This is a genomic window from Lysobacter sp. DMC97 (assembly GCF_056313745.1).
The window spans coordinates 1-57671 of sequence record NZ_JBQUZR010000007.1; the positions used below are offsets into that span (position 1 = coordinate 1).

Sequence of the window (57671 nt, forward strand, 5' to 3'; positions counted from 1 at the left end):
TTACCTCGACCGACACGTCGACGTTCGGCACAACCTCGTTACGTCCCAAGACCCAATGAGAGCGTGAGCGCTGCTTCTCCGGAAGCCGGCGACCCTCCACCCTCTCCCTGGTGACAATAGCTGCGTGGAACCACCCGATCCCATCCCGAACTCGGAAGTGAAACGCGCACGCGCCGATGGTAGTGTGCACTCAGCATGCGAGAGTAGGTCATCGCCAGGGTCTTACACCGAACCCCCCGCAGCCAACGCTGCGGGGGGTTCTTCTTTGGGCGATTCGGAAGCGATGACGTCCTTGACTTCGTGGCAGGCATCGAGAACCCTTGCCGGGTGATCAATAATCCCCGTGAATGGGGCGAGGAGATGGTCATGCCTGACCCGAAGAATGATCCGGCGTCCAGCCAGACGCCAGCGGCGCAGACGCCGGCCAACGTGGATCCGCCGCTGAGTTTCCGGGCGCCGCTGTTCGGCGGCACTTTGACCGGTTCCGGGTCGCAGCCATCTCCCGGGCTGTACCAGGGCAATGCCGACTACCTGTTCCGCAGTGGCGATCAGCTCGGCGCCCAACTCCGCTTGCGCACCGATCCCGGTTTCGCGATCGATCAATATGCTCTCAACGGACGCTTCGGACTCGGCGGTGGCGATACGTTGCGCTTCGACGCTTCAGGGCTGCCGCAAGCGGACACTTACCGCATCGGCAGCCAATGGCAGTTCGCGAACGGCAATCTCTTCAACGCCGACTGGAACCGTACGCCGACTGGGCAGAATTACGGAGCGGACGGCGCATTCAAGCTCGGCAAGGACGGCAACGGTACCGCCGCGTTCCGCGTTGACGAAGCGGCCGGCACCACGCAGGCGAACACGCAGCTGAAGTTCGACGCGAGCACGCACCTCAACGCCGACTGGCTGCGTAATCGCGATGGCCAGCAGATCTACGGCGCCGACACCGGTTTCAGGCTCGGCAAGGACGGAAATGGCACCGCGGCATTCCGCGTCGACGAAGCGGCCGGCACGTCGCAGGCGAACACGCAGCTGAAGTTCGATGCGAACACGCATCTCAACGCCGACTGGCTGCGCAATCGCGATGGCCAGCAGATCTACGGCGCCGACGCCGGTTTCAAGCTCGGCAAGGACGGCAATGGCACCGCGGCGTTCCGCGTCGACGAATCCGCCGGCACCTCGCAGGCGAACACGCAGCTGAAGTTCGACGCGAACACGCATCTCAACGCCGACTGGCTGCGCAATCGCGATGGCCAGCAGATCTACGGCGCCGACAGCGGCTTCAAGCTCGGCAAGGACGGCAGCGGCGCCGCCGCGTTCCGCGTCGACGAAGCGGCCGGCACGTCGCAGGCGAACACGCAGCTGAAGTTCGACGCGAACACGCATCTCAACGCCGACTGGTTGCGCAATCGCGATGGCCAGCAGATCTACGGCGCCGACGCCGGCTTCAAGCTCGGCAAGGATGGCAGCGGCACCGCCGCGTTCCGTGTCGACGAATCCGCCGGCACGTCGCAGGCGAACACGCAGCTGAAGTTCGACGCGAACACGCATCTCAACGCAGACTGGCTTCGCAATCGCGACGGTCAGCAGATCTACGGCGCCGACACCGGCTTCAAGCTCGGCAAGGACGGCAATGGCACCGCGGCATTCCGCGTCGACGAACCGGCCGGCACGTCGCTGTTCAACACGAAGCTCAAGTTCAACGACGACTTCCACCTCAACGCAGATTACGGCAACACGAAGGCCGGGCAGATCTACGGCGCCGACACCGGTTTCAAGCTCGGCAAGGACGGCAACGGCACCGCGGCGTTCCGCGTCGACGAGCCCGCCGGCACGTCGATGTTCAACACCAAGTTGAAGTGGAACGACGGTTTCGGCCTCGGTGCGGATTACACGAACACGAAGAACGGCGCGATCTACGGTGCCGAAACGACGTTCCGCCTGGGACAGAACGGCACGGGCAGCGGTGCGTTCCGCGTCGACGAGCCCGCGCAGACGTCGTCGCTGAACTCGAAGCTCCGCTTCGACAACGGCGACACGCTGAACTTCGATCTGTCGAAGTCGCCGGCGGGCAAGGTCTACGGTGCCGACGCCGCGTTCGGCGTCTGGCGCGACGGCAAGGGTCTGGCGAGCTTCCGCATCGACGAACCCAACGGCGCGTCGAACTACAAGCTCGGTGCCAGCTTCCCGAACGGCAACGAGCTCAACGCGACGCTGACCAAGGACAGGCTGGGCAACACGTTCGGCGTCGGCGGCAAGCTCGGTTTCAGCGACGGCGCCGGATCGGTGGGATTCGACGGCAAGTTCGGCCCGGTGACCAGTGTCGGCGGCTCGATCAACTTCAGGAACAAGGACCTCGAGTACAGCGGCGTGGCCCGCCTGGACAACAGCACGGGGCCGTTCCGGGTCTCCGAGTTCGGCGCGAAGGTCTCGACCACCGGCAGCGATCGCTACCAGTTCACGGCCGAAGCCGGCTATCGCCCAGAGACCCACGAAACCTACGGCCGCGTGGGCATCACCATCCACTTCGGTGGCGGCTCGAAGCCGTCGCGGCCGGTGACCCGTGCCGACAGCGGCTTCGACCCCGGACGTTCGGTCGACAACGCCGTCGCGGATTTCCGCGAGAGGCAGTCGGTCCTCCTGCGCCCCGAGAACCGCGGGCTCTACGAACAGGCGGTCACCGGGGTGCAGAAGCTCAACGGCGAAGGCGCGAAGCTGCCCGTGCAGGAGACCGCCGCCAGCCTGACCGTGCTGGCGAAGGAGAACGGCCTCCGCAACATCGACTACGTGGCCATGGGCAATCCGACCGCGGGCGGGAAGCAGAACCTCTTCATTGGCGATGGCGATCCGGCGGGCGCGACCTCGAAGCAGGCGCACATCGATCGTGCGCAGGCCGAAGGCACGCCGTTGCGCGACAGCCTGCAGAAGATGGACAGGTCTCCGGCCGCACAGACCTCCGGCCAGCAGATGCCGGCGCCCGGGCAGGAGCCGGTGGCGGCGGCAAGACGCTGATCCTCCGCCATTTGCCAAAAGGAAACGCCCGGGATTCCCGGGCGTTTCTGCTTGTGCCGAGCGGATGTGCTCAGAGGTTCTGGTAGTTCGGCCCGGAGCCGCCTTCCGGCGTCACCCAGTCGATGATCTGGTACGGATCCTTGATGTCGCAGGTCTTGCAGTGCACGCAGTTGGCGGCGTTGATCTGCAGGCGCTTTCCCGCCTCGTCGGCGACGATCTCGTACACGCCGGCCGGGCAGAAGCGCGTGCACGGGTTGCCGTATTCCTCGGCGCATCGGGTCACGCAGACGGACGTGTCGCGCACCTTCAGGTGCACCGGCTGGTCCTCGTCGTGCTCGGTCGCGGCAAAGTACACCGCGGCGAGGCGATCGCGCGGCGCCAGCGTGCGGTCGACGTAGTCCCGCTTCGGCTGCTCGTGCGCACCGAGCTTGTCCAGCGACGACCAGTCCGCCTTGTTCTTCAGCGTCCACGGCGAGGCGCCGCCGGTGACGGTTTCCCACGCGGCGTTGAGCATGCCGAACCACAGGCCGCGCTTGAAGCCGGGCTTGATGTTGCGCACCTTCTTCAGCTCGACCATCGCGTCGGAGGCACGCAGCTTCGCGTCGAAGCCTTCCGGCGCCAGCTGCGAAGCGACCAGGTGTTCGGCCGCGAGCATGCCCGAGCGGATCGCCTGGTGCGTGCCCTTGACCTTCGGCACGTTGAGCAGGCCGGCGGTGTCGCCGATCAGCAGCGCGCCGGGCATCTCGACCTTCGGCAGCGACTGCCAGCCGCCGGTGACGATCGCGCGTGCGCCGGCGGAGACGATGCTGCCGCCTTCGAGCAGCGGCTTCACCATCGGATGGTTCTTCCACTGCTGGAAGGCTTCCCACGGCTTGTAATCCGGGTCGTGGTAATCGAGGCCGCTGACGTAGCCGAGCGCAATCCGGCCCTTGTCGAGGTGGTACAGGAAGCTACCGCCGTAGGTGTGGCTGTCGGCCGGCCAGCCGAAGCTGTGCACGATCTTGCCGGGCGTGACGCGGTCTTCCGGCACCTGCCACAGTTCCTTGATGCCGATCGAATACCCCTGCGGATCGCTGTCCTTGTCCAGCTGGAAACGCTCGATCAGGCGCTTCGTGAGGTGGCCGCGGGCGCCCTCGGCGAGCACGGTGACCTTGGCGCGGATGTCGATGCCGGCGGTGAAGCCGGGCTTGTGCGAACCGTCCTTCGCCACGCCCATGTCGCCGATGCGCACGCCGGCGACCTTGCCGTCGGCGTCGTGCAGGGTTTCGGCGGCAGCGAAGCCCGGATAGATCTCCACGCCCAGCGCCTCGGCCTGCGGCGCCAGCCAGGCGCACATCGCGCCGAGGCTGACGATCACGTTGCCGTGGTTGTTCATGCCGGGCGGCACCGGCAGCTTGCGGCCGCCGGTCTTCGTCAGCAGCCAGAATTCGTCCTCGGTGGCCGGCACGCAGATCGGCGGCGGCGCCTTGCGCCAGTCGGGCAGCAGGGCGTCGAGCGGGCCGGTCTCGATCACCGCGCCGGACAGGATGTGCGCCCCGATGGTCGACGCCTTCTCGATCACGCAGACCGACAGCTCCGGATTCAGCTGCTTCAGGCGGATCGCGAACGCCAGCCCGGCCGGGCCGGCGCCGACGGTGACGACGTCGTACTCCATGACGTCGCGTTCGATCTCGGCCTGCTGCGTGGGCTCGCTCATGTCGGACTCCTGCGGGAATCCCGCGATTTTCGCGGTTTGCGCCGGGCGGGGCAAATTCCGTGGACATGGCGCCGCGGGATCGGCCACGCCGGGGCGTGGACGGCCTCGCGGCAGGCCTGGGATCGGGGTGGCGCCGGACTTGTCCACAACCCCCTGAAAACGCTACAATCTCCGGTTCCCACACAATGACGGACGGCCTCGCGCCGCCGGGAGCCCCATGGCCCGCATCACCGTTGAAGATTGCCTGCAAGTCGTCGACAACCGCTTCGAACTGGTCATGATGGCCGCCAAGCGCGCCCGCCAGCTCGCCAACGGGGTCGATCCGCAGATCGACAACAGCGAAGCCAACGACAAGCCCACCGTCCTGGCCCTGCGCGAGATCGCCGCCCGCCGCATCGACAACGGCTACATCGACGCCGTCGAGAAGGCCGAGCGCGAGCGCAAGGAGCGCGAGGCGCTGGAGTGGGCCGCCGCCGAAGTCGTCGCCGACGACGACCTGTCGAAGGGCGACGATCTGTAATCACCGGCGTCAATCGTTGCGCAGCATCCCGAAACCCCGCCCCGGCGGGGTTTCGTCGTTCATGGCCCCGTGACGCCGCGGTGCATGGCGCATGCACGGTCCCGGCGAGACCCATTCCCAATCTCCGGCGTTTCCCCTTAGGCTTCCGGGATGAGTCAACTTGAGCCGATCCAGTCCGGTCCCACGCCCGCGCCCGACGCGGAGCTGCCGGACTACGTGCGTGCGCTGGAAGTGGCGGCGGCGTACCTGCCGGCCGAGCAACAGGCCACGCTGATCCGCGCCTGGCGCGTCGGTGCCGCGGCGCATGCGGGCCAGACCCGCAAGTCGGGCGAGCCCTACATCACCCACCCGGTGGCGGCGGCGACGGTGCTGGCCGAGCAGGGCGTGGACATCGAGACGCTGGTGGCGGCGATCCTGCACGACACCATCGAGGACACGCCGCTGACCGGCGAGGAGATTACCGCCGAATTCGGCGCGACCGTGGCCGAACTGGTCGAGGGCGTGACCAAGCTGGACAAGCTCCAGTTCCGCGATCGCCAGGAGGCGGCGGCCGAGAGCTTCCGCAAGATGATGCTGGCGATGGCGCGCGACCTGCGCGTCATCCTGATCAAGCTGGCCGACCGCCTGCACAACATGCGCACGCTCGGCGCGCAGAGTTCGGAAGCGCGCACGCGCATCGCGCGCGAGACGCTGGAGATCTACGCGCCGATCGCGCAGCGGCTGGGCATGAACAAGATCAAGGCCGAGCTGCAGGACCTCGGCTTCCGCGCGCTGCATCCGTGGCGCCATGCGGTGCTGGGCCGGCGCATCCGCACGCAGCCGCTGGTGCGGCGCGAGGCCATGTCGAAGATCGAGGCGCAGTTCGCGCAGCGCCTGGGCAAGGAAGGCTTCCAGTTCCGGCTGGTCGGTCGCGTGAAATCGCCGTGGAGCATCTACACGAAGATGCGCGCCGAGGGAAAGACCTTCGACCAGGTGATGGACGTGTTCGGGTTCCGGCTGGTGCTGCGCACGGTGCCGGAGTGCTACCACGCGCTGGGTGTGGTGCATTCGGTGTTCAAACCGCTGGACGGCCGCTTCCGCGATTTCATCGCGATCCCCAAGGCCAACGGCTACCAGTCGCTGCACACGGTGCTGTTCGGGCCGTACGGCTCGCCGATCGAGGTGCAGATCCGCACCGAGGAAATGGACCTCATCGCCGAACGCGGCATCGCCGCGCACTGGTCGTACAAGCACGGCGAGGGCAAGTCCAGCAGCGCGCAGAACCGTGCGCAGCTGTGGGTGGCGAATCTGATCGAATCGCAGCGCGGCACCGGGTCGTCGCTGGAATTCCTCGAGAACGTGAAGATCGACCTGTTCCCGGACGAGGTCTACCTGTTCACGCCGAAGGGCGACATCATGGCGCTGCCGCGCAATTCGACCACGCTGGATTTCGCCTACGCGGTGCACACCGACGTCGGCAACCATGCGGTGGCGGCGCGCGTCGACCGCCGGCTGGTCGCGCTGCGCACGAAGCTCGCCAGCGGCCAGAGCGTGGAGATCATCACCGCGAAATCCGCGGCGCCGAAGCCGCAGTGGCTGGAGTTCGTGGTCACCGGCAAGGCGCGCACCGCGATCCGCCACCAGCTCAAGCAGCTCGAACACGAGGACGCGGTGCAACTCGGCCACCGCATGCTCGATCGCGCGCTGGAAGGCATGGACACCTCGCTCGACCGCATCCCGGCGACGCGGCTGGAGGCGTTCCTCTCCGACCACCGCTATCCGCGGCTGGAAGCGCTGCTGGCCGACATCGCGCTGGGCAACCGCATGCCGACGCAGGTCGCGCAGGTGCTGGCGCACCGCCTGCCGGACAAGCCGGACGGTTTCGATCCCGCGGCCGCCGTCCGCCACGGCGAGAAGATCCTGATCACCGGCGCCGAGCGCGGCGTGGTCACCTTCGCGCAGTGCTGCATGCCGATCCCCGGCGACGACGTGATGGGCTATCACACCGCTGGTCGCGGCATCGTCGTGCACCGCATGGATTGCGCGAACGTCGCCGAATACCGCAAATCCCCCGAGCGCTGGGTCGCGATCGGCTGGGATCGCGAAGTCAGCGGCGACTACTCGGTCGCGTTGCGCATCGAGGTCGAGAACCGCCCGGGCGTGCTGGCGCAGGTCGCGGCCGCGATCGCGCAGGCCGATTCCAACATCGACGCCGTCGAATACCTCGACCGCGACAAGAACATCGCGGCGATCCGCTTCGGCATCGAGGTCGCCGACCGCCGGCACCTCGCCGAGGTCATCCGCCGCGTGCGCCGGCTGGGCGTGGTGCACGGCGTGCAGCGGATGTAGGGCGGGCCTTGGCCCGCCATCGCGACGCGTCCGATCGTTTCGCACCTCTTTTGAAGCGGCTCCCTCATCGCCTCGGACTGGCGGTCGGTTCCGATCGTCGTCCGCTGCGAACGGCGGTCTCGTGATGTCGGGCCAAGGCCCGACCTACCACGTAAACTACGATCCCATCCATCAGTCGAGCATGCCCATGCCCCGCGAACCCATCCAGACCCCGCACGCTCCCGCCGCCATCGGTCCGTATTCGCAGGCCACCCGCGCCGGCGACATGGTGTTCCTCTCCGGCCAGATCCCGCTGGATCCGTCGTCCGGCCTGATCGTCGAAGGCGACATCACCGCGCAGGCGCAGCAGGCGTTCGCGAACCTGCGCGCGGTCTGCGAGGCCGCCGGCGGTTCGTTCGACGACATCGTGCGCGTCGGCCTGTACCTGACCGACCTGTCGGAGTTCGCCGCGGTGAATGCGGTGATGGAAGCCGTGTTCGATGCGCCGTATCCCGCGCGTTCGACCATCCAGGTGTCGGCGCTGCCGCGCGGCGCGAAGTTCGAGGTCGACGCGATCCTCGTCCTGCGCTGAGCCGCGTCTTCAAGCGCAGTCGCGCATGGCCCGCGCGCCGTCCCGCCCGGTTCCGCAGCTCGATCCCGCCGCACAGCCGCTCGTGGCGCTGGGCGGCGTGGGCGCGAAGGTCGCGGAGAAACTGGCCGCGCGCGGGCTGACGACGCTGCAGGACCTGTGGTTCCACCTGCCGCGGCAGTACGAGGACCGCACCGAGCTGACGCCGGTGCGCATGCTGCAGCCCGGCCGGCCGGCGCAGGTCGAAGGTCGGGTGGAAGCGGTCGAGCGCGGCTACCGCTTCCGGCCGATGCTGCGCGTGGCGATCGGCGACGATTCCGGCGCGACGCTGGTGCTGCGCTTCTTCCATTTCCGTTCGCAGCAGGTGTCGCAGTTCGCCGTCGGTGCGCGCGTGCGCGCCTACGGTACGCCGCGGCCCGGCCAGCACGGACTGGAGATCGTGCATCCCAGCTATCGCGTGCTGGATGCGGACGATGCGGCCGCACTGAGCGACCGGCTCGATCCGGTCTATCCGGTGATCGAAGGCATCGGCCCGGTGACGCTGCGCCGGTTGATCGCGCAGGCGCTGGAGCGATTGCCCGACGAACGCGCGCTCGAACTGCTGCCGGCCGAGGTGCTGGCGCGCGAATCGCTGTGCGCGGGTCTGCCGTCGTTGCGCGACGCTCTGGTCACGCTGCATCGCCCGCCGCTGGGCAGCGACGTGCAGGCGCTGCTGGCCGGCACGCATCCGGCGCAACGACGTCTGGCGCTGGAAGAACTGCTGGCGCACCACCTCACGCTGCGGCGCCAGCGCATCGCCGCGCAGGCACACCGCGCGCGCCCGCTGCGCGACGTGTCGCTCGCGACGCGCCTGCGCGAGACGCTGCCGTTCGCGCTCACCGGCGCGCAGGTGCGGGTGTTCGAAGCGATCCGCAAAGACCTCGCGAAATCCATGCCGATGCTGCGGCTGGTGCAGGGCGACGTGGGCAGCGGCAAGACCGTGGTCGCGGCGATGGCCGCGCTGCTGGCGGTGCGCGAAGGCCGCCAGGCCGCGCTGATGGCGCCGACCGAACTGCTGGCCGAACAGCACCTCGCGAACCTGCGGGCGTGGCTCGAACCGCTGGGCGTGCGCGTGACCTGGCTGGCCGGCAAGGTCGGCGGCAAGGCGCGTGCGGCGGTGCTGGCGGAGATCGCCGACGGCACCGCGCAGATGGTCGTCGGCACGCATGCGCTGATGCAGGAAGGCGTGGCCTTCCACGATCTCGCGCTCGCCATCGTTGACGAGCAGCATCGCTTCGGCGTGCACCAGCGCCTCGCGCTGCGCGACAAGGGTGATCGCGGCGACTGCGTGCCGCACCAGCTGGTGATGACCGCCACGCCGATCCCGCGCACGCTGGCGATGGCCGCGTACGCGGATCTCGACGTGTCCGCCATCGATGAACTGCCGCCCGGGCGCACGCCGGTGCAGACGGTGGTGCTGAGCGCCGAACGCCGCCCGGAGCTGATCGAACGCATCCGCGCCGCCTGCCGCGAAGGCCGGCAGGCGTACTGGGTGTGCACGCTGATCGACGACAGCGACGAAGTGGTCGCGCAGGCCGCGCAGAGCACCTACGACACGCTGGTCAAGCAGATGCCCGGGCTGCGCATCGCGCTGGTGCACGGCCGCATGAAGCCGGCGGAGAAACAGAAGACGATGGCCGCGTTCAAGGCCGGCGAGCTGCAGTTGCTGGTGGCGACGACGGTGATCGAGGTCGGCGTCGACGTGCCGAACGCGTCGCTGATGATCGTCGAGAACGCCGAGCGGCTGGGCCTGGCGCAGTTGCACCAGTTGCGCGGCCGCGTTGGGCGGGGCAGTGCGGCGTCGAGCTGCGTGCTGCTCTACCAGACGCCGCTGTCGCGGATGGCGAAGCAGCGGCTCGAGACGATGCGCGAAACCAACGACGGCTTCGTGATCGCCGAAAAGGATCTCGAATTGCGCGGCCCCGGCGAACTGCTGGGCACGCGGCAGACGGGGCTGGCGGCGTTCCGCATCGCCGATCTCGGCCGCGACGCCGGTTTGCTGCCGACCGTGCAGCGGATCGGCGACGCGCTGCTGCGCGCCGCGCCGGACGTGGCCGACCGCATCATGCAGCGCTGGGTCGGCGGCGCCGCGCGTTACGCCGGCGCCTGAGCTTCAGCAGAGGCCTTCGCCGTCGCCTTCCGGGGTCGGGCAGTAGATGTCGTGCAGGGTGCGGATCAACTGATGCACCGGCCCGGTCGCGACCGAGTAGTACACGCTCTGCGATTCGCGCCGCGTCTGCACCAGCCCGCCTTCGCGCAGCACCGCGAGATGCTGCGACAGCGCGGACTGGCTGAGGTCGACCTCGGCATTGATCTCGCCGACGGTCTTCTCGCCGTCGATCAGCAGGCACATCACCCGCAGGCGCTGCGGGTTGGACAGCGCCTTCAGCAACTCCGCGGCCTGTTCGGCCTGGGCCTGCATCCGTTCGCCCATGGAAGCCGCGTCCGCGGCCGTGCGGCGGCGTGCTGCATTCATCGTGCGGGGCCCTCGACCTCGCCGCCGGTGTCCACCCAGCGCAGCCAGCCACCGGCCAGCGACAGCGGGCGGTCGAAGCCCAGCCGCTTCAACGCCTCGGCCGCCAGCGCCGAGCGGCCGCCGGTGCGGCAATAGAGGATCACCGGCGCGCGCCGGTGCGAGAGGTGCGGGTCCGCGCCGGTCGCCACGGCCGGGTGGCCGTCGACCTGGAACTCCAGCACGCCGCGGGGCAGGTTCACGGCGCCGGGCAGGTGGCCTTCGGCGAATTCGGCCGGCTCGCGCACGTCGATGACGGGGGCGCCGGCGGCCTGCAGGGCGCGCAGGCGGTCGGGGTCGATTTCCTCGATCACGGCCCGCGCCTGGGCCACGAGATCCTGGGCGGTGTAGGTCATGGGGAGCTTCCGGTGGAGGGGGGGTGGTTGACAGTCTAGCAAAGTCTAATTAAGGTAATTCTAAATTAGAAACAAATCAAATCCACCCTGGGAGGGGCCATGAGCAACATCGTCGTGATCGGAGCGGGTCTCAGCGGCATGAGCGCGGCCTACGAACTGCGCGACATCCTCGGCAAGGCGCATCGCATCACCGTCGTCGGCGACGGCGAGCGCTTCAGTTTCACGCCGTCCAATCCGTGGGTGGCGGTCGGATGGCGCAAGCCGGACGACATCACCCTCAAGGCGGGCGAACATCTGGTGAAGAAGGGCATCGACTTCCGCAGCGACGGCGTGGCGAAGATCGACGCCGACACGCACCGGGTCGTGACCGGCGACGGCACCGTCCTCGACTACGACTACCTGCTGGTCTGCACCGGCCCCAAGCTGGCCTTCGACGAAGTGCCCGGCAGCGGCCCGGACGGCGGCCACACCCAGTCGGTCTGCACCACGCCGCACGCGCAACACGCCTGGGAGGCCTACGAGGCCTTCCTGAAGGCGCCCGGCCCGATCGTGGTCGGCGCGATGGCCGGCGCCAGCTGCTTCGGCCCGGCCTACGAATTCGCGATGATCCTCGACGCCGACCTGCGCAAGCGCAAGCTGCGCGACAAGGTGCCGATGACCTTCGTCACCAGCGAGCCCTACATCGGCCACATGGGCCTGGGCGGCGTCGGCGATTCCAAGGGCCTGATGGAATCGGAGATGCGCCAGCGCCACATCAAGTGGGTCGTCAACGCCCGGGTGAAGGAAGTCCGCGCCGGCGAGATGACCGTCAACGAATGCGACGACCAGGGACAACCGGCGAAGGAGCACGTGCTGCCGTTCGCGTATTCGATGATGCTGCCGGCGTTCCGTGGCGTGGACGCCGTGGCGGCGGTCGAAGGCCTGTGCAATCCGCGCGGCTTCGTCATCGTCGACAAGCACCAGCGCAGCCCGAAGCATCCGCGCATCTTCGCCGCCGGCGTCTGCGTCGCCATCCCGCCGGTCGAAGTCACGCCGGTGCCGACCGGTGCGCCGAAGACCGGCTTCATGATCGAGTCGATGGTCACCACCATCGTGCGCAACATCCAGGCCGAACTGAAGGGCGAACCGCCCGTGTTCGAAGGCACCTGGAACGCCGTCTGCCTGGCCGACATGGGCGACACCGGCGCCGCGTTCGTGGCGCTGCCGCAGATCCCGCCGCGCAACGTCACCTGGACGAAGATCGGCAAGTGGGTGCACCTGGCCAAGATCGCGTTCGAGAAGTACTTCCTCTACAAGATGCGAAACGGCACCAGCGAGCCGATCTACGAGAAATACGTGCTCAGCGCGCTGGGCATCGAGCGCCTGAAGTGATGCCTTCCTCCCCCACGTCCTTCGCCTTGTCCGGAGCATCGACATGAATCTCGACCGTGCCGTCCTCGCCTTCGCCGGCATGATGATCCTGCTGAGCCTCGCGCTCACGCATTTCGTCTCGCCGTGGTTCTGGCTGTTCACCGCCTTCATCGGCGTGAACCTGCTGCAGTCCAGCGTCACCGGCTTCTGCCCGGCGGCGATCCTCTTCCGCAAACTCGGGATTGCCAGCGGATGCGCCTTCAAGTGAACACGTCCTTCCGTCGCATCGCGCTGGCCTCGGCGCTGGCGCTCGCGCTGTCCGCATGCGGGGGCAACGACGCCGCGCCCGAAACGGCACCGCTGCCGAAGCTCGACACGGTGGTCGTCGCGGCCGATGCCGCGAGCGGCGGGCAGACCTGGGACGGCACCGTCGAAGCCGTGCGCGAAGCGGTGCTGTCGGCGCAGACCGGCGGGCGCGTGACCGCGGTCGATGCCGACGTGAACGATCGCGTCGCCGCGGGCCAGGTGCTGCTGCGCCTGACCGTGGTCGAACAGCAGGCGGGTGTCGACGCCGCGCGCGCGCAGCTGCGCGCGGCCGAGGCGTCGGCCGCCGAGGCCGAGCGCCAGTTCCAGCGCTACGCCGCGTTGTCGAAGGGCGAGTACGTCTCGCGCGCGCAGCTCGACCAGGCACGCGCCGCGCGCGATGCCGCGAACGCCGCGCGCGATGCCGCGCGCGCACAGCTGTCCTCGGCCGGACAGAACGCCGACTACACCACCGTGCGCGCGCCGTACGCGGGCATCGTCTCCGCGCGCGATGTCGAACCGGGCGAGACCGTCGGCCCCGGCCAGCGCCTGCTCATCGTGTACGCGCCGGACGACCTGCGCATCGAAGTGCACGTGCCGCAGTCCGCGGCCGACGCCATCCGCGCGCAGCCCGGCGCCCGCGTCGTGTTCGACGACGGCCGCGCGGTCGATGCACGCCAGGTCATCGTGTTTCCCGCCGCCGACGCCGCCAGCCACAGCGTGACGGTGCGCGTGCTGCTGCCTGCGCTCGATACGCCGCCGGCGCCGGGCCGCACCGCCAAGGTGACGTTCCCGATCCGCATCGAAACCCGCACGCTGCGCGTGCCGGCGACCGCGATCTACCGGCGCGGCGAGCTCGCTGCGGTCTACGTGGTGAAGGACGGCCGCGCGCTGCTGCGGCAGGTGCGGCTGGGCGATGCGTCGGGCGACAGCGTCGAAGTGCTGGCCGGCCTGCATGCGGGCGATGCGATCGCGCGCGATCCGCAGGCGGCGTTGCAGGCGGTGGTCGCGCAGCGCGAAGCCGCGGGAGCGACGCATGAGTGACGCCGCTTCCCGCGACGCGACGCCGCGGCTCGGGTTTTCCGGCCGCATCGCGCGTGCGTTCCAGGCCAATCCGCTGACGCCGATCCTCGCGCTGATGGGGCTGATGCTCGGCCTCGTCGCCGTGCTGATCACGCCGCGCGAGGAAGAGCCGCAGATCGACGTCACGATGGCCAATGTGTTCGTGCCTTTCCCCGGCGCGACCGCGCGCGACGTCGAGCAACTGGTGAGTTATCCGCTCGAACAGAAGCTGTCCGAGATCGAGGGCGTGAAGCACGTCTATTCGATCAGCCGTCCGGGCATGGCGGTGCTGACCGTCGAATACACCGTGGGCGTGGAGCGCCAGCCGGCGATCGTGCGCCTCTACAACCAGGTGTTCTCCAACGCCGACTGGTTGCCGGCGGGCACCGGTGTGGGCCAGCCGCTGATCAAGCCCAAGGGCATCGACGACGTGCCGGTGATGGCGCTGACGCTGTGGTCGGACGATCCCGACACCGGCGTCGAGCAGTTGTCCGCGGTCGCGCGCACACTGGAAACCGAACTCAAGCGCGTGCCCGGCACGCGCGACGTCTACGCCATCGGCGCGCCGGATCGCGTGGTGGCGGTGACGCTGGATCCGACCCGGCTCGCGGCCTTCGGGCTGAGCGTCGGCGAAGTGGCGCAGGCGCTGCAGGCCGCGAACGTCGTGCGCCAGGTCGGCGAACGCGTCGGCGGCGATCGTGCGGTGCCGGTGACGGCCGGCCGCTTCCTCGCCGATCGCGACGACGTCGCCACGCTGGTGCTCGGCGTGCAGGGCGGCAAGCCGGTGACGCTGGCCGACGTCGCCGACGTGCGCGCCGGCATCGACGTGCCGTCGAGTTATGTCTGGCACGGCACGCCCGCGGGCAAGGGCGGGCCGAAGGCCGGCGCCGCGCCGGCGCTGACGATCGCCATCGCCAAGAAGCCGGGCAGCAACGCGTCCGACATCACCTCCGCGATCGCGACCCGCCTCGATGCGCTGCGCGGCGAACTGATCCCCGAAGGCGTGCACGTCGAGATCGTGCGCGACTACGGCCAGACCGCCACCGACAAGGCGAAGAAGCTCATCCAGAAGCTGATGTTCGCGACGCTGTCGGTGGTGCTGCTGGTGCTGTTCGCGCTGGGCCGCCGCGAGGCGGTCGTGGTCGGTGCCGCGGTGGTGCTGACGCTCGCGCTGACGCTGTTCGCGTCGTGGGCGATGGGCTTCACGCTCAACCGCGTGTCGCTGTTCGCGCTGATCTTCTCGATCGGCATCCTCGTCGACGACGCGATCGTGGTGGTGGAGAACATCCACCGGCACATGGCGCGCGGCGGCAGGACGCTGCTCGAAGCGATCCCGCCCGCGGTCGACGAAGTCGGCGGGCCGACCATCCTCGCGACGTTCACGGTGATCGCGGCGCTGCTGCCGATGGCGTTCGTCAGCGGTCTGATGGGCCCGTACATGCGGCCGATCCCGATCAACGCCTCGGCCGGCATGGTGCTGTCGCTGGCGGTGGCGCTGGTGGTCACGCCGTGGCTGTCGCTGAAGCTGCTGAAGCCGCATGTCGCGCATGACGAGGCGCACGGCGACGGCGCGCAGGACAAAGGTCGGCTGCATCGCCTGTTCGACAAGGTGATGACGCCGTTCCTGTCCGGCGATCGCGCGCCGCGTCGTCGTCGCCTGCTGTTCGCCGGCATGGCCGCGCTGGTGCTGCTGGCGGCGAGCCTCGCGGTCGTGCAGCTCGTCGTGCTGAAGATGCTGCCGTTCGACAACAAGTCCGAGGTCCAGGTCGTCGTGGATATGCCCGAGGGCAGCACGCTGGAGACGACGAACGCGCTGCTGACCGAACTCGCGGCGAAGGTCGCCACCGTGCCCGAAGTCGAGAGCTTCGAGGGCTATGCCGGCACGTCGGCGCCGATCAACTTCAACGGCCTGGTGCGCCAGTACTTCCTGCGCAGCGGTGCGAATGTCGGCGACCTGCAGGTCAATCTGGTCGACAAGCACCACCGCACGCGCAAGAGCCACGACATCGCGCTGGCGATCCGGCCGGGGCTCGACGCCATCGGTCGCCGCTACGGCGCGTCGGTGAAGGTGGTGGAAGTGCCGCCCGGCCCGCCGGTGCTGTCGCCGCTGGTGGCGGAAATCTACGGCCCCGACTATGCCGGCAGCCGCAAGGTCGCGCTGGCGCTCGAAAAGCGCCTGCACGGCACCGAAGGACTGGTCGACATCGACACCACGGTGGAAGCGCCGGCGCCGCGCGAAGTGCTGGTGGTCGATCGCGAGCGCGCGACGAAGCTCGGCGTCGACCAGTCGACGATCGCCAACACGCTGGCCGCCGCGGTCGGCGGCTACGACGCGACGTTCGTGCAGGACGGCGTCTCGCGCCAGCCCAAGCCCGTGCGCCTGCGCGTGCCGGTCGCCGAACAGGCGTCGCTCGATCGCCTGCTCGCGCTGTCGGTGAAGGGCGGGCAGGGCCAGGCGGTGCCTCTGGCCGAAGTGACGAAGACCGTGCGCACCACGTGGGACGGCGCGATCCACCACAAGGACCTGCTGCCGGTGGTGTACGTGACCGGCGACGAAGCCGGCGCGCTCGACAGCCCGCTGTACGGCATGTTCGACGTGGTCGGGCAGGTGTCGGACAACGCCGTCGATGGCCACAAACTCGGCCAGTTCTTCATCCGCCAGCCCGCGGACACCGCGACCTACGCCATCAAGTGGGACGGCGAGTGGCAGATCACCTACGAGACCTTCCGCGACATGGGCATCGCCTACGCCGCCGGTCTGGTGCTGATCTACCTGCTGATCGTCGCCCAGTTCCGCAGCTACCTGGTGCCGCTGGTGATCATGGCGCCGATCCCGATGACCGTGATCGGCGTGATGCCCGGGCACGCGCTGCTGGGCGCGCAGTTCACCGCGACCTCGATGATCGGCATGATCGCGCTGGCCGGCATCATCGTGCGCAACTCCATCCTGCTGGTCGACTTCATCAACCAAGCGGTGGGCGAGGGCAGGACGCCGGCCGAGGCGGTGATCGAGGCCTGCGCGGTGCGCGCGCAGCCGATCGTGCTGACGGCCGCTGCGGCGATGCTCGGTGCGTTCTTCATCCTCGACGACCCGATCTTCAACGGCCTCGCGGTGTCGCTGATCTTCGGCATCCTGGTGAGCACGGCGCTGACGCTGGTGGTCATCCCGCTGCTGTATTTCGTATTGTTGTCGGCGAAGGCCGCGCCCGCCGCGCCCGCCGCACCGGAGATCAAGCCATGATCGGTTCGCGTTTCGCCGCTTGCGCGCAGGCTTGCGCCCTGGTGCTGGCCATCGCCGGGTGCGCGCGGACGGCCGTGCCGGCAGCGCCGTCGGCGGCGGTCGTGGCGCCGCAGGCAACGGTCGCGGTGCCGATGGCGCCCGCCGAGCGCGCCAAGGCGGCCGGTGCCGCCTTCGCCGGTGCGCTGAAGTCCGCGCTGGGCGCGAAGCTCGCCGCAGACGGCACGGTCGGGGCCATCGACTTCTGCCACGACGAGGCGCCGAAGATCGCCGCGCGAGTCTCCGCGGAATACGGCGTCCGCCTCGGCCGGGTGCCGGTGGCCGGCCGGCAGCGCAGTCCCGCCAACGCGCCGGCCGCATGGCAGGCCGAAGTGCTTGCCGCGTTCGAGCGCGAGGCCGCGGCGGGGACGCCGGTGTCCGCGCTGCAGCGCGCCCAGACCGAGGGCCTGCCCGCGGGCATCGTGCTGCGCAGCATGCGTGGCATCGCGGTCGAGCCGGTGTGTCTGGCATGCCACGGCAAGGCGCTGGCGGACGACACCCGTGCCGCCCTGGCCCGTCACTACCCCGGCGACACCGCCACCGGTTTCGAGGCCGGTGACCTGCGCGGCGCGCTGTGGGTGGAAGTCCCCGCATCTCCCTGAGAGGAATCCGCGCATGAGCGACGCGACCGACATCCACATCGTGCTGGAACAGGAAGGCCCCTACGCCTTCAAGGTGAATTTCGAGGGCACCGCGCTCGAGGCGCTGCACACCGACGAATCCGCGCCGCTGGGCGCCGGTGGCGGTCCCAACCCGTCGGCGATGCTGCTGACCAGCGTCGCCAACTGCCTGAGCGCCAGCCTGCTGTTCGCGCTGCGCAAGTTCAAGAACGAGCCGTCGCCGATCCGTGCCGAGATCGTCGCGCACCGGGTGCGCAACGCCGAAGGGCGCTGGCGCATCCCGCATGCCGACGTGACCATCCGGTTGGCCGACAAGGCCGCCGATCTCGAGCACTTCGACCGCGTGCTGGCGCAGTTCGAGCAGTTCTGCATCGTCACCCAGAGCGTGCGCGAGGGCGTGTCGGTCGACGTGAAGATCGTCGATGCCGACGGCGCGGTGCACGTGCCGGGCGCCGCAGCGGGCTGAACGTCCGCCGGAAGCCCGGTGGACGCAGTGGCGTCCGGGGTTGATGCGCGTGGCGACGGCCACCACCGTCGTCGGCATGCCGGCGACGGCGCCCAACGAACGGAGTCCTCCATGACCGACACGCCCCTGCACATCGCCTGTCCCGCCTGCCACGGCCTCAACCGCGTGCCCGCGGCCCGCCTCGCCGACGGCCCGGTCTGCGGACGCTGCCGGCAGCCGCTGTTCGCGGCGCATCCGCTGGCGCTGGACGCCGTCGCATTCGAGCGCCACGTCGTGCAGTCCGACCTGCCGGTGCTGGTCGATTTCTGGGCGCCGTGGTGCGCGCCCTGCCGCGCGATGGCGCCGCAGTTCGAGGCTGCCGCGCGCACGCTGGAGCCGGCGTTCCGCCTCGCCAAGATCGACACCGAGGCGCAGCCCGACCTCGGTGCGCGCTTCGGCATCCGCAGCATTCCCACGCTCGTCCTGTTCCGCCACGGCCGCGAGCTCGCGCGCCAGTCCGGTGCGATCGGCACCGCCGACATCGTGCGCTGGGCGCGTGCGCATGCCGGCTGATCCCTCGTCCTTCCAGGAGTCGTCCATGTCGCGTCCATCGCTGCGCCTTGCAGGTGTCTTCGTTTCGTCGATGCTGATCGCCGTGCTGGCGGTCGCGTGCACGAGCCGCCACCCGCGGCAGGCGCCCGCCGCGCTGCCCGCGACCGCGCCGTCCGGCCTCGCGCTGCATCATCCGCAGCCGCAGGTCTACACCGCGGGCCAGCCCGCGGCCGGCGACTGGGCGGCACTCGCCGGCGGCGGCGTGCGCACCGTCATCGACCTGCGCACGCCGGGCGAGCTGAAGGATCGCGACGAACGCGCCGAAGTCGAGGCCGCCGGCATGCGCTACCTCGCGCTGCCGATCGCCGGCCACGCGGGCGTCACGCCGGAGAACGCCATGGCCCTGTCCGCGTTGCTCGCCGACACCCGCGGGCCCGTGCTCGTGCACTGCGCCAGCGGCAACCGCGCCGGCGGCCTGCTCGCGCTGGCGCTGGCCGCACGCGGCATGACGCCCGCGGACGCGGTGGACATCGGGCGCAGCGCAGGCATGACCTCGACGGAACCCGGCGTGCGGCAGGCGCTTGGTTTGCCTGCAGCGAACGCCGCGCCCTGATCGACGGATTCGGGGGCGGTTCATCCGGCGACGGCAATCGTTCGCGCACCCGTCCGAATCCCCGTCGCAAGGAGAGCCCGCATGTCCCGTTCCCTCGTCGCCATGCGGACGCTCGGTCTGGGCGGGCTGCTCCTCGCGGCCTGCGGCATCGGTCCGGCAGCGGCCGCGCCCGGCGCCGTCGGCGACCACGTGCCCGTCTCGTTGTTCTGCGGCGATCCCGCCCCCGACTGGAAGGACGCACCGAAACTGGTGGTGCTGATGCCGGCGCACAGCACGTACGGCGGCATGCTCAGGCTCGCCTTCCAGCAGTACTTCCGGTTCGGCAATGCCCTGCCGCCCGGTGCGCACGGGCCGGGCATCCGCACGGTGTTCGTCACGGGCGCGGCTGAACCGTCGGCGCCCCTGTCCGCCGACAGCGACTGCGCGCCCGTCGTCGAGGCGGCCGCGCTTGCCGGCATCGCGCAGGCCACCGGCCGCCCGCTGCCGCTCGCCGACGATGCCGACGCGACCGTGCTGCTGCTCGACGGCAATGACGTCGTGCGCTGGCGCGACGACGGCTACCGGGCCCAGGGCGAGCATCTCAAGCCGCTGGAGGCGGCGGTGAAGGCGCTGCTCGGCACGCCCGACCCGATCGCCGCCGATCCGGGCACGCCGCCGCCGGTCGTCGGCGATCAGGCGCCGGACTTCGCGATCGACACGCCCGCGCCGCGCGGCCTGCCGAGGCCGCCTTCCCGGGCCGCTGCGCCGCGGCTGTCCGACCTGCGCGGCAAGGTCGTGGTCCTCGCGTTCTATCCTGCCGCCTACAGCGGCACGCTGCCGCTGCAGGCCGGTTCGACGGAAGCGAAGATCGAGGCCGCCCGTGCGCGCGAACGCCGGCGGATGATGTCCTGCGCGGTGCAGCTCGACGAGATGGATCGCCTGCTCGCCAAGGACGATCCGCTGCGCGGCGATGTCGTGCGGCTTGCGGTCAGCGCGTCCACGCCCGCGCTGCTCGACGGCTGGCGCCGCGTGCTGGAAACCCGCGACCTGCGTTACGTCAACGATCCCGATTACGCCATCGCCCGCCGTTACGGCAGCTACGACGCGCAGGCCGGCTACGACCTGCGCAAGGTGTTCGTGATCGATCGCGACGGTCGCGTGGCCTACGTCGAATCCGACTACGCCGAGGGCGATGCCGACGCGCTGCATCGCGCGATCGAAGCCGCCGCGGCGCGGCGCTGATCGCGTGAGCGGATCAGAAACGATCGAGCGGCAGCTTGAGGTAGCGCACGCCGTTGGCGTCGGGCTCGGGCAGGCGTCCGGCGCGGATGTTGACCTGCACCGACGGCAGCAGCAGCGCCGGCATCGCCAGCGTCGCGTCGCGCGCGGTGCGCACGGCGATGAAGGCCGCTTCGTCCACGCCGTCGCGCACGTGGATGTTGCCCGCCTTCTCCGCGCCGACCGTGGTCTCGCAGGCGTAGGCGCGGCCGCCGGGCGCGTAGTCGTGGCAGACGAACACGCGGGTGTCGTCGGGCAGCGCGAACAGGCGGTGGATCGAGCGGTACAGCATGCCCGCGTCGCCGCCGGGGAAATCGCAGCGCGCGGTGCCGCCGTCGGGCATGAAGATCGAATCGCCGACGAACAGCGCATCGCCGATGCGATACGCGACGCTGTCGTTGGTGTGGCCCGGCACCGCGATCACCTCGGCGTCGATCGCGCCGACCGCGAAGCGTTCGCCGTCCGCGAACAGATGGTCGAACTGCGAGCCGTCGGTCGCGAAATCCGCGCCGAGATCGAAGATCGGCCGGAACGTCGCTTGCACCTTGCGGATACCTTCGCCGATGGCGAGCGTCGCCGCAGGGAACGCGGACTTCAGCCAGTGGCCCGCGCTGAGATGATCGGCATGCGCGTGGGTTTCGAGGATCCAGCGCACGTCGAGGCCATTCGCCTGCGCGTGATCGACCAGCGTCTGCGCCGAGGTCGTGCCGGTACGCCCGGATTTCGCGTCGAAGTCGAGCACCGGGTCCACGATCGCCGCCTGCTTCGTCGCGTCGTCGGCGACCACGTAGGTCCAGGTGCAGCTGTCGGCGTGGAAGAACGGGGTGACGGTGGGGCGCATGGGCGGCTCCGGTGGCGCGAGTGCCCGATTCTAGCCCGCGGGGCTGTGTCGTCGCCCCGGCATCGGCATAATCCCTCGATGAACGACAAACTCCCTCTGCTGATCGACACCGACCCGGGCGTGGACGACGCGCTCGCCCTGCTGATGGCCTTCGACGCGCCGCGTCACGAGGTCGTCGCGCTGACCATCGCCGCCGGCAACGTTGGCCTCAAGCACACCGTCGCCAACGCGCTGAAGCTCTGCGAAGTCGCCGACGTCGACATTCCCGTGTTCGCCGGCTGCGATGCGCCGCTGCTGCACGCCGCGCCCGATGCCTCGTACGTGCACGGCCGCGACGGCTTCGGCGACATCGGCTACGCGCCGGCCGCGAAACAGGCCGAAGCCGAGCATGCCGCACTCGCGATGATCCGCCTCTCTCACGCGCATGCCGGCCGGCTGGTGGTGTGCATGCTCGGGCCGTTGACCAACCTCGCCGTCGCGCTGAAGCTCGACCCGACGCTGCCGCAGCGCATCGGCCGGATCGTGGTGATGGGCGGCGCGGTGACGGGGCAGGGCAACACCACGCCGACCGCCGAGTTCAACATCGGTTTCGACCCCGAGGCGGCGTGGGTGGTGTTCGAGGCCTTCGCCGCGGCCGGGAAGATCGTCGAGGTGGCCGACTGGGAGGCGGTGATCCGCCATGGTTTCCTGCACACCGACGTCGAGGCCTGGCTGCGCGCCGATCATCCGCGCGCCCGGTTCTACGAGGCGATCTCGCGCAAGACCCGCGAGTGGTCCGCCGGCCTGCGCGGCGAGCGCTGGCACGCCGCGGATGCTCTAGCGATGGCGCTGGTCATCGCGCCGGAAGATGCCGTGACGCTGGAGCGCCGGCCGCTGCGGGTCGAGCTGAACGGGGTGGAGACCCGCGGCGCCACCGTCGTCGACTGGGGCCGCCGCAGCGGCCGGGCCGACAATGCCGAGCTGCTGATGGCCTGCGACCAGGCCGCTTTCGAGGGCCTGATCCGGCGGGCGCTGCGGGCCGGATGAGGCGCGTCGGGCCGGGTTGGGCCGGCGGTCGGGTCCGGACTTGAGCCGGACAGCGGAGCGCCGCTATAATGCCCGGCTTTCCGCCCAACTCCGGTACCCTGCCATGAAGGCCGACATCCATCCCGAATACCGTCAGGTCGTGTTCCAGGACGTGACCTCGGAGTTCAAGATCCTCACCCGCTCGACCCTTGGCAGCAAGGAAACGGTCAAGTGGGATGACGGCAACGAATATCCGCTGATCAAGGTCGACATCTCGTCGGCTTCGCATCCGTTCTACACGGGTCAGCACAAGATCGTGGACACCAGCGGTCGCGTCGACAAGTTCCGCAAGCGCTACGGCAAGTAAGCGTCGCGCAGCGCGGCATCCGCGCGACGGGGTCGGCACCGCCGACCCTACGCTCGCGGCGTGATCCGTACGTTCGAAGTGCACGCATCGACGGCCGCCTACGGGCGGCCGTTTTCGTGTGCGCGCATGGCCGGCGACGCGTCCTCCGACCAAAGTCCGGAGCGGCACATGCGGGACGGTATGCGATAATCGCCTGCTGTCGCGACCGCGGTTGCGGCTTCCTTCCCCCGAACGCGCAGGGACCGTCGCAGCGGCCCTGCGGTTCCAGTTCATCCAACGTTTCCGGGAGTGCGCCGTGTCTCAACAGGATTCCAACATCCCCACCCAGGTGACCGTCGACGTCGACGGCAAGTCCGTCGTGCTGCCGGTGCATGCGCCGACGCTCGGCAACGGCTGCATCGACATCGCGAAGCTGCCGAAGGACACCGGGCTGTTCACCTACGACTCCGGGTTCACCGCCACCGCGTCCTGCCGTTCGGCCATCACCTACATCGACGGCGACGCCGGCGTGCTGCTGTACCGCGGCTACCCGATCGAGCAACTCGCCGAGAAGTCGAGCTTCCTCGAAGTCGCCTACCTGCTGATGAACGGCGAATTGCCGAACGCGAAGGAGTTCTCCGCGTTCGAGCACGAGGTCACGCATCACACGATGATGCACGAGGCCTTCCGCACCTTCCTGTTCGGCTTCCGCCACGACGCCCATCCGATGGCGATGCTGGTCGGCATGCTCGGCTCGATGGCGAGCTTCTACCACAACACCCTGGACCTGGACGACGCCGAGCAGCGCCGCCTCGCCGCGATCCGCCTGATCGCGAAGGTGCCGACCATCGCCGCCGCCTGCCACCGCTATTCGATCGGCTGGCCCAGCCGCTATCCGAAGAACAACCTCGAATACGTCACCCGCTTCCTGCACATGATGAAGGAAGTGCCGAGCGAGCCGCTGGAGCTGAACCCGGTCGCGGCGAAGGCGCTGGACCTGCTCTTCATCCTGCACGCCGACCACGAGCAGAACGCGTCGACCTCGACCGTGCGCCTCGTCGGTTCCACCGGCGCCAATCCGTATGCGTGCGTCGCCGCCGGCGTCGCCGCGCTGTGGGGGCCGGCGCACGGCGGTGCCAACGAAGCCGTGCTGAAGATGCTGGAAGAGATCGGCCGCCCGGACAACGTGCAGTCGGCGGTCGACAAGGCGAAGGACAAGAACTCGGGCTTCCGCCTGATGGGCTTCGGCCACCGCGTCTACAAGAACTTCGACCCGCGCGCCAAGATCATCCGCGAGATGTGCTACAAGGTGCTGAACGAGCTCGGCGTGAACGATCCGCTGCTCGAAGTGGCGATGAAGCTGGAAGAGGCCGCGCTGAAGGACGAGTACTTCGTGCAGCGCAAGCTCTACCCGAACGTCGACTTCTATTCCGGGATCATCTACAAGGCGCTGGGCATCCCGACCGAGATGTTCACGGTGATGTTCGCCATCGCGCGCACCGCCGGCTGGGTGTCGCACTGGCTGGAACAGCAGAACGACCCGGAAGCGAAGATCGGCCGTCCGCGCCAGATCTACACCGGTTATGCCGGTCGCGACTACGTGCCGGCCGACCAGCGCTGAGCATCGCGCATCGCGACGTGTCGACGAAGGCCCCGCACTGCGGGGCCTTCGCTTTTCCAGTGATGGTGATCGCGTCGCGCTTCGTGCGTCAACGCTGCGTGCGATGGCGCGTTGATGGTGCCGGCCCGAAAGGACGGGCCATTCCTCCATCACGCAAGGACAACACATGATCGCGAACGTTTCGTGGGCACGGCGTGCAAGCGCTGCGCTGCTGGGACTGCTTTGCCTGGCCGGTGCCGCGCAGGCGCAGCAGGCCTGCAAGCCGGTGGCGCTGCCGTCGGGTGCGCAGGGGCCCGACCTCTGCTACGGCAAGGAAACCTGGCAGGAGCCGACGCTCCACAATGCCTGGATCAAGCAGAACTTCGATTTCTACCGCGCGCCGTCGACGACGCCGGTGCCGCTGATCATCTGGGCGCATCCCAACGGCATGAGCAAGGCGCTGACGCCCGGAACGCACATGTACGAGGCACTGGTCGTTCCGGCGTTGCGCGCCGGGTATTCGTTCGCATCGATCGAGTTCCGCCATCCGGTGGTCAACGAAGATCTGCCGAACGGTCCCAACGATCCCGGCGTGCCGCACTACGACGTTGCGCGCGCGCTGCAGTTCATCCGTGCCAACGCCGACGCGCTGGGCATCGACAAGCGCAACGTCTTCTTCGTCGGCCAGTCGCGCGGCACGCTGACGATCTGGACGGCGCTGCAGGACGACATGGCGCGACCGAACAGCAACGACCCGGTCGCGCGCGAATCGACCCGCGTCAACGCGGTCTACGGCGTCAAGGCGCAGACGAGCTACGACGGCACGGAATTCGCGAACCTGTTCATCGTCAAGGCCGATCGCCCGGACTTCATCGCCGACTTCAACGCCGAGCACCCGAATCACGCGCAGTTCGGCAGCGCGATCCGCAGCGTCACTGCCGGCGCCGATCCTGATCCGCCGGTGCGGCTGATCTACGACGCGCCAGTGGTGCCGCGTCGGGTCACCTATGCCGAAATGCTGCTGATGGATTCGATCCACTATCCGAACTTCGGGCCCGCACTGTGCCAGGCCTACACGGTGGCCTTCGGCAACAGCGCGCACTGCACCTACGACGCGGATGGGCGCTACAAGGACGATCCGATCGCCGCGTATGCCGGTTACATCGATTTCTTCAACCAGCACCGCATGCCCTGAGTGCGGTGGTGTGCCGGATCCGGTGGTTCGCGCCGGGTCCGACCTCCGGCACATGCGACCCTGCGCGGCTGCGCGCAGGGTCGCGATGTTTCCGGGGAGATCGCCATGGGCATCACCGCAGCACGCCGTCGCAGCCTCGTCCTTTCCGCTCTGTGCCTGCTGGGGGCCGGCGGACCCGCGTCGGTGCAGGGCGACGATGCCGTCGCGCCGGAGCGGATCGCCGATGGTGTGCAGCTGATCGAAGGCCGCTACGTGCCCGGTGCGCAGCCGGACGGCAACAGCGTGCTGTTCTTCGCGCCCGAGGGAGCGGTGGTGTTCGACACCGGCCGCCACGCCGCGCAGGCCGATCGCATCATTGCCGCGCTGGATGCCGACGGTCGACTGCTGGCGGCGATCGTCAACAGTCACTGGCACCTCGACCACATCAGCGGCAACCCGCGCCTGCGCGCGCGCTGGCCGCAGGCGCAGACGTACATGGGCGACGCGCTCGACGGCGCGCTGCAAGGTTTCCTTGCCCGCTACCGGGCGCAGCTCGTGGACATGCGCGGACGCACGACGGATGCGGCGCAGCGTGCGGACCGGGACGACGAAATCGCGCGGATCGATGCCGCCGCGCAGGCGCATCCGACGGTGACGATCACCGCTTCGGGCGAACGCATCGTCGCCGGAAAATCGTTCGTGTTCGGCACGGAGCGGGCGGCGACGCTCGGCGACGTGTGGCTGTACGACCCGGCATCGCGCGTGCTCGCCAGCGGCGATCTGGTCACGCTGCCGGCGCCGTTCTTCGACACCGCCTGTCCGGCGCGCTGGCGCGCGGCGTTCGCGGATCTGGCCGATACCGGCTTCGTGACGCTGGTGCCCGGGCATGGGGCGCCGATGGATCGCGCCGGCTTCGACACCTACCGCCGCGCGTTCAACAACCTGCTCGCCTGTGCGGCGGCGCCGACCCGCGATGCGACCTGCATCGCGGGCTGGAAGCGCGACGCCGCGCCGCTGCTGCGGCCGGGCGACGACGCGGCGGTCGACGGCCTGCTCGGCTACTACCTGTCGACCGGCCTGCGCGGGCGCGCCGCGCAGGCGGATTGCACGGATTGAGTGCAGCGTCGGCTCAGGCCAGCAGCGAGCGCAGCATCCAGGCGTTCTTCTCGTGGATGTTCAGCCGCTGCGTCATGAGGTCGACGGTCGGATCGTCGCCGGCGCCTTCGGCGGTCTTCAACACCTTGCGCGCCGTGCGGCACACGGCTTCGTTGCCCACGACGAGTTGGCGTACCATTTCGCGCCAGTCGGCGGCGCCGACCTCGCTGTCCTCGGCGATCGAGCTGAGCTTCACGAACTCGCCGTACGTGCCCGGCGCGCGGTAGCCGAGGGCGCGGATGCGCTCGGCGACGGCGTCCAGCGCGGTCCATTCCTCGGTGTACTGGCCCTCGAACATCAGGTGCAGGGTGTTGAACATCGGGCCGGTGACGTTCCAGTGGAAGTTGTGGGTCTTCAGGTACAGGGTGTAGCTGTCGGCCAGGAAATGGGAGAGGCCGTCGGCGACCTTCCTGCGGTCGCCGGCCGAGAGACCGATGTCGATCTGTGGCGCGCCGTCGGCGGCGGGCGGGGTCTGCTTGCCGGATTTCCGGGACTTGCTCATGGCGCTCACTCCGTTTCAGGGGACGTGCTCGGGGGACATGTCCGGGGACATGGGGCGCAGCGTACTCCTCGCCGCGCGGGACATGCGCCAGACTAGTGAGACGGCTTCAACAGATGAAGTCGATTGTTCGGATTGAAATGATTCATGTCTTCTATTGATCAGGCCCGACAGACCGCCCTGCGGCAGGGCCGCACCGCCATCGACGGCGCGTTGACCCGCGACCGCGGACGCCTGCACGGGCTGTGGTCGCGCTGGAGCGGCCGCCCGGCCGACGACGCGGCCCGGGACGCCTTCGCGCAGGCGCTGGCGGCCTCGGTCGCGGCGCGCGAGGCCCGCGCGGCGTCGCTGCCGACCGCGGTGGCCGTGGACCCGGCGCTGCCCATCGCCGCCGAGGCCGATCGTCTGGTGGAGCTGATCCGCGCCCATCCGGTGGTGGTGATCGCCGGCGAAACGGGTTCGGGCAAGACCACGCAGTTGCCGAAGCTGTGCCTGGCCGCCGGCCGCGGCGCCGCCGGCATGATCGGCTGCACCCAGCCGCGCCGCATCGCCGCGCGTGCCGTTGCCCGGCGCGTGGCCGAGGAACTGAACGCGCCGCTCGGCGACCTCGTCGGCTACCAGGTGCGTTTCAACGATGCCGTCGGCGAGCGCACCGCGGTGAAGTTCATGACCGACGGCATCCTGCTGGCCGAGATCCAGTCGGACCGCTGGCTGTCGGCCTACGACACGATCATCGTCGACGAGGCGCACGAGCGCAGCCTCAACATCGACTTCCTGCTCGGCTACCTCAAGCAGCTGCTGCAGAAGCGGCGCGACCTGAAGGTCATCGTCACCTCGGCGACGATCGACACCGAGCGCTTCTCGAAGCATTTCAACGACGCGCCGGTCGTCAGCGTGGAAGGCCGCGGTTATCCGGTGGACGTGCGCTGGCGGCCGCTGGGCGGCGAGGGCGATGAAGAAGGCGACGCGGAGGGCGGTCGTTCGGTGCTCGACGGCATCGTCGCCGCCTGCGACGAGATCGCGCGCGGCGGTGGCTTCGGCGACACGCTGATCTTCCTGCCCGGCGAGCGCGAGATCCGCGACGCGCACCAGACGCTGGAGAAGCGCAAGTACCGCCACACCGAAGTGCTGCCGCTGTACGCGCGATTGTCGGCGCGCGACCAGGACCGCGTGTTCAACCCCGGCCCGCAGCGGCGCATCGTGCTGGCGACCAACGTCGCCGAGACCTCGCTGACGGTGCCGCGCATCCACTACGTCGTCGATCCCGGCCTCGCGCGCGTGAAGCGCTACAGCCCGCGGCAGAAACTCGATCGCCTGCACATCGAACCGATCTCGCAGGCCAGCGCCGACCAGCGCAAGGGCCGCTGCGGGCGCATCGCGCCGGGCACGTGTTTCCGCCTGTACTCCGAAGCAGAATTCCTCGCCCGCGATGCCTACACCGATCCGGAGATCCGCCGCGCCGCGCTTGCCGGCGTGATCCTGCGCATGCTGTCGCTGGGCCTCGGCCGCATCGAGGATTTCCCGTTCCTCGAACCGCCGGACCCGCGCGCGATCGCCGACGGCTGGCAGCAGTTGTCGGAACTCGGCGCGATCGACACCGAGCGCAAGCTCACCGCGATCGGCCGCACGATGGCGCGGTTGCCGGTGGATGTGAAGCTGGCGCGCATGCTGATCGCCGCGCACAAGCACGGCTGCCTGCGCGAGATGCTGGTGATCGCGAGTTTCCTCGGCATCCAGGACCCGCGCGAACGCCCGGCCGACCAGCGCGGCACCGCCGACGCCGCGCATGCGCAGTTCGCCGATCCGAAGTCGGAGTTCATCGGCATCCTCAAGCTGTGGGAGGCGTATCGCGTCGCCCACGAGGACATGACGCAGTCGCAGCTGCGCAAGTGGGCGGACAAGCAGTTCCTCGGCTTCCTGCGCCTGCGTGAATGGCGCGAACTGCACCGGCAATTGAAATTGCAGTGCGATGAGCTCGATTGGGGCGATGGTGCGGTGGGCCGTGATGCCCGCAATCCACGTGCTCCTGGTAGAGCGGGCTTCAGCCCGCTTGAACGTGACGTTGAAAAGCAGCGGCCTGAAGGCCGCTCTACCGAACCCGTGGCGATGGCGGATGCGCTTGCCGGTGGAGACGACGCCACCGCCGTCGACTACGCGAAGCTGCATCGCGCGCTGATCGCCGGCCTGCCGACGCAGCTCGGCAACCGCAGCGAGCGCGGGCTCTACGACGGCCCGCGTGGGCGCAAGTTCACGCTGTTCCCGGGTTCGCCGCTGGCGAAGAAGCCACCGCCGTGGGTGCTGTCGGCGACACTGCTCGACACCGAGAAGGTCTGGTCGATCACCAACGCCGCGATCGAGCCGGAATGGGCGATCGACGAACTGCCGCACCTGCTCGCGCGCCGCCATCACGATCCGCACTGGGCGCGCTCGCAGGGCCGCGTGGTCGGCAGCGAGCAGATCAGCCTGTTCGGGCTGGTGCTGGCGCCGAAGAAGCCGGTGCACTACGGCGCGCTGTTCCCCGAGGAATCACGGACGATCTTCGCCCGCGACGCGCTGGTGACCGGCGAGATCAACACCCGCAGCGCGTTCCTCGCGCGCAACCTCGCGACGCTGGCGAAGGCGAAGGAAGAGGAAGCCAAGCAGCGTCGCGCCGGGCTCGTCGTCGACGAGGATTGGCAGGCGCAGTGGTATCTCGATCGCCTGCCGCCGCAGGTGCACAACGCGCAGGCACTGGACGCGTGGTACGCGAAGCTGCCGGCAGCCGAGAAGGCGAAGCTGGAGTGGTCGTTCGACGACCTGATGGTCGGTGGTGCCAGCGATGCCGAACGCTTCCCGAAGGTGCTGCCGCTGGGCGACGCGCGCCTCGCGGTGTCGTACCGCTTCGAGCCCGGCGCGCCCGACGACGGCATGACCGTCGCGGTGCCGCTGCATCTGCTCAACGCGCTCGATCCGGCGCGGCTGTCGTGGCTGGCGCCGGGCTTCGTGCAGGACAAGGCGGCGGCGCTGATCAAGTCGCTGCCGAAGACGCTGCGCCGCAACTTCGTGCCGGCGCCGGATTTCGCGCGCGCCTTTGCCGAAGCGTTCCCGCAGCCGGATGCCGATAGTTTCGAGGGCGCGCTCGCGCGCTTCCTGAAGAAGCTCGGCGGCGTCGAACTCTCCGCGCTCGATTTCGACGTCGCGTCGATCGACGCGCACCTGCGCGCCAACCTGCGCCTGCTCGACGCGCCGGGCAATCGCGGCGACGCGCGCCACGTGCTCGCCGAATCGCGCGATCTCGACGACCTGCGCGCACGCTTCGGCAAACGCGCGGCCGACGCGTTCTCGGCGCGTGCGGCCGAAGGCCTGGCGCAGCGCGGGCTGACGACGTTTCCGGCGACGTCGATTCCCGCATCGGTGCCCGGCGCCGGCGGCGTGCCGGCGTATCCGGCGCTGCACGACGACGGCGACAGCGTGTCGCTGGCGGTGCATGCCGACCGGCGCGAGGCCGAGATGCATCATCCGCGCGGCGTGCGCCGGCTGCTGCGGCTCGCGCTCGCGGAACGCATGAAGCAGGCGCGCCGGCAGTTGCCGGTGCAGCCGAAGATCGCGCTGCTCTATGCGGCGATCGAGTCGCAGGCGCCGCGGCGCGACGGCCTGAAGGACAGCGATCGCCTGCGCGAGGATCTGGTCGAGGGTGCGTTCGCCGCGCTCGCCGCCGAGGGACTCGATGCGATCCGCGATCCCGACGCGTTCGCGCGCCGCGCGGACGCCGCCGGCAAGGCGCTGTTCGGCGAAGCGATGGATCGGCTGAAGCAGGCCGAGGTCATCCTCGCGCGCATCGCCGAGGTGCGCGCCGCGCTCGATTCGAAGCTGATGGGCTGGGCGCGCGCCAACCTCGACGATCTGCAGGCGCAACTCGCGGGGCTGGCGGCGCCGGGCTTCCTGCGCGACACGCCGGCGGACGCGCTGGCCGAATATCCGCGCTGGCTGAAGGCGATGGCCCTGCGCGCGGAACGCGCGCTGCGCGATCCCGTGCGCGACCAGGCGCGCATGCTCGAACTCAAGCCGTTCGCGGACGCGCTTGCGGATGCACGCGACCGCGGCGTCGACGTGCAGCCGGGCTGGCAGGTGCTGCGCTGGGAACTCGAGGAGTTCCGGGTCTCGCTGTTCGCGCAGGAACTGGGCGCGAAGGGCGGGGTGTCGGCGAAGAAACTGGCGACGCGGCTGGCGCAATTGCGCTGAACGTCGCGTCTTGCGGTGCGGGCCGTTGCTAGGCTGCCGCTGTCGCCCGCGTCGTGCCGTCGCGCGCGGGTGGCGGCGTCGCGGCATCGCCGCTGTCGGCGCCGGACCACGGCGGCTTCCGGACAAAAAGGACATGCCATGCACAAGACCCTGCTCACCGGCGCCGCCGCCGTCGTATTCGCCGCGGCGATGGGCGCCAGCGGCACTGCCGCCGCCTACCCGATGTATCCGACCACGCCCTGCACGTCGGCGAACGACGGCGAGATCACCACCGTCGACACCTGGCGGCTGCCGGACGGCATCACCCAGCGCATCTACCAGTGCGATGCCGGCAACTGGGTGCTGATCGGCTACTGCGACGCCATGGGCTGTCTCTACCTCTGATCCGTTCGATCGCGGACGCGACGCCCTCGGCGAACGTCGGGGGCGTCGCATGGCGGAGAGGCCGCGGCCGGCGGGCGCAACTGCGGCGGACGTCGCGTCTCGCGCGACGGCCGATTGCTAGTCTGCGATCGTCGCCCGTGCCGTGCCGTCGCGCCCGGGCGGCGATGCCGCACGCATGTCGTGCTGCCGGCATCGGATCCCTCGGCGGTTTCCACACGAAAGGACATGTCATGCACAAGACTCTGCTCACCGCGGTCGCCATCACCCTGTTCGCCGCGGCGATGGGCACCCCGGGTCGCGCCGCCGCCGCTCTTCCGTCGGGCCCGACCACGCCGTGCACCGAGGAAAACCAGGGCGAGATCACGACGGTCGATTACTGGAATCCGCGCACCGGTTACTGGGCGCGCATGTACCAGTGCGATTCCGGCAGCTGGCAGCTGGTCGGCTACTGCGACCAGAATGGCTGCATCTACTACTGATCGCCCGTCCTGCATCGCACGCTCGAACAAAACGAACCCCGGCGCAAGCCGGGGTTCGTCGTGCTGCGGACGCTGCGACGCTGCGCTCGCGATGCGGCGTCGATCGTCTCCGGCGCGTCGATGATGCCCGCTTCGTCCTGCGGCAAGGCCCCTGCGCCGGGCGTCCGGTGCATTTGTGCCGAATGTCGCGTCCCGCACCGCGCAGGTTGGCTAGGCTGCCGCTGTCGCCTGCGTCGTGCCGCCGCGCGCGGGCGGCGGCGTCGCGGCATCGCCGCTGCCGACGTCGGACCCGCGGCGGCTTCCGGACAAAGGACATGTCATGCACAAGACTCTGCTCACCGGCTTCGCCGCCACCCTGTTCGCCGCGGCCATGAGCTTCGGCGGCCACGCCGCTGCCGCGGACGAACCCACCGCACCCTGCACCGACGAGAACCAGGGCATGACCGTCAGGATCGTTTACCGGTTCCCGGCCAGCGAATATTGGGCGAAGTTGTATGAGTGCAATGCCGGCATGTGGTGGTGGGTCGGCGACTGCGACTGGAACGGCTGCGTCTACTACTGATCGCCCGTTCCGCATCGCGTGTGCAAAAAAGACGAACCCCGGCGCAGGCCGGGGTTCGTGTGTTGCGGAACGATGCGGCGCGACGCTTACGGCGTGGCGTTGATCGTCTTCTGGGCGTTGATGATGCCGGTGCCGATCGGCTGCGGCGGGGCGACGCCGAAGGCCTTGATGTTGGCCTTGACGATGCTTTCGCAGGTTGCCGGCAGGCAGTCGGCGCTGGGCTTGGAATGCATCATCGCGACCAGGCCGGCCACGTGCGGCGACGCCATCGAGGTGCCGTTGTAGTACACGTAGGCGTCCGCGCCCGGCACGGTGGTGCCGGCGTTCAGCGTCGAGGCGATCTGCACGCCCGGGGCCGAGACGTCGACGCCCGCGCCGTAGTTCGAGAACGAGGCCTTGGCGCCCGCGGAGTCGGTCGCGCCGACCACGATCAGGCCCGCGCCGGTGCAGCCGGCCGGGGTGAAGCCCGACACGTTGAGGTTGCTGTTGCCGGCGGCCACGACGACCGTGGTGCCGCGGCTCAGCGCGCCGTTGATGGCGACCTGCATCGCGGACGTCGAGGTGCAGACGCTCTGGCCGCCGAGGCTCATGTTGATGACGCTGGCCTTGTTGGCGCCCACGGCCGGGACACCGGCGACGGTGCCGCCCGAAGCCCAGGTGATCGCGTCGGCGATGTCGGCGAGCGTGCCGCCGCAACGGCCGAGCGCGCGCACCGCCAGCACCTTCGCCTGGTGGGCCATGCCGGCCACGCCGGCGGCGTTGTTGGTCACGGCGGCGACCGTGCCGGCCACGTGCGTGCCGTGCCAGCTGGAGTTGCTGGCCGGCGAGCCGGCGTAGCACTGGTTGGCGACGGTCCAGTCGCCCGGATCCAGCGCGCTGGCATCGCGGCCGTCACCGTCGTTGCCGGTGGCGGCGTTCGAGATGAAGTCGTAGCCGTTGATGATGTTCGCGGCCAGGTCGACGTGCGGGCGGTAGCCGGTGTCGATGACGGCGACGATCTTGCCGGCGCCGCGGAAGCCGGTGTCCCACGCCAGGTTGGCGTTGCTGCCGCCGACGCCGTTCTGGAAGCCGTACTGCAGGCTGTAGTAGGTGTCGTTCGGGGTCAGCGTGGGCTGCAGCATGATGTTCGGTTCGACGTACACCACGTCCGGATCGGCCGCGATGTTGCGCATCAGGGTCTCGGCCTCGACGCGATCGAGCTTGCGGCCCGTGCGGACGAGGTCGGCGCCGGTGCCCAGGGTGCGCTCGAAGCGGACCGACGTCGCCTTGGCGCGACCGAAGGCGCGGTTGGCGGCGGTGCCGACGCGGTTGACCATCTGGGTCTTGTCGCGCTTGGCGACGCTGCCGTCGCGATAGGTGACGATGAAGCCGTCGACCGGGCCGTTGGCGGCCAGGCCGGAGGCGTCGAAGCGGTTGGCGGCGAAGGCGGAAGCCGACAGCAGCGTGCCGCAGACGGCGGCCGAGAGGGCCAGGCGGCGAAGGGTCTTCTGTTGGATGGACATACTCGTTAACTCTCCATGTGCTTGAGTGATGGTGTCCGCGCGTGGCAGCCGTGCCGGCTTCACTCTCCCTTGATGCGGTAGGGGCTACTGCGCGAAGGGCGCTTCTGCGCCCGCGGCGAGAATCGTTTGCGTGACAGGGCTTGTCAAACCCGGTGACCACGATGTCCGTCGAGTTTCGTGACATGCGTTCTCCGATCTCACGATTTCTTCACGGCTGTCGGACGAACGGTCGGCGAACGGGGGGACGAACGGCGCGGGCTTGCGTCGCGACACGCGTTTCCCGATGCTGGCGGCGACTTCGCGCGCATCGTGCGCGCCCACGCATGCTCGCGTACGCCTGCGTATGCGCGGCCGAGCGTCGCAGCTGAAGGAGGCGTCATGCAGGAAGCTGGCGGCATCCACCGCGACGACAAGGTCGCGACGACGGACCGCGACGCACCGATCACCGGCCTGCTGCAGGCCTGGCGTGAGGGTGATGCCGCCGCCGCGCACGCGTTGATCACACATGTCTATCAGCGCCTGCATCGCATCGCGGAAGGCGCACTGCGCGGAGAGCGCGCCGACCACACCTTGCGCGCGACCGCACTGATCCACGAAGCCTTCCTGCGGCTGTCCGGCGGCGCGGTGCCGGGCTGGCGCGATCGCGTGCATTTCTTCGCGCTGGCCGCGCGCACGATGCGACGCATCCTCGTCGACCACGCCCGCGCGCGCAGCGCCGAGCGTCGCGGCGGGCGCGACGCGCATGTGGTCGCGCTGGACGATGCCGCCGCGACCCTCGCCGCGATCGAAGGCGATCCACTGGAACTGCTGGCGCTCGATCGCGCGCTCGAAGCGCTGGCGCGCCGCGATGCGCGCAAGGCGCGCGTGGTGGAACTGCGCTGTTTCCTCGGGCTGTCGGTGGCGGAAGTGGCCGAATTGCTGGGCGTTTCGGCGCCGACGGTCGTGCTCGACCTGCGGCTCGCCCGCGCGTGGCTGGCGAAGCGCCTGGAACGTGCGCCGGAGTCGGTCGATGACTGAATCCGCGGATGCGGCGCGCTTCCGCCGGATCGCGCGGTCGTTCGAAGGCGCGCTCGCGCGCCCGCGCGACGAGCGCGAGGCGTGGCTGGTCGCGAACGAACCCGATGCCGTGCTGCGCGAGGAAGTGCGCGATCTGCTCGCCACCGACGCGCGCGCCGATGGTGCGATCGAACGCACGCTGGAAGCCGCGGCGAAGGAGGCCGTGCGTGCGCACGGCAGTCTGCATGCATTCGGCGACGACACGATCGATGGCTGGCATCTGGAGCGTCGCCTCGGCGAAGGCGGCATGGGCGCGGTGCATCTGGCGCGTCCGGCGAGGGGCGATGGCCCGCCGGTCGCGATCAAGTTGCTGCGCGATGGCGTGGATGCCGCCTTGCTGGCCGATCGTTTCGAGACCGAGCGCCGGATCCTCGCCACGCTGTCGCATCCGGGCATCGCGCGTCTGCTCGGCGCAGGGCGCAGCCGCGACGGTCGTCCGTACCTGGTGCTGGAGTACGTCGAAGGCGAGCCGATCGACGCATACTGCGCGCGTGCACGACTGGACGTGCGCGAGCGCGTGGCGCTGGTGGCGCGCGTCTGCGAAGCGGTGCACGACGCGCATCGCAACCTGGTCGTGCATCGCGACCTCAAGCCCGGCAACGTGCTGGTGACCGCGGACGGCGCGCCGAAACTGCTGGATTTCGGCATCGCCAAGCTGCTCGGCGACGACGTCGGCGCGGTCGCGGCCATCGGCACCGTCACCCGGCTCGGCTGGATGACGCCGGCCTATGCCAGCCCGGAGCAGATCCTCGGCGAACCCGCGCGCCCGGCCAGCGACGTGCACGCGCTGGGCGTGCTGCTGCACGAATTGCTCGTCGGCGTGTCCCCGCACGGCGAGGAGGCCGCCTCGAATCCGGCGAAGCTCGCGCAGGCGATCGTCGAGCGCACGCCGATGCGCGCCAGCGCGCGCGTGCTGGCGGACGCGGCGACGCCCGCCGCGCAGGCGCGTGCGGCGCAGCGGCGCACCGTGCCGGCAGCGCTGGCGCGCACGCTGTCGGGCGATCTCGATCGCATCCTGGAAAAGACGCTGGAGAAGGCGCCGGATCGCCGCTACGACTCCGCCGGTGCGCTGGGCGACGATCTCGATCGCTGGCTGCGCGGCTTGCCGGTGTCGGCGCGGCCGGCCACGTTCCGCTATCGCGCAGGCAAGTTCCTGCGACGGCACCGGCTGGCGGCGGCGCTGGTCGCGATGCTGCTGGTCGGCGCAATCGGTTTCGTGGCGACGGTGCTGGTGCTGCTGGCGCAGGCGCGCGTGGAGCGCGATCGCGCCGAACGCACGACCGCGCTGCTGACGGATCTGTTCGAAGTCGCCGAACCCGGGCCGGATGCCGGACGCAGCATCACCGCGCAGGCGCTGCTGGATCGCGGCGCCGAGCGCGCCGCCGTGCGCCTGGAGGGCGACCCCGATGCGCATGCGCGCTTCCTCGCCACGCTGGGACGGCTGTATGCGCAGCTCGGTCTGTACGATCGCGCCGCGGCCAGCGTGGACCGCGCGCTGCGATTGCGGCATGCGCTCGACGACGGTCCCACGCCGACGTCGGCCGACCTGCTCGACCAGCTCGCGCGCATCCGCGCCGCGGCCGGCGAGTTCCGTGCCGCGGAACCGCTGTTCCGGCAGGCGCTGGTGCAGCGCCGTGCGTTGCTGCCGCGCGACGACCCGCGGATCTCCGACAGCGTCAACAACCTCGCGCTGGTGCTGCACGACCTCGGCCGCTACGCGCAGGCCGAGCCGCTGTATCGCGAACTGGTCGAGGCGCGCGACGGCGACAACGACCGCGGCGCGGTCACGCGCGGGAACCTCGCGCTGCTGTACGCCGATCTCGGTCGCCTGGAGGAAAGCGAAACGCTGTACCGCGACGTGCTCGCGACCCGGCTGGAGGTCTTCGGCGCGGACAGCGAGGACGTGGCCGATGTCTGCGACGACCTCGGCAATGTCGAAGTCCTCCGCGGCGAGATCGTGCAGGGACGGGCCGACATCCTGCGCGGCCTCGCGCTGCGGCGCCGGCTGCTGGGCGAGGATCACCGCGACGTGGCCCGCAGCCTCGAACACCTGGCGACGGCCGAACAGGCGCTCGGCGACCCGGCGCTGGCCGAGCGGCTGGCACGGCAGGCGCTGGCGATGCGGGTGCGCCTGCTGGGGCCGGAGCACGCGGAGACCGCCGGCAGCCATCTCGCGCTGGGGCTGATCCTGCTGGAGCGTCATGCGCTGGACGATGCCGGCGTGCAACTGCATCGCGCGCAGGCGCTGCATGCGGCGTCGCTGGGCGGCGACCATCCGTTGCAGGGCCCGCCGCTGCATGCGCTCGCGCGCTGGGCGCTGGCGACGGGCGATTGCGTTGCCGCGAGCGACTACGCGCGGCGTGCGCTCGCGCGGCTGCCGGCGCGGGATCGGCGACGGCCGGAACTCGAACGCGCGATCGCGGGCTGCGCGCGCTGAGTGCACGCGCCCCCGCACGTGTCGGCGTGCGGGGGCGGTGCGATGCGTGTCGCGAGGTTCAGGGGCCGGTTCCGCCGCCCGGGGCGGGGAAGTCGGTGATCTCCCATTCGCGGATCGGATCGCCGGCCGTCGTGATGCCGATCACCGTGCCCGTGGTGACTTCCACGCGGCCGCTGTCGTTCTCGTTGCCGCTGGGCGTGGGAACCAGGACCAGCGCGCCTGCGCCGTCGTTGTACGCGAACGACGTTGCGCCGAACGGCAGGCCGGTGAACGGCTGCGGCGCGTAGTTCGTGCGGTCGGTGCCCGCGAAGTTGTAGTAGCGGTACCAGTAGTTGCCGACGTTGGCGCTGCTGTTGTTGGCGAAGGTCTTGTAGCCCGGCCACCACCAGCTCGACACGCGGTCGAAGGGCGCCACCTTGCTGGTCAGCGCCACGCCCGAGCGCACCACCGGAATGCCCTTGCCGGGCTCCAGTCCGTTCGCGCCGGCGAGTTCCTCGCCGTAGGCTTTCTCGAAGTGGGGCGAACCGCCGACGCGCGTGACTTCACGCGCCGACCAGCCGACCAGGCCGGGCAGGCAGGCGCGGATGTCGGCCCAGCCGTCGAAGCTCGGCGACGCCGGGAAGCCCGGCGTGCCCTTGCCCAGCCGCAAGGTCTGCCCCGGAGGCAGCGAGGTCACGACATTCGTGCCCGTCACGGTGCCATTGCGATCGCGATAGGTCACGGTGACCGGGCCGATGTTGCTGACCGAGGCGTTGAGCACGCCGATCGTGGTGTCGAGCTGCGGGATCGCGGTCGTGCCGTCCTGCTGGGTCACTTCCGCGCTGGTGACGTTGGTCGACGGGCTGTTCGCCATCATGGCGCTGGCCATGCGGAACTTGCGGCCGAGGCTCATCGCCGGGTTGGCCGGCGAGCCGCCAGCGAAGAAGTCGGCGAGATACAGATCGCCGATCACGCTGGCATTGCTGGAGCCGACGAATGCCCAGCCGTTGTCGTCGAAGGCGCCGCCGCCGGAGAGGTACAGCGCTTCGGCGGCGTTCCACAGGCTCATGTCGATGAACAGGCCGTTGCCGGGCACCGTGGCGGTGACGGTGGGGAAGGTCAGGCCGCCGCTGGTGCCCTTGTACGACGTGATCTGGGTCGGGGCCGAATCGATGTTGCGGACGCAGTAGAACGGCAGGTTGCCGTTGAGGAAGTCGGAGGTGGAACTGTTCGAGATCGGCATCGGCCCGGCGTACAGCGTCTTCATGCCGTCCTGGCGCGCCTGCAACTGCTGCATCGAGCCTTCGCCCGGCGGTGTGCCCGCGCCGGGGTCGTGGTCGGTGATCAGCGAGCCGCCGATGTAGACGCCGTCGAGGTAGTGCAGCGATGCGCCGACGATGGGCAGGTCGGACTTGATCCGCGCCGACCCGACGCCGCGTGCGGCGGCCTGCAGCTCCTTCACGCCCTTGCTCCAGCTGCCGTTCGCGGCGATCGTCATCGCGATCGGGCTCAGCGGCGCCGGCAACGCGGTGCCATTGCGGTCGTACAGCTCGATCGAGACGTGGGCGGCCGCCGTCGGGCTCGGATTGTTGACCACCAGCGCGCTGCGGAAGTGGCCCAGTTGCCGGGCGATGTCAGGGTCGGTGGGGTCGTAGAACAGGCAGGCCGCGAACTTCTCCTGCGCGGCGTAGCCCTGGAGATTGGTCGAGGAGTGGGTCCAGAGGTAGTCGAGGTGGGTGCCGTTGTCGCTGTAGTTGAAGTTGGGTCGCGAGAGCGGCCCGGACGGGATCGGCGATGCGGTGGCGACGCACAGCGGCAGCGGGGCGGTGGCGGCCTGGGCGCAGAGCGCGCCCGTGGCCAGGACCAGGGCGGCCATGCCGAGGAAGGTATGCATGGGGAACTCCTTTCCGTTGATGGAAGTGGGATCGGCGCTGGCGCGGTCGAGACCGTGCCGGCGTCGCCCGACGGCCGCGGGGGCGGGCCGTCATTCCGGTAAGCGGGGAAAGGCGGGGCGGGAGATAAACGGATTTCGGCAGCCGGGTGTCAGCATCGCGCGGCCGACAGTGTGCTACGGTCGGCGCAGGGGGAGATCGGCAGGACGCCGTCGACTGCCGGACGCGGGCGCCGCATGCCGACCGCGCGACCCCGGCGGCATTCCAGGAAGGAGAACCACCATGCTCCGCACGATGATGACCGGATGGCTGTTCGCGCTGCTGGCCGGCGCGATGGGATCGGCCGACGCCCAGTCGATGAATTGGCCGCAGCCCCGGATCGCCTGCACCGAAGCCAACGCCTGGCAGACCTACGACGTGCAGTACTTCACCCGGTACCAGCAGCTCCAGATCACCTATGTCTGCGATCCCGACTATGGCTGGACCGTGTCCGTGGTCTGCGACCTGCAGCCGGGCGGGATCTGCACCGCCTACTGAGCGTGTATCGCGACGATCGCCGCAAACGACGACGCCCGGCACGGGCCGGGCGTCGTCGGGATGGTCGCGCGGGCCGTCGCGGTCACTTCACCCGTTCGACCTTCGCGCGGGTGTTGTAGCCCTTCACCGCGAGGTACCAGCTGTTGCCGATCCTGCTCGGGTTGATCCGCACCTCGGGGTTCTCCATCCGCGCGCCGACGAGGCTGGCCTCGTCGGTCTGGCGCCAGACCTGGCCGTTGTCGAGCGTGTATTCGCGGCCCCGGCCGAAGCCGCGGAACGCCCCGGCGATGTGCGCGACGATCGGCTCGTCCGAGCCGAAGTGGAAGAAGCCGCGGTTCTCGTCCTCGACCTTGTCCTTGGCTTCGGTCGCGGCCTCGGTGGCGACGGTCTCGATCTTGCGGCCCAGCCACTGGTTGAGCTTCGCCAGTTCCTCGGGCGAGAGCTTGCCAAGGCCCGCGGCGCGGAATTCCTCGGGCGACATCTCGCGCTCGATCGGTTGCGCCTGGCGGGCGAAGGCGGCCGTCGGCGCCAGCACGGCGGCGAGGAGGGCGACGGACAGGAACGTGCGGAGCATCGACATGACGGGCCTCTGGGGATTTCGCTGGCGACGGGACCGGTCTAGTGTAGGCGGACCCCACCTCGCTTGAACACGCGCGTGTCCGCCGTCGCCGAACTCCCGCCCGCCCTGCTGTCGCTGCCGCCGGTGGCGTCGTTGCCCGCGCCGCTGCGGCAGGCGTTGGCGCAGGCTGCCGGGCCGGAGCCGGTCGCGCCGATCGCGCCGGCCGTGCTCGCGCGGCTGGAGGACACGCTGGCCTCGCTGGCGCTGCTGAACGCCGACGGCGAGGCGGTGCTGGCGACGATCCTGCACGAACTGCCCGACTGGGAGGCGCGGCTCGCGCCGCGGCTGGCGAAGGAGTGGCCGGGCGTCGCCACGCTGCTGGAAGGCCAGCGCGCCGCGGCGCAAGTGTGGACGCTGCACGCCGCCGACGCCGGCGGCCGCAACGCCGAGGGCCTGCGCCGGCTGCTGCTGGTGATGGTGAAGGACCTGCGCGTGGTGCCGATCCTGCTGGCGCGGCAGCTGGCCTGCCTGCGCGCCGCCGGCACGCTTCCCGAGGCCGAACGCCGCGCGCTGGCGCAGCTCACCCGCGACATCCACGCGCCGCTCGCGAACCGGCTGGGTATCTGGCAGCTGAAGTGGGAGCTCGAAGACCTCGCGCTGCGCCATCTCGAACCCGAGACCTACAAGCGCATCGCGCGCTGGCTCGACGAGAAGCGCGGCGATCGCGAGCGCTACATCGAGACCGTGAAGCGCCAGCTCGGCGACGCGCTGAAGGCGCAGGGCGTGGACGCCGAAGTCGCCGGCCGGCCCAAGCACATCACCAGCATCTGGAAGAAGATGCAGAAGAAGGGCCTGTCGATCGACGGCCTGTACGACCTGCGCGCGGTGCGGGTGATGGTGAAGGACCTGCCCGCCTGCTACGCCGCGCTGGGCGTGGTGCACGCGCTGTGGACGCCGATCCCCAGCGAGTTCGACGACTACATCGCGCGGCCCAAGGCCAACGACTACCGCTCGCTGCACACCGCCGTGATCGGGCCCGAGGGCAAGACCCTGGAGGTGCAGATCCGCACCCACGAGATGCACGCGCAGGCGGAACTCGGCGTTGCCGCGCACTGGCGCTACAAGGAAGGCCGCAGCGCGCCCGCCGACGCCGGTCTGGATCGCAAGATCGAATGGATGCGCCGGCTGCTCGACGCCGGCCGCGACGGCGGCGAGGCCGAGGGCCTGTCCGCCGCGTTCGACAGCGAACTGATCGAGGACCGCATCTACACGCTCACGCCGCAGGGCGACGTCATCGACCTGCCCGCCGGCGCCACGCCGCTGGATTTCGCGTACCACGTGCACACGATGGTCGGCCACCGCTGCCGCGGCGCGAAGGTCGACGGTCGCATCGTGCCGCTGGACTACCAGCTGCGCAGCGGCGAGCGCGTGGAGATCCTCACCGCCAAGACCGCCGAGCCGCGCCGCGACTGGCTGGTGGCGGCGAACGGCTTCCTCGCCAGTGGGCGCTCGCGCGACAAGGTGCGCGCGTGGTTCCACAAGCTCGACCGCGCGCGCAACGTGCAGGCCGGCAAGGAACTGCTGGAAAAGGAACTGCGCCGGCTGTCGCTGCTGCAGGCCGACCTCGCGCCGATGCTGGCGAAGTTCAACGCGCCCACGCTCGACGACCTGTACGTGCTGGTGGCGCTGGGCGACCTCGGTCCGCACCAGGTCGGCCGCGCGCTGCTCGATCACGAGCGCGCCGCGCAGGCGCCCGCGACCGAGCCGGTCGAACTGGCGCCGCGCCCGCCGACGAAGCCGCGCAGCAGCACCGGCAGCTCCGCGTTCACGGTGGTCGGCGTCGACAACCTGCTGGTGCAGATCGCGCGCTGCTGCCAGCCGCTGCCGGGCGAGCCCATCGCCGGCTTCCTCACCCGCGGCCGCGGCGTGACCGTGCATCGCGCCGACTGCGCCTCGTTCCTCAGCCTCTCGGCCAGCCAGCCACAGCGCGTGCTGGCGGTGGAGTGGGGCCGCAGCGGCGGCGGGCACACGGCGTCGGTCGCGGTGGAAGCCGTGGACCGGCGCTGGCTGCTGAAGGACCTCAGCAACCTCATCGCGCAGGACGATGCCCACGTGCTGTCGATCCACAGCGACCGCCTCGAAGGCAACCGCGTGCGCCTGCGCCTGCAGCTGCGCGTGCGTGACCACGACCAGCTCAGCCGCCTGCTGGGCCGCATCGACAGCCTGGCGGGCGTGGAGACCGTGCGCCGGATCTGAGCGCAGGCGCTGTCCACTGGCGGTCGCGACGGCGCGCTATGCTCGCGCAGTGACCGCCGGCCGCGACGACTTCCCGTCCCGATTCGCCCACGCGCTGCGTCGGCGCTGGCCGCTGTGGCTGGCGGCGGCGCTGGCGCTGCTGCTGCCGCTGGCGTGGTGGCTGCGCGGCCCGCTGGCCGAACGCCTGTGGCCCGCTGCCGAGGCCGAACGCCTGCGCACGGAAGCCGACGCCGCGCTGCGCGCCGGAAACCTGAGCGCCGCCGACGGCCGCGGCGCGCGCGAGCTGTACGAAGCCGCGATCGCGATCGACCCCGACCGCGCCGAGCTGCGCGCGGGGTTGGGCCGCGTCGCGCAGGCCGCGGTCGCGCGCGCCGGGCGCGCCGCCGCCGCTGACCGCTTCGCCGACGCGCATCGCGATCTCGCGTTCGCCCGTGCGCTGTCCGCGCCGCGGCCGCAGGTCGACGCGGTCGCCGAGGAGCTGCGCCGGCGCGAGGCCGCGGTGGCGGGCATCGACGACGTGCTCGATGCCGCCGACGCCGCGCTCGCCGCGGGCCGCCTGCACGGCGCCGACGACGCGGCACTGCCGTTGTACGCCCGCGTGCTGGCCCTGCAACCGAAACACCTGCATGCGCTGGAAGGCCGCGACGATGCGCTGTCGGCGCTGCTGCGGCAGGCGCGCACGGCGCTGGGGCGCGGCGATCTGGCCGGTGGCGCGGCGCTGATCGACGCGGCCGCGGGTTTCGATCCGGGCCACGCCGAGTTGCCCGACGCCCAATCGGCGCTGGCGCAGGCCGGCGAACGCGTGCGCCGCCGCGCCGACGCCGACCTGCGCGCCGGTCGCCTGCCGCGCGCCGAGGCCGGCTACCGCGCGCTGCGCGACGCGCATCTGCAAGGCGACGCGCCTGCCGCCGGCCTGCGCGCAGTCGCCGCCGCGCACGCGCAGCAGGCGCGACGGGCCGCGGAGGATTTCGCGTTCGATCGCGCGCGGACCGAACTCGCCGCGGCGCGCGCGCTCGCCGCCGATGCGCCCGAAGTGAAGCGCGCCGAGGAAGCGCTGCAGCGCGCCGAGCGCACGCACGCCGGCCTCGGTGTGCCGAAGCGCTCGCCCGCGGACGAGCGGCGCCTGCGCCGGCTGCTGCTGGAATCGGAAGTCGCCGAGTCGCGCGGCGACTGGCTGACGCCGCCGGGCGACAGCGCGTTCGACAAACTGCGCGCCGCGCGCGCGCTGGCACCCGACGACATCGGCGTGCACCGCGCCAGCGAACGCATGCTGCCGCGCGTGCGCACCTGCTTCGAGACCGCACTGCGCGACAACGCGCTGCAGCGCGCCCGCGTCTGCCTCGACGCGCGCGTGGTGCTGGAAGGCGCCAGCCGCGACAGCGCCGCCGCCCGCACGCGCCTCGCCCAGCGCTGGGTCGCGATGGCCGAACAGCGCCTCCGCGACGGCGACATCCCCGGCGCCACCGCCGCCCGCGACGCCGCCCGCGGCCTCGACGCAAAGGTCGACGGCCTCGCCGATCTCGACGAACGCCTGCGCGCTGCGGCGTCGGCCGAACGCTGATCCCGCTGCAGCCAGGTAGAGCGGAGCGCAGCTCCGCTATACACCCCTCCGTCGTGCGGCAGGCACGAATCCGGACGCGACTTTTCCCGATGCTTGTAGGGGCGCCGGGAGGCGCGACGGACGACCTTTCCTGTGGGAGCGACGGAAGTCGAGACGGACGGAAGACCGCCTTTCCGCAGCCCATCGCGACTTCCGTCGCTCCCACAGGATGGTGCGCGTGCATCTCGCGACGGCGTTGGCTCACATGCGGCAACGCCGCTCCGGCGATCCGCTTGCGGACAGGGAGCAGCGGATCTTCGATCCGCTCTACGCGCGCGGCGTCGGCGCGAGGAAGGCCTCGCGCACGGTCGCGCGGGCGGCGTCGAGGGAGAAGTGGGCGGCGACGCTGTCGAGGCCGTTGCGGGCCAGCGTGTTCCACAGCGCCTCGTCTTCGTGCAGGCGCACGACGGCGTCGGCGAAGGCCTGCGGGGTGTCGGCGACCAGCACGTCTTCGCCGTCGCGCAGGTGCATGCCTTCGACGGCGCAGGCGGTGGCGACCACGGGCTGGCCGTGGGCCATGCTGAGGTTGATCTTGCCCTTCACGCCGGCGCCGAAGCGCAGCGGCGCGATCGCGATGCGCACGTCGCGCATGTACGGGTCGAGGTCGGCGACGTGGCCGTGCACGGTCACGCCGGGCACCGACGCCAGCGCTTCGATCTCCGGCGGCGTGTGGCTGCCGATGCAGTGGAAGCGCAGATCGGGCAGGCGTGCGCGCACGTGCGGCCACACCTCGGCGACGAACCAGCGCACGGCGTCGACGTTCGGCGGATGACGGAAGCCGCCGACGAACACCACGTCGCGGCGTTCGGCGAACGCGGGGCCGGCGCCGGCGATGCGGTGCAGGTTCGAGAGGATGTCGACCTTTGCGGTCGGCGCATCGGTGCGCAGCAGCGCGCGTTCGACCTCGCTCACGACGAGGGTGACGTCGGCCTGCGCGATGGCGTCGAGTTCCAGCGCGCGCGTGCGTTCGGCGGCGCGGGCCAGCGCGGCGTCGCCCGCGACCTCGGCACCGCGGCGCTCGCGCAGGTAGTGCAGGTCGACGGTGTCGAACACGATCCGCGCCTGCGGTGCGCAGGCACGCAGCAGCGGCAGGAATTCGCTGGCGACGTAGTGGCGGCTGACCATGACGCTGCGGAAGCGCGGGCCATGCGTGCGCAGCCACGCGGCCATGCCGCCGAGGAACGGCTGGTGCCAGACTTCGACGCCGAGCCGCTGCAACGACGTGGTGTACGCGCCGACGTGGTGGCCGTCGGCGGGCAGGAACACGACGTGCGCGCCTTCCTCGCGCAGCAGGCGCATCAGGTTCACCAGCCGCAGCGAGCCGGAATCGTGGTCGGGCCGCGGTGTCATCGCGTCGATCAGCAGCACCTGCGGCCGGTCGCGATGCAGCAGGGCCGGCGTCGGCACGGTGTGCGGTGGCAGGTGTGTGCGCAGCGCGTCGGCGCGGTGCGCGGCGAAGGTGCCGCGGTTGCGCACCTGGTGCGCCTTCATGCCGCTGCCAGTGTCGGTGCCGGCAGTCGCGCCTTCGGCATGGATCACCCGCGACGCCGGCTGGTAGACCACGCGCCGTCCGGCCGCGCGCACGGCGAACGCGAGGTCAGTGTCCTCGTAGTACGCCGGCGTGTAGCGCACGTCGAAGCCGCCAAGGTCGGCGAACAGCGCGCGCGGAATCGCGATCGCGGCGCCGCTGGTGTAGTCGCAGTCGCGCAGGTAGGCGAAGCGCGGGTCGTCGGGCGATTCGAAGCGCCCGTAGTTCCAGGCGCTGCCGTCGGCGAACACCACGCCGCCTGCTTCCTGCAGGCGGCCGTCGGGATACAGCAGTTGCGTGCCGACGAGGCCGGTGCCGGGTTCGTCGGCGAAGGTCGCCAGCAGTGCTTCGAGCCAGCCGGGCTGCGGGATCGTGTCGTTGTTGAGGAACACCAGCACGTCGCCGCGCGCCCGCGACGCGCCGTCGTTGCAGGCAGCAATGAACCCGCCGTTGATTGCACGGCGGTGGTAGCGCACGCCGGCGATCTGCGGCAGCACGTCGGGGGTCTCGTCGGCGCTGCCGTCGTCGACCACGATCACCTCGAACGCGGTCGCGGGCGGATGCGCGGCCAGCGCGCGCAGGCAGGCGAGGGTGTGCGCGAACTGGCCGTAGACCGGGATCACCAGGCTCGCGACCGGCGCGTCGGACGTCGGCACCGTGAACGGCGCGAACAGTTGCGGCGCCGGCAGGTACAGCGCTTCCGGGGGCAGCGGGCGGGCGCGATGGAACTGGGCGCGGGTGCGGTCCCACGTGGCCTGCCAGCCGCGGGTGCGCAGGCTGGCCCAGCCGCGACGCACCAGCCCCAGCCCGCGACGCCACAGGAAGCCCAGATCGGCAGGGGACAGCGGCATCTGAACGGACTCCTGCGGACGGGCGACGGCGGGGACGGCGCGCCAGGACATGCCGTTCCCGGCACCCTGCTAGACTCGCGACGCCCCATTTTCGCATCCCCGCACCGACCCGAGGCGCCCCCGAGCCCGCATGGCCCGACAGCACGACATCGACGACGATCCCGAGGACGACGACCTCGAAGACGATCAGGACGACGATCAGGATGATCGGGACGACACGGATGACGACCAGGACGACGACGGCAGCGACGGCGAAGGCCCGGGCTGGCGGCGGCACCTGCTGGGCTGGGCGCTGACCGCGACCGCGATCGGCCTGGGTTTCCTGATTCCCTACGTGCTGTACCTGAACCACCAGGTCAGCGTGCGCTTCGGCCAGCTGCGCTGGCAGGTGCCGACCCGCGTCTACGCGCGGCCGCTGGTGCTGGCGCCGGGGCTGGCGATGGACGCGAACACGCTGAAGACCGAGTTGGACGCCGCCTCGTACCACGAGGACGGCCGCGGCGAACACGCCGGCAGCTACCTGCGCGACGGCGCGCGCTGGCGCATCGCCAGCCGCGGCTACCAGGACGTCGACGGCCGCGTCGGCCCGAGCCGGATCGAGGTCACGCTCTCCGGCGGGCGCGTGGCGACGGTGCGCGACCTCGTCGGCAAGCATGCGGTGAAGTCGGTGCGGCTGGACCCGGCGCGCATCGCCACGCTGTACGGCCAGAAGCAGGAAGAACGCCGGCTGGTGCGCATCGACGAGGTGCCGCAGAAGCTCACCGACACCCTGCAGGCGGTCGAGGACCGCGACTTCGCCCACCACATCGGCATCGACTTCAGCGGCATGGCCCGCGCCGCGTTCGTCGCGCTCAAGAGCGGCGGCGAGGTGAAGCAGGGCGCCAGCACGCTGACCCAGCAGCTCGCGCGCTCCGGCCTGCTGGGCATCGGCAAGGAGCAGACGCTCCGCCGCAAGTTCAACGAGATCCTCTACGCGCTGATCATCGACGCCCGCTACGACAAGGGCGTGATCCTGGAGGCCTACCTCAACCAGGTCGACATCGGCCAGAACGGCTCGCAGGCGATCCACGGGTTCGCCGCCGGCGCGGAGTACTACTTCGGCCGCCAGCTCGACGAGCTGAGCACCGAGCAGATCGCGCTGCTGGTGGGCCTCGTGAAGGGGCCGTCCTGGTACAACCCGCGGCGCAATCCCGAACGCGCGCTGGCGCGGCGCAACCTCGTCATCGACAAGATGCTCCAGAACGGCATCGTCGACCAGGCCGAGCACGACCGCGCGATCAAAACCCCGCTCGGCGTGCCGGCGGTGCCCGGCAGCATGGTCGCCAACCGCTTCCCGGCCTACGTCGACCTCGTGCGCCGGCAGCTCGCGCGCGACTACGCCGGCGAGGAACTGCAGGGCGCCGGGCTGACCGTGCTCACCGCGATGTCGCCGTCCGCGCAGGCCTACGCCGAGGGCGCGGTGACGCGCACGATGAAGGCGATCGCGAATCCGCGGCGTCCGCCCTTGCAGGCCGGCGCGGTCGTCACCGACGTGCACACCGGCGAAGTGGTGGCGGTGATCGGCAGCCGCAGCTTCGAGGAGCACGGCTTCAACCGCGCGGTGCAGGCGCAGCGCCCGGTGGGCTCGCTGATCAAGCCGTTCGTCTACCTGCTGGCGCTGGCGCAGCCGGACAAGTTCTCGCTGGCGACGTACGTCGACGACGGTCCGGTCACGGTGACGCTGGACAACGGCCGGCGCTGGAATCCCGGCAATTCCGACGGCCGCAGCCACGGCACGGTGCGGCTGATCGACGCGCTGGCGCATTCGTACAACCAGTCGACGGTGCGCGTGGGCATGGACGTGGGCCCGAAGCGCGTGGTCGACCTGATGCGCACGCTGGCCGGCATCGACGCCCCGGCGAATCCGTCGCTGATCCTGGGTGCGCTGGACCAGAGTCCGTACGCGATGGCGCAGGCGTACCAGTTCCTGGCGTCCGGCGGCGAGATCCAGCCGCTGCACGCGGTGCGCGGTGTGCTGGCCGCCAACGGCAAGGCGCTGAACCGCTACGACGTGAAGCCGCAGCCGGCGCAGGCCGGCGATGCCGTCGCCGCGCGGCTCGTCACCACCGCATTGCAGGCCGCCGTGAGCGAAGGCACCGGCCACCAGCTGGTCGCCGACGGCCTCGGTCGCCTGCAGCCGGCGGGCAAGACCGGCACCAGCAACGACAGCCGCGACAGCTGGTTCGCCGGCTGGACCGGCGACCATCTCGCGGTGATCTGGGTCGGCAACGACCAGAACGCGCCCACCGGCCTGTACGGCGCCACCGGCGCGATGCGGGTGTGGTCGGGCCTGTTCTCGCGCCTGCCCAGCGCGCCGCTGCAGGTCGGCGGCAAGGGCATCGACTGGCAGTGGATCGCCGACGGCCACAGCACCGACGCCGGCTGCCCCGGCGCGCGCCGGCTGGCGTTCGTCGCCGGCTTCGTGCCGCCGTACGAGGCCTGCGCGCTGGCCGAACCCGAGGCCACCGACGGCAGCGATCCGAATGCAGAGGACGGCGACAAGCCGGGCTTCTGGCGCAGCCTGTTCGGCCTCGACAAGAAGGACGATGGCCAGGGTGATCGCCCGTCGCAGGACGACCCGCCGCGCGACGCGCCGTCGCCGGGCGGCCAGGCCTTCCAGCCGTGGTCGTCTCCCGCGCCTCGCGACCTGCGGGCGCTGCACGATCGATCCGGAGTCCGTCTCGCATGAATGCCTTTCGCCGTTCGCCGCTGCATGTCCTGCCCGCGGCTGCGCTCGTCGCCCTGCTCGCCGCCTGCGGCAGCGCGCCGGTCGCGAACAACGCCTGGATCGGGCCTTCGCCCGAGCTGATGGTCGACGAGATCCGCGCCGTCGGCTCCGCCGCGCCCGGTGAACTCGACGTGCAGCCGCTGCGCGACCCGATGGTCGAGGACCTGCGCGTGCAGGCCGCCCGCGCCGAGCGCGCGAAGCGTTATCCCGATGCCGCCACCGCGCTGGACAAGGCGCTGGCGCTGGCGCCGGAGGATCCCGCGCTGTTGCAGGAGCGCGCCGAGGTGGCGGTGCTCGAGAAGAACCTGCCCGAGGCCGAGCGCCTCGCGCGCCGCGCGTTCGCGCTGGGCGGCAAGGTCGGCCCGCTGTGCCGGCGGCACTGGATGACCATCCGCCAGTCGCTGGCGCAGCAGCAGAGCCGGCTGGTGTCGATGCAGAACGGCGGCCATCTCAAGGGCGCGAAGCTGACGCAGTGGGAAGACGACATGACCCGCGTCGCCGGCGAGCTGGAACTCGCGCGCGGCGCGCAGGACGCCTGCACCCAGACCGGGCCGCCGCGCTACTGAGCCGATGACGATGCCTGATGCCCCCGTCCGCGACGACGTGCTCGCCGCGGATCCGTCCGACGCCGCGCCGGCCTCCGCGCTGGCCCGCGCCAGCCGTGACGCGCTGAGCGCCGGCGGCCTGCTGGCCGAGGCGATCCCGGGCTTCGTCGCGCGCGCGCCGCAGCAGCGGCTGGCGGAGGCGATCGCCGCGACCGTCGAGGATCGCGCCGCGCTGCTCGCCGAGGCCGGCACCGGCACCGGCAAGACCTTCGCGTACCTCGTGCCGGCGCTGCTGTCGGGGCTGAAGACGATCGTCTCCACCGGCACGCGCGCGCTGCAGGACCAGCTCTACCACCGCGACCTGCCGCGGGTGCGCGACGCGCTGGGCCGCGGCGTGAAGACCGCGCTGCTGAAGGGCCGCGCCAACTACCTCTGCCGCTATCGGCTGGAGCAGGCGAAGGGCGAGCCGCGCTTCACGAACAAGGAACAGATCACCCAGTTCCAGCGCATCGTCGCGTGGAGCGGGCGCTCGCGGCTGGGCGACCTGGCCGAACTCGACGCGCTGCCCGAGGATTCGCCGCTGATCCCGATGGTCACCTCGACCGTCGACAACTGCCTCGGCAGCGACTGCCCGTTCTGGGAGGACTGCTTCGTCGTGCAGGCGCGCCAGCGTGCGCAGGCCGCCGACGTGGTCGTGGTCAACCACCACCTGCTGCTGGCCGATCTCGCGCTGAAGCAGGAAGGCTTCGGCGAGATCCTGCCGGGCGCGCAGGTGTTCGTGGTCGACGAGGCGCACCAGTTGCCCGAACTCGCCGCGCAGTTCTTCGGCGAAGGCCTGAGCGCGCGGCCGCTGGTGGAACTGGCGCGCGACGCGCTGGCCGAATGCAAGACCGTGACCGGCGCGCTCGCCGTCGTGCAGGCGCCGGCCCGCACGCTCGAAGAGGCGACCCGCGCACTGCGCGCGGCGATGGAGATGCTGCCCGTGCGCGGCACGCGCTGGCGCGCGCTGGACGAACCCGGCGTGTTCGAGGCGCTCGGTGTGCTGGACGACGCGCTGGTCGCGATGGCCGACGCGCTCGCGCCGTTGCGCGAGACCTCGCCCGGCTTCGATGGTTGCCATGCACGCGCGATCGACCAGCGCGCGCGCCTGCTGCGCTGGGCGCCGCCGGATTTCGCGCAGCGTCCGCGCGGCGATGCCGATGCGAACGACGGGCAAGAGGCGATGCCGCTCGAAGCACCGGCGCCGTTCGCGGCATCGCACGCGCCGCACGTCGCCGACGACGATCTCGCGCAGGACCTCGACACGCCCGCGCATGACGGCAAGCTGTGGGACGTGCGCTGGTACGAACTCTCGCCGCGCGGCTTCCGCCTGCAGCGCACGCCGCTGGATGTCTCCGGCCCGCTGCGCACGCATCGCGAGCAGTCGCGCGCGGCGTGGATCTTCACCTCGGCGACGCTGGCGGTCGACGGCCATTTCGACCACGTCTCGAAGCGGCTGGGCCTGGAATCGCCGCGCGAGCTGATCGCGCCGAGCCCGTTCGACTGGCCGCGGCAGGCGCTGTGCTGGCTGCCGCCGCGGCTGCCCGATCCCAACGCCCGCGACTTCACCGCTGCGGTGATCGACGCGGTCGTGCCGGTACTCGAAGCCTCGCGTGGCCGTGCATTCGTGCTGTTCGCCTCGCTGCGCGCGCTGCGCGAAGCCGCGGCGCTGCTGCGCGACGCCGAGCTGCCGTGGCCGCTGTTCGTGCAGGGCGAAGCGCCGCGCTCGGTGCTGCTGCAGCGCTTCCGTGATTCCGGCAACGGCGTGCTGCTGGGCGCGGCCAGTTTCCGCGAAGGCGTCGACGTGGCCGGTGACGCGCTGAGCGTGGTCGTCATCGACAAGCTGCCGTTCGCCGCGCCGGACGATCCGGTGTTCGAGGCGCGCCTCGACGCGATCCGCCGCGCCGGCGGCAACCCGTTCCGCGACGAGCAGTTGCCGCAGGCGGTCATCGCGCTGAAGCAGGGCGTCGGCCGGCTGATCCGCACCGAGACCGACCGCGGCGTGCTGGTGCTGTGCGACCCGCGCCTGATCGGCAAGTCCTACGGCCGCGTCTTCCTCGACTCGCTGCCGCCGTTCGCGCGCACGCGCTCGATCGAGGACGTGCGCGGCTTCTTCGCCGAACCGGCGACGACCGATCCGGAGCCGGCGTCGTAGGTCGGGCCCCTGGCCCGACATTGCGGCGTCTCCGCTCGCACCGCCGAATGATCGAAACCGCACCGTTCCCCGCACGGCGCGACCGGATTCGCCGTGATGTCGGGCCAGGGCCCGACCTACAATGCCCGCCATGAACCTCCTCGCCTTCGAACTCTCCACCGAAGCCTGCTCGGTCGCCGTCCTCGCCGGCGGCGAGGTGCGCGAGCGCCACGAGATCGCGCCGCGCAAGCACGCCGAGTACGCGCTGCCGTGGGCCGAGGCGCTGCTGGCGGAGGCGGGGATCGCGAAGTCGGCGCTCGACGCGATCGCGGTCGGTCGCGGGCCGGGCGCATTCACCGGGGTGCGGCTGGGCATCTCGATCGCGCAGGGCATCGCGCTCGCGCTGGACGTGCCGGCAGTGCCGGTGTCCACGCTGCGGGCGCTGGCGATGCGCGCGTGCCATCTCCCTCCTCCGCCTGCGGGGGCGGGGCGGGGTGGGGGCGGACGTCATGCCGGCGCGGGCGATCGCGTGCTCGCCGTGATCGACGCGCGCATGCGCGAGGTCTACGTCGCGCGCTTCCGGCTCGAAGCCGGCGCGGACGGGCTGCTCGACGCGATCGCCGACGGCGACGAGGCGGTGATGCCGCCCGATGCGGTGCCGGCGCCCGGCGGCGACGGCCCGTGGTTCGGCGTCGGCACCGGCTTCGGCGCGCTCGACGGCGTGCTGCGGCAGCGGTTCGCCGACCGGCTGGTCGCGGTCGATGCCGAGGCGCTGCCGCACGCGGCCGATGTCGCGCGACTTGCTGCGGCGGCGCTGCGGCGCGGCGAGGGCATCGCGCCCGAACGCCTCGAACCGGCGTACCTGCGCAACGCCGTCGCGCTCACCCTGGCCGAGCAGCAGGCGCTGCGCGCGAGCCGGGCCTGATCCGTCTTCTCCGCATCCGCAAGGACGTCCGCATGTCGTCGTTCCCTCGTGTCCCTCGTGGTCTCGCCCGCCGCGTCTTCGTCGCGCTGCTGGGCCTGTGCGCCGCCTGCACCGTGCAGGCCGAGGTCTGGGAGGGCACGGTCGGCGGGCAGCCGGTCGTCGCCGACCTGCATCTGGGCGACGAACCCGGCGGCCAGTACTTCTACCGCAAGCATTCCCGCACCATCGAACTGATGCGTGCGGAAACGCCCGCCGCCGGCGTCGCCTTCGATTTCCAGGAGTGGGGTCGCCGGATGGATGACGCGGAGCCGCCGCACTGGCGCCTCTCCGCGCCGAAGGGCGATGCGCTCGAAGGCGACTGGGTCGGCGGCGGCAAGACCCTGCCGATCCGCTTGCACCGGCTGGCGACGGCGTCGCTGCCGCGCGGTGCCGATCCCGGCCTCGATGCGCTGCGCGCCGACGATCCGTACCGCTTCCTGCTGCTCTCGGGCATGGTGTTGAAGGCCGGTCGCGCTCAGACGGTCGACGGGTTCCGCCTGCAGTGGTGGACCGAACCGCAGAGTGGCGTCGAATTGTTCCGCGTGGTGTCCGGCTATCCGGCCGAGCGCCTGCCCGCCATCAATACCGCGCTGGCGCGCCGGCAGTGGGAACAGGTGCTGGCTTACCTCGACTGCACCGCCGCGCCGCAATCCGATTTCGAGTCGACGACCACGCTGCGCCGCATCGGCCGCGACGTCATCAGCGTCAGCCTGTTCGCCAGCTACTTCTGCGGCGGCGCGCATCCGGATTTCGGCGACAGCCCGTTCAACCTCAATCCGCGCACCGGCCAGGAACTGGCGCTGGAGGACGTGTTCTGGCTGGGCAAGGGGGCGGTGCCACGCTACGACCCGAAGGGCGCCAGCCAGGCGTGGTTCGACTACCGCGGCGAGGTGTTCGGCCCGTGGGTCGCCGAGCGCATGGTGGCGCTGTACCCGAAGCAGGCGAAGCCCTCGGCCCCGGGCGACGACGCCGATGCCTGCGACTACGGCGACCCGGGCGTGTGGTCGTACGCGAACTGGTACGCCACGCCGAAGGGCCTGCACGTCTCGGCGACGTTCGCGCGGGTGATGCGGGTCTGCGACGACCCCGACTGGTCGGTGATCCCGTGGGCGGACGTGCGCCGGCATCCGGGCAAGGTGAAGCTCGCGCCCTGACCCTTCCGCCCGCCGGGCGGGCGCCGTCATGGCCCATCGGTCACGGGAACCGACCCCGCCCGTGGCGGTCCATACTCGGGCTCATCTTCCGAGGGGAATCCCGTGTCCGACTCCGTCACCGCCGCGCCTGCCGGGCGCCGCCGCTTCCTGCACAACGAATGGCTGCAGTTCGCCGGCGTGCTGCTGCTGCTCGCCGTCACCCGCACCTCGCTCGCCAACCATTACCAGGTGCCCAGCGGCTCGATGCAGCCCACGCTGGAGCCCGGCGACCGCGTCGTCGTCGACATGCGCGCCTACGGCCTGCGCGTGCCGTTCACCGACATCGAACTGGTCGACAACGGCGATCCGCGTCCCGGCGACGTGGTGGTGTTCAAGTCGCCGGCCGACGGCGAGCGGCTGATCAAGCGCGTGGTCGCGACGGGCGGGCAGACCGTGTCGCTGCTGGACGGCCACCTGCAGGTCGACGGCCAGCCGCTGGCGGCGGGCGTCGCCGACGACATCGAACGCTTCGGCACCCGCGAGGTGCATCTGGACCTCGCCGACGGCGGCGGCCCGGACATCGACGGGCTGACGATCCCCGACGGCATGGCGCTGGTGCTGGGCGACCATCGCGGCAACAGCGCCGATGGCCGCTATTTCGGCCTGGTGCCGACGAAGTCGCTGTACGGCCGTGCCGTCGCCGTGTACTGGCGCAGCGGCGAAGGCTTCGCCTGGAAGCGCCTCTGATCCTTCGGTAGAGCGGCCTGACCAGCCATTCGGCTGTTGAACACCAGGCCGCTGCTTCTATTCCGACCCTGGAGAAAAGCAGCGGCCTGAAGGCCGCTCTACCGAGCCGTATGCGTCAAACAGCGGTGCTCGGCCGGGCCAGGGCCCGACCTACTCGTCCACCAGCTCGCCGCCGGGCATGAACCGCCAGGTGCGGACGACGTTGAGGATGTCCGGGTTTTCCTGCGTCTTCGGCAGGGGCGGGTAGGGCTCGGCGAGGCGGGCGATGCGCAGCGCGGATTCGTCCAGCAGCGGGATGCCGCTCGATTGCACGACGTCGGCGCGCTCGATGGTGCCGTTGCGGCGGATGCCGATGTTGATGACCACCGTGCCCGACAGCCGGCGGCGGCGCGCCTCGTCCGGGTAGTTCAGGTTGCCCACGCGCTCGGCGCGGTCGACCCAGGTGCGCAGGTAGGTCGCCCAGACGTATTCCTGGGTGCTGGCCGAGACGAACTTGCGCGACGGGCGCTTGGCGTAGCGCGACGAGCGCAGGTGGATCTCCGCCGCCAGCCGGGCCATCGCCATGTCGTGCTCGATCTTGCGGTCGCCGGTGCGCAGCGGCTCGGGCAGCGGCTGCGGCTTGCGGTTCGGCTGCGGCAGGCGGTCCTCGGCCTGCGTGGTGGTCACCACCCGCGCCTCCGGCGGCGGGGACGGCGCCGGCGACTGTGCCCGCACCGTCTGCGGGGCGGTGCCGGTCTCGGTCTGCGGCACGGTGCCGGGCTGCGGGTCGCGGGGGCGCCGGGCCTTGTCGTCCTCGCCGCCACCCTGGTTGTTGGCCTGGGCGAGGAAGTCCGCCTGCTTCGGGCTCAGCGGGGTACGGGTCTGGGTCAGGATCACGTCCAGCATCGGCACCACCGGCGCGGCTTCCTTCAGCGCGAAGCCGATGCCCAGGATCACCAGCGCGTGCAGCAGCAGCGACAGCACCACGGTCGCCACCAGCCGCTGGTCCTCGCCGATGGCCGGCGGGGGAGGCAGCGGGGCGGGCGGTCGGGCGGGCGGCGCGCCGGGAGGCGGGGCGGCGGACATGCGGCTCAGGCCGACGCCTCCAGGGCGTCGAACAGCAGGCCGGCGATGTTCAGGCCGAACTGCTTGTCCAGTTCGCGGATGCAGGTCGGGCTGGTGACGTTGACCTCGGTCAGGTAGTCGCCGATCACGTCCAGGCCGACGAAGCGCATGCCGCGGCGCTTCATCTCCGGGCCCACCTGGGCCGCGATCCAGCGGTCGCGCTCGCTCAGCGGACGGCCCTCGCCGCGGCCGCCGGCGGCAAGATTCCCTCTGAATTCATCGCCTTGCGGAATCCGGGCGAGGCAGTAGTCCACCGGCACACCGTCGATCAGCAGGATGCGCTTGTCGCCGTCGACGATCTCCGGCAGGTAGCGCTGTGCGATCGCCAGGTGCCGGCCGCCGTCGGTCAGCGTTTCCAGGATCACGTTCAGGTTGGGCTCGCCGGCGCTGGCGCGGAAGATCGAGCGCCCGCCCATGCCGTCCAGCGGCTTGAGCACCGCCTGGCCGTGCTCGGCCACGAACGCCTTCAGCTCGGCGGCATTGCGGCTGACCAGCGTCGGCGGGCAGCACTGGGGGAATTCCAGCGCCGCCAGCTTCTCGTTGTGGTCGCGCAGCCCGGCCGGGTCGTTCACCACCAGCGCCCCGGCACGCTGTGCCGCGGACAGGATCTGGGTGTCGTGGATGAACTCCGGGTCGACCGGCGGGTCCTTGCGCATCAGGATCAGGTCAGCCGGTCCCAGCGCACGCTGTGACGTGGGTCCGGTTTCGAACCAGCCCGCCGGGTCCTCGCGCACGGTCAGCGGCGCGACCTCGCCGGTGGCGATGCCGCCGCGCATGCCCAGCCCGCCCGGGGTGACGTAGAACAGCCGATAGTGACGCTGCTGGGCTTCCAGCAGCATGGCGAATGTGGAGTCCTTCGCAATTTTGATCGACCCGATCGGGTCCATGACCACCAGAACGTCGCGCGCCAGTTTCGGCATGCCGCATCACCTGCAGGAATCGACCGGTCTGGATGGTAACAAGGCGACGCGCGCGAAGCCCGCATTCCGTGTTCGCGGCCGGGAAATTGCGAAGCGAACCTTGACAGTCCAGCTGCAGACTGGGATATAGATGGCTGATAATGATGGCAAAGCTGCACGGCCATCGCCGCCGGCACCTGGGGAGACACGATGACGCAAGACGAGAATGCAGCCGGCGGCCTTCAGGGTTTGCGGGTGATGGTGATCGACGATTCGAAGACGATCCGGCGGACCGCCGAGACGCTGCTCAAGCGCGAGGGCGCCGAGGTGGTGACCGCGACCGACGGTTTCGAGGCGCTCGCCAAGATC

Annotated in this window: 46 protein-coding genes, 1 rRNA gene and 1 pseudogene (1 of these 48 running past the window's edge); 36 read left to right on the plus strand and 12 right to left on the minus strand. The window is 70.6% G+C overall.

The window, feature by feature from the left end; genetic code table 11:
• The first annotated feature begins 106 nt into the window (after positions 1–106).
• Together rrf and ACT53Q_RS15480 are read left to right on the plus strand one after the other, a co-directional pair.
• Positions 107–220: ribosomal RNA gene (gene rrf / locus ACT53Q_RS15475) — 5S ribosomal RNA — on the plus strand.
• Between the two features lie 146 nt (positions 221–366).
• A complete protein-coding gene (locus ACT53Q_RS15480) occupies positions 367–3009 on the plus strand; it encodes an XVIPCD domain-containing protein (RefSeq protein WP_476187556.1) in 2643 nt (880 codons plus the stop codon).
• Positions 3010–3079: 70 nt separating this feature from the next.
• Here ACT53Q_RS15480 and ACT53Q_RS15485 read toward each other — a convergent pair whose 3' ends face one another.
• Entirely contained in the window at positions 3080–4705 is a 1626-nt protein-coding gene (locus ACT53Q_RS15485) for an electron transfer flavoprotein-ubiquinone oxidoreductase (protein ID WP_476187557.1), read from the minus strand.
• Positions 4706–4922: 217 nt separating this feature from the next.
• Here ACT53Q_RS15485 and rpoZ point away from each other — a divergent pair, with 217 nt between their 5' ends.
• The 4 genes from rpoZ to recG all read left to right on the plus strand — a co-directional run bounded on the left by rpoZ (position 4923) and on the right by recG (position 10270).
• The gene (gene rpoZ / locus ACT53Q_RS15490; protein ID WP_476173446.1) at positions 4923–5225 is read left to right on the plus strand and encodes a DNA-directed RNA polymerase subunit omega; all 303 of its coding nucleotides are present in this window, start codon (positions 4923–4925) and stop codon (positions 5223–5225) included.
• Positions 5226–5375: 150 nt separating this feature from the next.
• On the plus strand, positions 5376–7553 hold the full coding sequence (locus ACT53Q_RS15495) for a RelA/SpoT family protein (RefSeq protein WP_476187558.1): 2178 nt from the start codon (positions 5376–5378) through the stop codon (positions 7551–7553).
• A gap of 187 nt (positions 7554–7740) precedes the next feature.
• Positions 7741–8124, plus strand: coding sequence for a RidA family protein (locus ACT53Q_RS15500; RefSeq protein ID WP_476187559.1), 384 nt, complete (start codon positions 7741–7743; stop codon positions 8122–8124).
• Positions 8125–8149: 25 nt separating this feature from the next.
• On the plus strand, positions 8150–10270 hold the full coding sequence (gene recG / locus ACT53Q_RS15505) for an ATP-dependent DNA helicase RecG (protein WP_476187560.1): 2121 nt from the start codon (positions 8150–8152) through the stop codon (positions 10268–10270).
• A 3-nt stretch (positions 10271–10273) separates the two neighbouring features.
• On the opposite strand, the gene ACT53Q_RS15510 is transcribed toward recG, so the two are convergent.
• On the minus strand, positions 10274–10594 hold the full coding sequence (locus ACT53Q_RS15510) for an ArsR/SmtB family transcription factor (RefSeq protein WP_476187561.1): 321 nt from the start codon (positions 10592–10594) through the stop codon (positions 10274–10276).
• 38 nt (positions 10595–10632) lie between these two features.
• Complete coding sequence (locus ACT53Q_RS15515) at positions 10633–11028, minus strand: rhodanese-like domain-containing protein (RefSeq protein ID WP_476187562.1); 396 nt, start codon at positions 11026–11028, stop codon at positions 10633–10635.
• Positions 11029–11127: 99 nt separating this feature from the next.
• Here ACT53Q_RS15515 and ACT53Q_RS15520 point away from each other — a divergent pair, with 99 nt between their 5' ends.
• From ACT53Q_RS15520 to ACT53Q_RS15560, 9 genes are all read left to right on the plus strand, one after another.
• Positions 11128–12399: an NAD(P)/FAD-dependent oxidoreductase gene (locus ACT53Q_RS15520; RefSeq protein WP_476187563.1), complete on the plus strand. Its 1272-nt coding sequence runs from the start codon at positions 11128–11130 to the stop codon at positions 12397–12399.
• 43 nt (positions 12400–12442) lie between these two features.
• Positions 12443–12646, plus strand: a complete 204-nt coding sequence (locus ACT53Q_RS15525; RefSeq protein ID WP_476187564.1) for a YgaP family membrane protein — start codon at positions 12443–12445, stop codon at positions 12644–12646.
• Positions 12643–13725 carry an efflux RND transporter periplasmic adaptor subunit gene (locus ACT53Q_RS15530; protein WP_476187565.1) on the plus strand — a complete coding sequence of 361 codons (1083 nt, stop codon included), beginning with the start codon at positions 12643–12645 and terminating at the stop codon, positions 13723–13725. Before ACT53Q_RS15525 ends, ACT53Q_RS15530 begins: the two co-directional genes overlap by 4 nt.
• Entirely contained in the window at positions 13718–16984 is a 3267-nt protein-coding gene (locus tag ACT53Q_RS15535) for an efflux RND transporter permease subunit (RefSeq protein ID WP_476187566.1), read from the plus strand. The genes ACT53Q_RS15530 and ACT53Q_RS15535 overlap by 8 nt, the downstream gene beginning before the upstream one ends.
• Positions 16981–17622 carry a Tll0287-like domain-containing protein gene (locus ACT53Q_RS15540; protein WP_476187567.1) on the plus strand — a complete coding sequence of 214 codons (642 nt, stop codon included), beginning with the start codon at positions 16981–16983 and terminating at the stop codon, positions 17620–17622. The genes ACT53Q_RS15535 and ACT53Q_RS15540 overlap by 4 nt, the downstream gene beginning before the upstream one ends.
• Positions 17623–17635: 13 nt before the next feature.
• Entirely contained in the window at positions 17636–18106 is a 471-nt protein-coding gene (locus tag ACT53Q_RS15545; protein WP_476187568.1) for an OsmC family protein, read from the plus strand.
• Between the two features lie 111 nt (positions 18107–18217).
• Positions 18218–18658 carry a thioredoxin TrxC gene (trxC, locus tag ACT53Q_RS15550; protein WP_476187569.1) on the plus strand — a complete coding sequence of 147 codons (441 nt, stop codon included), beginning with the start codon at positions 18218–18220 and terminating at the stop codon, positions 18656–18658.
• A gap of 25 nt (positions 18659–18683) precedes the next feature.
• Positions 18684–19250, plus strand: a complete 567-nt coding sequence (locus ACT53Q_RS15555) for a protein tyrosine phosphatase family protein (protein ID WP_476187570.1) — start codon at positions 18684–18686, stop codon at positions 19248–19250.
• Between the two features lie 81 nt (positions 19251–19331).
• Entirely contained in the window at positions 19332–20471 is a 1140-nt protein-coding gene (locus tag ACT53Q_RS15560; protein WP_476187571.1) for a redoxin domain-containing protein, read from the plus strand.
• Between the two features lie 13 nt (positions 20472–20484).
• Here ACT53Q_RS15560 and ACT53Q_RS15565 read toward each other — a convergent pair whose 3' ends face one another.
• Positions 20485–21348, minus strand: coding sequence for an MBL fold metallo-hydrolase (locus ACT53Q_RS15565; protein ID WP_476187572.1), 864 nt, complete (start codon positions 21346–21348; stop codon positions 20485–20487).
• Positions 21349–21426: 78 nt separating this feature from the next.
• On the opposite strand from ACT53Q_RS15565, the gene ACT53Q_RS15570 reads away from it, so the two are divergent.
• The 5 genes from ACT53Q_RS15570 (at position 21427) to ACT53Q_RS15590 (ending at position 26589) form a co-directional block, all read left to right on the plus strand.
• Positions 21427–22374 carry a nucleoside hydrolase gene (locus ACT53Q_RS15570; RefSeq protein ID WP_476187573.1) on the plus strand — a complete coding sequence of 316 codons (948 nt, stop codon included), beginning with the start codon at positions 21427–21429 and terminating at the stop codon, positions 22372–22374.
• Positions 22375–22477: 103 nt separating this feature from the next.
• Positions 22478–22720 (plus strand): type B 50S ribosomal protein L31, encoded by a 243-nt coding sequence (locus tag ACT53Q_RS15575; RefSeq protein WP_476187574.1) that lies wholly within the window; start codon positions 22478–22480, stop codon positions 22718–22720.
• A 316-nt stretch (positions 22721–23036) separates the two neighbouring features.
• Complete coding sequence (locus ACT53Q_RS15580; RefSeq protein WP_476187797.1) at positions 23037–24320, plus strand: citrate synthase; 1284 nt, start codon at positions 23037–23039, stop codon at positions 24318–24320.
• A gap of 166 nt (positions 24321–24486) precedes the next feature.
• A complete protein-coding gene (locus ACT53Q_RS15585) occupies positions 24487–25494 on the plus strand; it encodes an alpha/beta hydrolase (RefSeq protein ID WP_476187575.1) in 1008 nt (335 codons plus the stop codon).
• A gap of 105 nt (positions 25495–25599) precedes the next feature.
• On the plus strand, positions 25600–26589 hold the full coding sequence (locus tag ACT53Q_RS15590; RefSeq protein WP_476187576.1) for an MBL fold metallo-hydrolase: 990 nt from the start codon (positions 25600–25602) through the stop codon (positions 26587–26589).
• Between the two features lie 13 nt (positions 26590–26602).
• Here ACT53Q_RS15590 and ACT53Q_RS15595 read toward each other — a convergent pair whose 3' ends face one another.
• Positions 26603–27130, minus strand: a complete 528-nt coding sequence (locus tag ACT53Q_RS15595; protein ID WP_476187577.1) for a Dps family protein — start codon at positions 27128–27130, stop codon at positions 26603–26605.
• A gap of 144 nt (positions 27131–27274) precedes the next feature.
• Here ACT53Q_RS15595 and hrpA point away from each other — a divergent pair, with 144 nt between their 5' ends.
• The 4 genes from hrpA (at position 27275) to ACT53Q_RS15615 (ending at position 32773) form a co-directional block, all read left to right on the plus strand.
• The gene (hrpA, locus tag ACT53Q_RS15600) at positions 27275–31348 is read left to right on the plus strand and encodes an ATP-dependent RNA helicase HrpA (RefSeq protein ID WP_476187578.1); all 4074 of its coding nucleotides are present in this window, start codon (positions 27275–27277) and stop codon (positions 31346–31348) included.
• 138 nt (positions 31349–31486) lie between these two features.
• Positions 31487–31732, plus strand: coding sequence for a hypothetical protein (locus ACT53Q_RS15605; RefSeq protein ID WP_476187579.1), 246 nt, complete (start codon positions 31487–31489; stop codon positions 31730–31732).
• A gap of 230 nt (positions 31733–31962) precedes the next feature.
• Entirely contained in the window at positions 31963–32211 is a 249-nt protein-coding gene (locus ACT53Q_RS15610; protein WP_476187580.1) for a hypothetical protein, read from the plus strand.
• Between the two features lie 319 nt (positions 32212–32530).
• Complete coding sequence (locus tag ACT53Q_RS15615) at positions 32531–32773, plus strand: hypothetical protein (protein WP_476187581.1); 243 nt, start codon at positions 32531–32533, stop codon at positions 32771–32773.
• A gap of 86 nt (positions 32774–32859) precedes the next feature.
• Here ACT53Q_RS15615 and ACT53Q_RS15620 read toward each other — a convergent pair whose 3' ends face one another.
• On the minus strand, positions 32860–34275 hold the full coding sequence (locus tag ACT53Q_RS15620; RefSeq protein WP_476187582.1) for a S8 family peptidase: 1416 nt from the start codon (positions 34273–34275) through the stop codon (positions 32860–32862).
• Between the two features lie 378 nt (positions 34276–34653).
• On the opposite strand from ACT53Q_RS15620, the gene ACT53Q_RS15625 reads away from it, so the two are divergent.
• Entirely contained in the window at positions 34654–35292 is a 639-nt protein-coding gene (locus tag ACT53Q_RS15625) for an ECF-type sigma factor (protein ID WP_476187583.1), read from the plus strand.
• Positions 35285–37768 (plus strand): serine/threonine-protein kinase, encoded by a 2484-nt coding sequence (locus ACT53Q_RS15630; protein WP_476187584.1) that lies wholly within the window; start codon positions 35285–35287, stop codon positions 37766–37768. Before ACT53Q_RS15625 ends, ACT53Q_RS15630 begins: the two co-directional genes overlap by 8 nt.
• A gap of 58 nt (positions 37769–37826) precedes the next feature.
• Here the strand turns inward: ACT53Q_RS15630 and ACT53Q_RS15635 are convergent, their stop codons facing one another.
• Positions 37827–39641, minus strand: a complete 1815-nt coding sequence (locus ACT53Q_RS15635; protein ID WP_476187585.1) for a hypothetical protein — start codon at positions 39639–39641, stop codon at positions 37827–37829.
• Positions 39642–39921: 280 nt separating this feature from the next.
• Here ACT53Q_RS15635 and ACT53Q_RS15640 point away from each other — a divergent pair, with 280 nt between their 5' ends.
• Positions 39922–40176, plus strand: a complete 255-nt coding sequence (locus ACT53Q_RS15640; RefSeq protein WP_476187586.1) for a hypothetical protein — start codon at positions 39922–39924, stop codon at positions 40174–40176.
• Positions 40177–40258: 82 nt separating this feature from the next.
• Here the strand turns inward: ACT53Q_RS15640 and ACT53Q_RS15645 are convergent, their stop codons facing one another.
• Positions 40259–40756, minus strand: a complete 498-nt coding sequence (locus ACT53Q_RS15645; protein WP_476187587.1) for a hypothetical protein — start codon at positions 40754–40756, stop codon at positions 40259–40261.
• 75 nt (positions 40757–40831) lie between these two features.
• On the opposite strand from ACT53Q_RS15645, the gene ACT53Q_RS15650 reads away from it, so the two are divergent.
• Together ACT53Q_RS15650 and ACT53Q_RS15655 are read left to right on the plus strand one after the other, a co-directional pair.
• Positions 40832–42991: a RelA/SpoT family protein gene (locus ACT53Q_RS15650; protein WP_476187588.1), complete on the plus strand. Its 2160-nt coding sequence runs from the start codon at positions 40832–40834 to the stop codon at positions 42989–42991.
• A 49-nt stretch (positions 42992–43040) separates the two neighbouring features.
• The gene (locus ACT53Q_RS15655) at positions 43041–44552 is read left to right on the plus strand and encodes a hypothetical protein (protein WP_476187589.1); all 1512 of its coding nucleotides are present in this window, start codon (positions 43041–43043) and stop codon (positions 44550–44552) included.
• 306 nt (positions 44553–44858) lie between these two features.
• Here the strand turns inward: ACT53Q_RS15655 and ACT53Q_RS15660 are convergent, their stop codons facing one another.
• Positions 44859–46082 (minus strand): glycosyltransferase, encoded by a 1224-nt coding sequence (locus ACT53Q_RS15660; protein WP_476187798.1) that lies wholly within the window; start codon positions 46080–46082, stop codon positions 44859–44861.
• An 84-nt stretch (positions 46083–46166) separates the two neighbouring features.
• Positions 46167–47021, minus strand: a pseudogene (locus ACT53Q_RS15665) (glycosyltransferase family 2 protein); the annotation flags it as partial.
• A 79-nt stretch (positions 47022–47100) separates the two neighbouring features.
• On the opposite strand from ACT53Q_RS15665, the gene mrcB reads away from it, so the two are divergent.
• The 6 genes from mrcB to lepB all read left to right on the plus strand — a co-directional run bounded on the left by mrcB (position 47101) and on the right by lepB (position 55299).
• A complete protein-coding gene (mrcB, locus tag ACT53Q_RS15670; RefSeq protein WP_476187590.1) occupies positions 47101–49698 on the plus strand; it encodes a penicillin-binding protein 1B in 2598 nt (865 codons plus the stop codon).
• Positions 49695–50303: a tetratricopeptide repeat protein gene (locus tag ACT53Q_RS15675; protein WP_476187591.1), complete on the plus strand. Its 609-nt coding sequence runs from the start codon at positions 49695–49697 to the stop codon at positions 50301–50303. The genes mrcB and ACT53Q_RS15675 overlap by 4 nt, the downstream gene beginning before the upstream one ends.
• Before the next feature lie 10 nt (positions 50304–50313).
• Complete coding sequence (locus ACT53Q_RS15680) at positions 50314–52476, plus strand: ATP-dependent DNA helicase (RefSeq protein WP_476187592.1); 2163 nt, start codon at positions 50314–50316, stop codon at positions 52474–52476.
• 130 nt (positions 52477–52606) lie between these two features.
• A complete protein-coding gene (gene tsaB / locus ACT53Q_RS15685; protein WP_476187593.1) occupies positions 52607–53380 on the plus strand; it encodes a tRNA (adenosine(37)-N6)-threonylcarbamoyltransferase complex dimerization subunit type 1 TsaB in 774 nt (257 codons plus the stop codon).
• A gap of 32 nt (positions 53381–53412) precedes the next feature.
• Positions 53413–54573 carry a hypothetical protein gene (locus ACT53Q_RS15690; protein WP_476187594.1) on the plus strand — a complete coding sequence of 387 codons (1161 nt, stop codon included), beginning with the start codon at positions 53413–53415 and terminating at the stop codon, positions 54571–54573.
• A gap of 102 nt (positions 54574–54675) precedes the next feature.
• Entirely contained in the window at positions 54676–55299 is a 624-nt protein-coding gene (lepB, locus tag ACT53Q_RS15695) for a signal peptidase I (RefSeq protein ID WP_476187595.1), read from the plus strand.
• Positions 55300–55449: 150 nt separating this feature from the next.
• On the opposite strand, the gene ACT53Q_RS15700 is transcribed toward lepB, so the two are convergent.
• Together ACT53Q_RS15700 and gshB are read right to left on the minus strand one after the other, a co-directional pair.
• The gene (locus ACT53Q_RS15700) at positions 55450–56364 is read right to left on the minus strand and encodes an energy transducer TonB (protein ID WP_476187596.1); all 915 of its coding nucleotides are present in this window, start codon (positions 56362–56364) and stop codon (positions 55450–55452) included.
• Positions 56365–56369: 5 nt separating this feature from the next.
• Positions 56370–57314 (minus strand): glutathione synthase, encoded by a 945-nt coding sequence (gene gshB / locus ACT53Q_RS15705; protein WP_476187799.1) that lies wholly within the window; start codon positions 57312–57314, stop codon positions 56370–56372.
• 198 nt (positions 57315–57512) lie between these two features.
• Between gshB and pilG the strand changes: the two genes are divergently transcribed.
• Positions 57513–57671: the start of a twitching motility response regulator PilG gene (pilG, locus tag ACT53Q_RS15710; RefSeq protein WP_476173404.1), read on the plus strand. It continues 243 nt past the right edge of the window; the window shows 159 of its 402 coding nt (coding positions 1–159); the start codon lies at positions 57513–57515; its stop codon lies off the right edge, out of view.

Bases quoted from the DNA above. Each gene is read 5' to 3' on its own strand.
- ACT53Q_RS15480 (WP_476187556.1), top strand. From the start codon at position 367: ATGCCTGACCCGAAGAATGATCCGGCGTCCAGCCAGACGCCAGCGGCG.
- ACT53Q_RS15485 (WP_476187557.1), bottom strand. From the start codon at position 4,705: ATGAGCGAGCCCACGCAGCAGGCCGAGATCGAACGCGACGTCATGGAG.
- rpoZ (WP_476173446.1), top strand. From the start codon at position 4,923: ATGGCCCGCATCACCGTTGAAGATTGCCTGCAAGTCGTCGACAACCGC.
- ACT53Q_RS15495 (WP_476187558.1), top strand. From the start codon at position 5,376: ATGAGTCAACTTGAGCCGATCCAGTCCGGTCCCACGCCCGCGCCCGAC.
- ACT53Q_RS15500 (WP_476187559.1), top strand. From the start codon at position 7,741: ATGCCCCGCGAACCCATCCAGACCCCGCACGCTCCCGCCGCCATCGGT.
- recG (WP_476187560.1), top strand. From the start codon at position 8,150: ATGGCCCGCGCGCCGTCCCGCCCGGTTCCGCAGCTCGATCCCGCCGCA.
- ACT53Q_RS15510 (WP_476187561.1), bottom strand. From the start codon at position 10,594: ATGGGCGAACGGATGCAGGCCCAGGCCGAACAGGCCGCGGAGTTGCTG.
- ACT53Q_RS15515 (WP_476187562.1), bottom strand. From the start codon at position 11,028: ATGACCTACACCGCCCAGGATCTCGTGGCCCAGGCGCGGGCCGTGATC.
- ACT53Q_RS15520 (WP_476187563.1), top strand. From the start codon at position 11,128: ATGAGCAACATCGTCGTGATCGGAGCGGGTCTCAGCGGCATGAGCGCG.
- ACT53Q_RS15525 (WP_476187564.1), top strand. From the start codon at position 12,443: ATGAATCTCGACCGTGCCGTCCTCGCCTTCGCCGGCATGATGATCCTG.
- ACT53Q_RS15535 (WP_476187566.1), top strand. From the start codon at position 13,718: ATGAGTGACGCCGCTTCCCGCGACGCGACGCCGCGGCTCGGGTTTTCC.
- ACT53Q_RS15540 (WP_476187567.1), top strand. From the start codon at position 16,981: ATGATCGGTTCGCGTTTCGCCGCTTGCGCGCAGGCTTGCGCCCTGGTG.
- ACT53Q_RS15545 (WP_476187568.1), top strand. From the start codon at position 17,636: ATGAGCGACGCGACCGACATCCACATCGTGCTGGAACAGGAAGGCCCC.
- trxC (WP_476187569.1), top strand. From the start codon at position 18,218: ATGACCGACACGCCCCTGCACATCGCCTGTCCCGCCTGCCACGGCCTC.
- ACT53Q_RS15555 (WP_476187570.1), top strand. From the start codon at position 18,684: ATGTCGCGTCCATCGCTGCGCCTTGCAGGTGTCTTCGTTTCGTCGATG.
- ACT53Q_RS15560 (WP_476187571.1), top strand. From the start codon at position 19,332: ATGTCCCGTTCCCTCGTCGCCATGCGGACGCTCGGTCTGGGCGGGCTG.
- ACT53Q_RS15565 (WP_476187572.1), bottom strand. From the start codon at position 21,348: ATGCGCCCCACCGTCACCCCGTTCTTCCACGCCGACAGCTGCACCTGG.
- ACT53Q_RS15570 (WP_476187573.1), top strand. From the start codon at position 21,427: ATGAACGACAAACTCCCTCTGCTGATCGACACCGACCCGGGCGTGGAC.
- ACT53Q_RS15575 (WP_476187574.1), top strand. From the start codon at position 22,478: ATGAAGGCCGACATCCATCCCGAATACCGTCAGGTCGTGTTCCAGGAC.
- ACT53Q_RS15585 (WP_476187575.1), top strand. From the start codon at position 24,487: ATGATCGCGAACGTTTCGTGGGCACGGCGTGCAAGCGCTGCGCTGCTG.
- ACT53Q_RS15590 (WP_476187576.1), top strand. From the start codon at position 25,600: ATGGGCATCACCGCAGCACGCCGTCGCAGCCTCGTCCTTTCCGCTCTG.
- ACT53Q_RS15595 (WP_476187577.1), bottom strand. From the start codon at position 27,130: ATGAGCAAGTCCCGGAAATCCGGCAAGCAGACCCCGCCCGCCGCCGAC.
- hrpA (WP_476187578.1), top strand. From the start codon at position 27,275: ATGTCTTCTATTGATCAGGCCCGACAGACCGCCCTGCGGCAGGGCCGC.
- ACT53Q_RS15605 (WP_476187579.1), top strand. From the start codon at position 31,487: ATGCACAAGACCCTGCTCACCGGCGCCGCCGCCGTCGTATTCGCCGCG.
- ACT53Q_RS15610 (WP_476187580.1), top strand. From the start codon at position 31,963: ATGCACAAGACTCTGCTCACCGCGGTCGCCATCACCCTGTTCGCCGCG.
- ACT53Q_RS15615 (WP_476187581.1), top strand. From the start codon at position 32,531: ATGCACAAGACTCTGCTCACCGGCTTCGCCGCCACCCTGTTCGCCGCG.
- ACT53Q_RS15620 (WP_476187582.1), bottom strand. From the start codon at position 34,275: ATGTCCATCCAACAGAAGACCCTTCGCCGCCTGGCCCTCTCGGCCGCC.
- ACT53Q_RS15625 (WP_476187583.1), top strand. From the start codon at position 34,654: ATGCAGGAAGCTGGCGGCATCCACCGCGACGACAAGGTCGCGACGACG.
- ACT53Q_RS15630 (WP_476187584.1), top strand. From the start codon at position 35,285: ATGACTGAATCCGCGGATGCGGCGCGCTTCCGCCGGATCGCGCGGTCG.
- ACT53Q_RS15635 (WP_476187585.1), bottom strand. From the start codon at position 39,641: ATGCATACCTTCCTCGGCATGGCCGCCCTGGTCCTGGCCACGGGCGCG.
- ACT53Q_RS15640 (WP_476187586.1), top strand. From the start codon at position 39,922: ATGCTCCGCACGATGATGACCGGATGGCTGTTCGCGCTGCTGGCCGGC.
- ACT53Q_RS15645 (WP_476187587.1), bottom strand. From the start codon at position 40,756: ATGTCGATGCTCCGCACGTTCCTGTCCGTCGCCCTCCTCGCCGCCGTG.
- ACT53Q_RS15660 (WP_476187798.1), bottom strand. From the start codon at position 46,082: ATGAAGGCGCACCAGGTGCGCAACCGCGGCACCTTCGCCGCGCACCGC.
- mrcB (WP_476187590.1), top strand. From the start codon at position 47,101: ATGGCCCGACAGCACGACATCGACGACGATCCCGAGGACGACGACCTC.
- ACT53Q_RS15675 (WP_476187591.1), top strand. From the start codon at position 49,695: ATGAATGCCTTTCGCCGTTCGCCGCTGCATGTCCTGCCCGCGGCTGCG.
- ACT53Q_RS15680 (WP_476187592.1), top strand. From the start codon at position 50,314: ATGCCTGATGCCCCCGTCCGCGACGACGTGCTCGCCGCGGATCCGTCC.
- tsaB (WP_476187593.1), top strand. From the start codon at position 52,607: ATGAACCTCCTCGCCTTCGAACTCTCCACCGAAGCCTGCTCGGTCGCC.
- ACT53Q_RS15690 (WP_476187594.1), top strand. From the start codon at position 53,413: ATGTCGTCGTTCCCTCGTGTCCCTCGTGGTCTCGCCCGCCGCGTCTTC.
- ACT53Q_RS15700 (WP_476187596.1), bottom strand. From the start codon at position 56,364: ATGTCCGCCGCCCCGCCTCCCGGCGCGCCGCCCGCCCGACCGCCCGCC.